This window comes from Microbacterium timonense (assembly GCF_900292075.1).
Taxonomy (GTDB): Bacteria; Actinomycetota; Actinomycetes; order Actinomycetales; family Microbacteriaceae; genus Microbacterium; species Microbacterium timonense.
Map to the genome: position 1 here is coordinate 1,035,799 of NZ_OLMV01000001.1, position 57,671 is coordinate 1,093,469.

Annotated in this window: 47 protein-coding genes and 1 tRNA gene (2 of these 48 only partly in view); 21 read left to right on the forward strand and 27 right to left on the reverse strand. The window is 71.1% G+C overall.

From position 1 onward, the window contains the following. Together C9992_RS04985 and C9992_RS04990 are read left to right on the forward strand one after the other, a co-directional pair. Window positions 1-567, forward strand: partial view of a response regulator transcription factor gene (locus C9992_RS04985; protein ID WP_106814404.1) — the 3' portion only. The gene continues 162 nt to the left of window position 1, outside the view; the window shows 567 of its 729 coding nt (coding positions 163-729); its start codon lies off the left edge, out of view; it ends in the stop codon at window positions 565-567. Then, window positions 564-2,135 (forward strand): sensor histidine kinase, encoded by a 1,572-nt coding sequence (locus C9992_RS04990; RefSeq protein WP_106814405.1) that lies wholly within the window; start codon window positions 564-566, stop codon window positions 2,133-2,135. The genes C9992_RS04985 and C9992_RS04990 overlap by 4 nt, the downstream gene beginning before the upstream one ends. Here the strand turns inward: C9992_RS04990 and C9992_RS04995 are convergent. The 8 genes from C9992_RS04995 to C9992_RS05030 all read right to left on the reverse strand — a co-directional run bounded on the left by C9992_RS04995 (window position 2,129) and on the right by C9992_RS05030 (window position 11,136). Next, a complete protein-coding gene (locus tag C9992_RS04995; RefSeq protein WP_106814661.1) occupies window positions 2,129-3,715 on the reverse strand; it encodes an FAD-dependent oxidoreductase in 1,587 nt (528 codons plus the stop codon). The two genes, C9992_RS04990 and C9992_RS04995, sit on opposite strands and share 7 nt — an antisense overlap. 4 nt (window positions 3,716-3,719) lie before the next feature. Continuing rightward, entirely contained in the window at window positions 3,720-4,274 is a 555-nt protein-coding gene (locus C9992_RS05000; RefSeq protein WP_106814406.1) for an MOSC domain-containing protein, read from the reverse strand. A 9-nt stretch (window positions 4,275-4,283) separates the two neighbouring features. Further along, window positions 4,284-5,204, reverse strand: coding sequence for an FAD:protein FMN transferase (locus tag C9992_RS05005; protein WP_106814407.1), 921 nt, complete (start codon window positions 5,202-5,204; stop codon window positions 4,284-4,286). 2 nt (window positions 5,205-5,206) lie between these two features. Further along, window positions 5,207-5,674 carry an FMN-binding protein gene (locus C9992_RS05010; protein ID WP_106814408.1) on the reverse strand — a complete coding sequence of 156 codons (468 nt, stop codon included), beginning with the start codon at window positions 5,672-5,674 and terminating at the stop codon, window positions 5,207-5,209. Window positions 5,675-5,749: 75 nt separating this feature from the next. Continuing rightward, a complete protein-coding gene (locus C9992_RS05015) occupies window positions 5,750-8,527 on the reverse strand; it encodes a cation-translocating P-type ATPase (RefSeq protein WP_106814409.1) in 2,778 nt (925 codons plus the stop codon). Window positions 8,528-8,581: 54 nt separating this feature from the next. After that, window positions 8,582-9,616, reverse strand: coding sequence for a ribose-phosphate diphosphokinase (locus C9992_RS05020; RefSeq protein WP_106814410.1), 1,035 nt, complete (start codon window positions 9,614-9,616; stop codon window positions 8,582-8,584). Further along, on the reverse strand, window positions 9,591-11,063 hold the full coding sequence (gene glmU, locus C9992_RS05025) for a bifunctional UDP-N-acetylglucosamine diphosphorylase/glucosamine-1-phosphate N-acetyltransferase GlmU (RefSeq protein WP_106814411.1): 1,473 nt from the start codon (window positions 11,061-11,063) through the stop codon (window positions 9,591-9,593). Before glmU ends, C9992_RS05020 begins: the two co-directional genes overlap by 26 nt. A 1-nt stretch (window position 11,064) precedes the next feature. Next, window positions 11,065-11,136: transfer RNA gene (locus C9992_RS05030), tRNA-Gln, on the reverse strand. Between the two features lie 79 nt (window positions 11,137-11,215). On the opposite strand from C9992_RS05030, the gene C9992_RS05035 reads away from it, so the two are divergent. Beyond that, on the forward strand, window positions 11,216-11,719 hold the full coding sequence (locus C9992_RS05035) for a MarR family winged helix-turn-helix transcriptional regulator (protein ID WP_106814412.1): 504 nt from the start codon (window positions 11,216-11,218) through the stop codon (window positions 11,717-11,719). A gap of 13 nt (window positions 11,720-11,732) precedes the next feature. Here the strand turns inward: C9992_RS05035 and C9992_RS05040 are convergent, their stop codons facing one another. The 5 genes from C9992_RS05040 to C9992_RS05060 form a co-directional block, all read right to left on the reverse strand. Continuing rightward, complete coding sequence (locus C9992_RS05040) at window positions 11,733-13,571, reverse strand: ABC-F family ATP-binding cassette domain-containing protein (RefSeq protein ID WP_106814413.1); 1,839 nt, start codon at window positions 13,569-13,571, stop codon at window positions 11,733-11,735. A 60-nt stretch (window positions 13,572-13,631) separates the two neighbouring features. Continuing rightward, window positions 13,632-13,934 carry a DUF427 domain-containing protein gene (locus C9992_RS05045; RefSeq protein WP_106814414.1) on the reverse strand — a complete coding sequence of 101 codons (303 nt, stop codon included), beginning with the start codon at window positions 13,932-13,934 and terminating at the stop codon, window positions 13,632-13,634. A gap of 63 nt (window positions 13,935-13,997) precedes the next feature. After that, window positions 13,998-15,350 carry a GNAT family N-acetyltransferase gene (locus tag C9992_RS05050; protein WP_106814415.1) on the reverse strand — a complete coding sequence of 451 codons (1,353 nt, stop codon included), beginning with the start codon at window positions 15,348-15,350 and terminating at the stop codon, window positions 13,998-14,000. A 75-nt stretch (window positions 15,351-15,425) separates the two neighbouring features. Continuing rightward, a complete protein-coding gene (locus C9992_RS05055) occupies window positions 15,426-16,352 on the reverse strand; it encodes a 4-(cytidine 5'-diphospho)-2-C-methyl-D-erythritol kinase (protein ID WP_106814416.1) in 927 nt (308 codons plus the stop codon). After that, window positions 16,349-17,416 carry an aldo/keto reductase gene (locus C9992_RS05060; RefSeq protein WP_106814417.1) on the reverse strand — a complete coding sequence of 356 codons (1,068 nt, stop codon included), beginning with the start codon at window positions 17,414-17,416 and terminating at the stop codon, window positions 16,349-16,351. Before C9992_RS05060 ends, C9992_RS05055 begins: the two co-directional genes overlap by 4 nt. A 236-nt stretch (window positions 17,417-17,652) precedes the next feature. On the opposite strand from C9992_RS05060, the gene C9992_RS05065 reads away from it, so the two are divergent. Then, window positions 17,653-19,239: a stealth conserved region 3 domain-containing protein gene (locus C9992_RS05065; RefSeq protein ID WP_106814418.1), complete on the forward strand. Its 1,587-nt coding sequence runs from the start codon at window positions 17,653-17,655 to the stop codon at window positions 19,237-19,239. Here the strand turns inward: C9992_RS05065 and C9992_RS05070 are convergent. Together C9992_RS05070 and rsmA are read right to left on the reverse strand one after the other, a co-directional pair. Further along, on the reverse strand, window positions 19,187-20,146 hold the full coding sequence (locus tag C9992_RS05070; protein WP_106814419.1) for a phosphodiesterase: 960 nt from the start codon (window positions 20,144-20,146) through the stop codon (window positions 19,187-19,189). The genes C9992_RS05065 and C9992_RS05070 overlap by 53 nt on opposite strands. Before the next feature lie 125 nt (window positions 20,147-20,271). Continuing rightward, entirely contained in the window at window positions 20,272-21,135 is an 864-nt protein-coding gene (gene rsmA, locus C9992_RS05075; protein WP_106814420.1) for a 16S rRNA (adenine(1518)-N(6)/adenine(1519)-N(6))-dimethyltransferase RsmA, read from the reverse strand. A 140-nt stretch (window positions 21,136-21,275) separates the two neighbouring features. Between rsmA and C9992_RS05080 the strand changes: the two genes are divergently transcribed. After that, a complete protein-coding gene (locus C9992_RS05080; protein ID WP_106814421.1) occupies window positions 21,276-22,736 on the forward strand; it encodes a sugar porter family MFS transporter in 1,461 nt (486 codons plus the stop codon). A 31-nt stretch (window positions 22,737-22,767) separates the two neighbouring features. Further along, a complete protein-coding gene (locus C9992_RS05085; protein ID WP_106814422.1) occupies window positions 22,768-24,072 on the forward strand; it encodes an MFS transporter in 1,305 nt (434 codons plus the stop codon). Window positions 24,073-24,074: 2 nt separating this feature from the next. On the opposite strand, the gene C9992_RS05090 is transcribed toward C9992_RS05085, so the two are convergent. The 3 genes from C9992_RS05090 to rsmI form a co-directional block, all read right to left on the reverse strand. Continuing rightward, window positions 24,075-24,989, reverse strand: a complete 915-nt coding sequence (locus C9992_RS05090; protein WP_106814423.1) for a TatD family hydrolase — start codon at window positions 24,987-24,989, stop codon at window positions 24,075-24,077. A gap of 131 nt (window positions 24,990-25,120) precedes the next feature. Continuing rightward, entirely contained in the window at window positions 25,121-26,695 is a 1,575-nt protein-coding gene (gene metG / locus C9992_RS05095; RefSeq protein WP_106814424.1) for a methionine--tRNA ligase, read from the reverse strand. Between the two features lie 89 nt (window positions 26,696-26,784). Beyond that, window positions 26,785-27,603 carry a 16S rRNA (cytidine(1402)-2'-O)-methyltransferase gene (gene rsmI, locus C9992_RS05100; RefSeq protein ID WP_106814425.1) on the reverse strand — a complete coding sequence of 273 codons (819 nt, stop codon included), beginning with the start codon at window positions 27,601-27,603 and terminating at the stop codon, window positions 26,785-26,787. A 41-nt stretch (window positions 27,604-27,644) separates the two neighbouring features. On the opposite strand from rsmI, the gene C9992_RS05105 reads away from it, so the two are divergent. Continuing rightward, window positions 27,645-29,228, forward strand: a complete 1,584-nt coding sequence (locus tag C9992_RS05105) for a dolichyl-phosphate-mannose--protein mannosyltransferase (RefSeq protein ID WP_106814426.1) — start codon at window positions 27,645-27,647, stop codon at window positions 29,226-29,228. A 9-nt stretch (window positions 29,229-29,237) separates the two neighbouring features. On the opposite strand, the gene C9992_RS05110 is transcribed toward C9992_RS05105, so the two are convergent. Both C9992_RS05110 and C9992_RS05115 read right to left on the reverse strand, forming a co-directional pair. Then, window positions 29,238-31,103 carry a thioredoxin domain-containing protein gene (locus tag C9992_RS05110; protein WP_106814427.1) on the reverse strand — a complete coding sequence of 622 codons (1,866 nt, stop codon included), beginning with the start codon at window positions 31,101-31,103 and terminating at the stop codon, window positions 29,238-29,240. A gap of 28 nt (window positions 31,104-31,131) precedes the next feature. After that, window positions 31,132-31,968, reverse strand: coding sequence for an aldo/keto reductase (locus C9992_RS05115; protein ID WP_106814428.1), 837 nt, complete (start codon window positions 31,966-31,968; stop codon window positions 31,132-31,134). Window positions 31,969-32,067: 99 nt separating this feature from the next. Here C9992_RS05115 and hrpA point away from each other — a divergent pair, with 99 nt between their 5' ends. The 12 genes from hrpA to C9992_RS05175 all read left to right on the forward strand — a co-directional run bounded on the left by hrpA (window position 32,068) and on the right by C9992_RS05175 (window position 48,630). Then, window positions 32,068-36,081: an ATP-dependent RNA helicase HrpA gene (hrpA, locus tag C9992_RS05120; protein WP_106814429.1), complete on the forward strand. Its 4,014-nt coding sequence runs from the start codon at window positions 32,068-32,070 to the stop codon at window positions 36,079-36,081. Between the two features lie 49 nt (window positions 36,082-36,130). Further along, window positions 36,131-37,072 (forward strand): quinone oxidoreductase family protein, encoded by a 942-nt coding sequence (locus C9992_RS05125; RefSeq protein WP_106814430.1) that lies wholly within the window; start codon window positions 36,131-36,133, stop codon window positions 37,070-37,072. A gap of 112 nt (window positions 37,073-37,184) precedes the next feature. After that, a complete protein-coding gene (locus C9992_RS05130; protein WP_235007992.1) occupies window positions 37,185-38,567 on the forward strand; it encodes an O-acetylhomoserine aminocarboxypropyltransferase/cysteine synthase family protein in 1,383 nt (460 codons plus the stop codon). A gap of 37 nt (window positions 38,568-38,604) precedes the next feature. Further along, on the forward strand, window positions 38,605-39,615 hold the full coding sequence (locus C9992_RS05135) for a Gfo/Idh/MocA family protein (protein WP_106814432.1): 1,011 nt from the start codon (window positions 38,605-38,607) through the stop codon (window positions 39,613-39,615). A gap of 1 nt (window position 39,616) precedes the next feature. Next, complete coding sequence (locus C9992_RS05140) at window positions 39,617-40,480, forward strand: NYN domain-containing protein (protein ID WP_106814433.1); 864 nt, start codon at window positions 39,617-39,619, stop codon at window positions 40,478-40,480. A 65-nt stretch (window positions 40,481-40,545) separates the two neighbouring features. Then, window positions 40,546-41,748: an ROK family transcriptional regulator gene (locus C9992_RS05145; RefSeq protein WP_200826217.1), complete on the forward strand. Its 1,203-nt coding sequence runs from the start codon at window positions 40,546-40,548 to the stop codon at window positions 41,746-41,748. 9 nt (window positions 41,749-41,757) lie between these two features. Next, window positions 41,758-42,858: a sugar ABC transporter substrate-binding protein gene (locus C9992_RS05150; RefSeq protein WP_106814434.1), complete on the forward strand. Its 1,101-nt coding sequence runs from the start codon at window positions 41,758-41,760 to the stop codon at window positions 42,856-42,858. A 10-nt stretch (window positions 42,859-42,868) separates the two neighbouring features. Continuing rightward, on the forward strand, window positions 42,869-43,801 hold the full coding sequence (locus C9992_RS05155) for an ATP-binding cassette domain-containing protein (RefSeq protein ID WP_106814663.1): 933 nt from the start codon (window positions 42,869-42,871) through the stop codon (window positions 43,799-43,801). Beyond that, window positions 43,798-45,048, forward strand: coding sequence for a sugar ABC transporter permease (locus C9992_RS05160; RefSeq protein ID WP_106814435.1), 1,251 nt, complete (start codon window positions 43,798-43,800; stop codon window positions 45,046-45,048). The genes C9992_RS05155 and C9992_RS05160 overlap by 4 nt, the downstream gene beginning before the upstream one ends. A 289-nt stretch (window positions 45,049-45,337) precedes the next feature. Further along, entirely contained in the window at window positions 45,338-46,423 is a 1,086-nt protein-coding gene (locus tag C9992_RS05165; RefSeq protein WP_106814436.1) for a sugar ABC transporter substrate-binding protein, read from the forward strand. A gap of 108 nt (window positions 46,424-46,531) precedes the next feature. Further along, entirely contained in the window at window positions 46,532-47,359 is an 828-nt protein-coding gene (locus C9992_RS05170) for an ATP-binding cassette domain-containing protein (RefSeq protein WP_106814437.1), read from the forward strand. After that, window positions 47,356-48,630, forward strand: a complete 1,275-nt coding sequence (locus C9992_RS05175) for a sugar ABC transporter permease (RefSeq protein ID WP_106814438.1) — start codon at window positions 47,356-47,358, stop codon at window positions 48,628-48,630. Before C9992_RS05170 ends, C9992_RS05175 begins: the two co-directional genes overlap by 4 nt. 67 nt (window positions 48,631-48,697) lie before the next feature. Here the strand turns inward: C9992_RS05175 and C9992_RS05180 are convergent, their stop codons facing one another. Genes C9992_RS05180 through C9992_RS05200 form a run of 5 tightly spaced genes read right to left on the reverse strand, consistent with a single transcriptional unit; the run spans window position 48,698 to window position 53,248 of the window. Then, the gene (locus C9992_RS05180; RefSeq protein ID WP_106814439.1) at window positions 48,698-49,396 is read right to left on the reverse strand and encodes an NAD-dependent deacylase; all 699 of its coding nucleotides are present in this window, start codon (window positions 49,394-49,396) and stop codon (window positions 48,698-48,700) included. Beyond that, window positions 49,393-50,013: an alpha/beta fold hydrolase gene (locus C9992_RS05185; protein ID WP_106814440.1), complete on the reverse strand. Its 621-nt coding sequence runs from the start codon at window positions 50,011-50,013 to the stop codon at window positions 49,393-49,395. The genes C9992_RS05180 and C9992_RS05185 overlap by 4 nt, the downstream gene beginning before the upstream one ends. A 37-nt stretch (window positions 50,014-50,050) precedes the next feature. After that, window positions 50,051-51,577 carry an ATP-dependent DNA ligase gene (locus C9992_RS05190; RefSeq protein ID WP_106814441.1) on the reverse strand — a complete coding sequence of 509 codons (1,527 nt, stop codon included), beginning with the start codon at window positions 51,575-51,577 and terminating at the stop codon, window positions 50,051-50,053. A gap of 40 nt (window positions 51,578-51,617) precedes the next feature. Continuing rightward, window positions 51,618-52,376, reverse strand: a complete 759-nt coding sequence (locus tag C9992_RS05195) for an LLM class flavin-dependent oxidoreductase (protein WP_106814442.1) — start codon at window positions 52,374-52,376, stop codon at window positions 51,618-51,620. Next, window positions 52,373-53,248, reverse strand: a complete 876-nt coding sequence (locus C9992_RS05200) for an LLM class flavin-dependent oxidoreductase (protein WP_106814443.1) — start codon at window positions 53,246-53,248, stop codon at window positions 52,373-52,375. The genes C9992_RS05195 and C9992_RS05200 overlap by 4 nt, the downstream gene beginning before the upstream one ends. A gap of 112 nt (window positions 53,249-53,360) precedes the next feature. Here C9992_RS05200 and C9992_RS05205 point away from each other — a divergent pair, with 112 nt between their 5' ends. Continuing rightward, window positions 53,361-54,080 carry a DUF72 domain-containing protein gene (locus C9992_RS05205; RefSeq protein WP_106814444.1) on the forward strand — a complete coding sequence of 240 codons (720 nt, stop codon included), beginning with the start codon at window positions 53,361-53,363 and terminating at the stop codon, window positions 54,078-54,080. A gap of 50 nt (window positions 54,081-54,130) precedes the next feature. On the opposite strand, the gene C9992_RS05210 is transcribed toward C9992_RS05205, so the two are convergent. Beyond that, window positions 54,131-56,680 carry an ATP-dependent Clp protease ATP-binding subunit gene (locus C9992_RS05210; RefSeq protein ID WP_106814445.1) on the reverse strand — a complete coding sequence of 850 codons (2,550 nt, stop codon included), beginning with the start codon at window positions 56,678-56,680 and terminating at the stop codon, window positions 54,131-54,133. Window positions 56,681-56,857: 177 nt separating this feature from the next. On the opposite strand from C9992_RS05210, the gene C9992_RS05215 reads away from it, so the two are divergent. Further along, on the forward strand, window positions 56,858-57,238 hold the full coding sequence (locus C9992_RS05215) for a GNAT family N-acetyltransferase (RefSeq protein WP_106814446.1): 381 nt from the start codon (window positions 56,858-56,860) through the stop codon (window positions 57,236-57,238). A gap of 9 nt (window positions 57,239-57,247) precedes the next feature. Here C9992_RS05215 and C9992_RS05220 read toward each other — a convergent pair whose 3' ends face one another. Further along, on the reverse strand, window positions 57,248-57,671 hold the 3' portion of the coding sequence (locus C9992_RS05220; RefSeq protein WP_106814447.1) for a DUF3817 domain-containing protein. It continues 41 nt past the right edge of the window; only the last 424 of its 465 coding nucleotides appear in the window; its start codon lies beyond the right edge, outside the window; it ends in the stop codon at window positions 57,248-57,250.

Here is a 57,671-nt window from a genome sequence, read left to right on the forward strand (position 1 = left end):
GCGCGCGAGTTCGAGCCCGACGCCATGGTGCTGGACATCATGATGCCCGACCTCGACGGCATGGCCGTGCTGCAGCGACTGCGCCAGGCGGGCGATGACGTGCCGGTGCTCTTCCTCACGGCGAAGGATGCCGTGACCGACCGGGTCGCCGGCCTCACGGCGGGCGGCGACGACTACGTCACGAAGCCGTTCAGCCTCGAAGAGGTGGTGGCGCGACTGCGGGGCCTCATGCGCCGTGCGGGCACCGCCCATGCTGCGGGCGCCGAACCGATCCTGCGAGTCGGGGATCTCACACTCAACGAGGACAGTCACGAGGTGGTCCGGGCGGGAGAGGAGATCGACCTCACCGCCACCGAGTTCGAGCTGCTGCGCTACCTCATGCGCAACCAGCGCCGGGTCGTCTCGAAGGCGCAGATCCTCGACCGCGTGTGGAACTACGACTTCGGCGGACGCTCGAGTGTCGTGGAGCTGTACATCTCGTATCTCCGCAAGAAGATCGACGCCGGGCGGGAGCCGCTCATCCACACCGTGCGCGGCGTCGGCTACATGATCAAGGCGCCGCAGTGACCCCAGCCACGGCGGCCGGGTCGGCAGCCCCACCCGATCGCGGCGCGCGCCTCCCGCACCGGGCGCCGTGGACCCTGCAGCGCAAGCTCATCGTCACCGTCGTGGGGATCACGTCGTTCATCATCGTCCTGGTCGCTGTCGCCACCAGCGCCATCCTCGGCACGGTCCTCGAAGACGGGCTCGCGCGCGACTTGAGGTCCCAGGCCACGCGCACCGCGAACTCGGTGCAGGGGTACGTGATCGCCGGCCTCAGCGCCGACCAGATCCTCACGGAGCAGCCGCTGCCTCCGGGGTCGCTCCTGGTCATCGAGACTGCGCCGGCCAACCCGACCGCGGCGTACGTCGATGACGAGGGATCCGTCGTCGCCCTTACCGAGGATCAGATCGACCAACTGATCGACAGCGTTCCGACCGACGGCCCGCTCGTCGTCAGCGTCGACGGAGTGGGCACGTTCCGTGTCGAAGGCCAGCGGATCAACCCGTCCTCGATCGTGGTCGTCGGGCTCTCACGCGACGACGTCGCAGCGACGATCACCCACATGCTCACCACCATCGGACTGCTCACGGCCGGCGGCCTGATCCTGCTGTCTCTCGCGACCGCGTGGACCATCCGCAGAGGCCTGGCACCCCTGCGCGCCGTGGCCGACACCGCGGGCCGGGTGTCGGCCCAGCGCCTGGACCAGGGCGAAGTGTCGATCGCCGAACGCGTGCCCGCCCGCGAAGCCGACCCGCGGACCGAGGTGGGCCGGGTCGGCGAGGCGCTCAACACCCTCCTGGACCACGTCGACGAGTCGCTCGCTGCCCGGCAGCGCAACGAGGAGCGGATGCGGGCGTTCGTCGCCGACGCGAGCCACGAGCTGCGAACGCCGCTGGCCTCCATCCGCGGTTACTCCGAGCTCTCGCTGAGGGCGCTGAGCCGCTCCCCTCGACAGGAGCGCGGACCGGAGGATGCGACGATCCAGACCACGGAGGCGTCATTGGAGCGCATCCAGGCACAGTCCCTGCGGATGACCTCTCTCGTGGAGGATCTGCTGCTGCTGGCCCGCCTGGACGAGGGCCAGGAGCTCGTCTACGGCACCGTCGACCTCACGCGCCTCGCGATCGACGCCGTCGGCGACGCCCGGCCGACCAGCACCGATCACGAGTGGGTGCTCGAGGTGGGCGACGAGCCCGTGCTCATCGCGGGCGACGCCGGCCGCCTGCACCAGGTCGCCGCCAATCTGCTCGCCAACGCCCGCACGCACACGCCCGCCGGCACCACGGTGACCGTCCGTGTGGCCCGCGATGGATCTGACGCGGTCCTGACCGTGCACGACGACGGACCCGGCGTCGACCCCTCCATCAAGGACGAGCTCTTCGAGCGCTTCTCGCGCGCCGACCGCTCGCGCGCACGCCAGACCGGGGGCACCGGCCTGGGCCTGTCGATCGCCCGGGCCATCGTCGACGCGCACGGCGGCAGCATCCAGGTGCGCAGCACGCCAGGCGATACGACCTTCGAGGTCCGCCTTCCCGCACGGCCTCTCGACCCGGCTCCCACCGGGGCGGATGCCGCGGTGGAGGCTCAGTAGCCGCTGAAGGCGTCGGTCGTGATAGAGCGGGCCCGCTCCAGGGCCGGCGCGAGGTCGGCGATGAGCGCCGCGGGGCCCGAGATGTACGCGTGCCGGGCGCCGATGTCGGGCACCACCCGCAGCAGGCCGTCGGCGTCCAGACGCACGCCGCGTGCCCACTGCCAGTGCGCGGGAAGATCGGCGGGACGGTCGCGGGTGAAGACCACGACGTCCGCGCCGGATGCCTCGATCTCATCGCGATATGCCAGCTCCGAGGAGTCCGACGCCACGTAGACGAGCACGATGTCACGGTCCAGCCCGGCCGCCCGCACGTGACGCAGCTGCGAGACGAAGGGCGTCACGCCGATGCCGGCGGCCACCATCAGAATGGGAGCGGCATCGCGTTTGGGCAGCAGGAAGTCACCCCAGACGCCGGTGATCCCGAGCGCATCGCCGGGCTGCACCTGCGCGAGCGCCTTCTTGAACGAGCTGAGTGGCTTCGCACTGTCGCTCTCCTTGAACGCCACCTTCAGCAGGGGCAGGTCCTCGGGCGCCGAGGCGATGCTGAACTCCCGCCGCGTGCCGCGGGCGTCGGGGTGACGGTGCGGCACCTCCAGTTCGAGGTACTGCCCCGGCAGGAACGCCAGCCGGTCGTGCACGCGGAAGGTGAGCTCCTGCACGGTGGGCGTCGGCTGGGTGCGCGAGACGAGCGTGAGCCGTACCGCGGTGCGGACGGCGAACGCGAACGCGATGAGGTTGCCGATGAGCAGGGCACGCTCCTGCCCCAGCGTGATGTCTCCCACCGGGATGGGCCACCCCGCGAGCACGCCGACGACGGCGGCGACCGAGAGCTGCTGCCAGCGACGGGGCGGCAGGGTCAGCGGCTCGGACAGCATGAACGCCCCCAGGAAGAGGTACGGCGACGACCACAGCAGAGGCCACAGCACGTCCTGCATGTCCATGTCGATCCCGAGCGCCTGATACTGCGCGGCCGTGCGGAAGACACCGATCGCGACGGCGAACACGAGGAACACGGCGACCACGCGCAGTTTCTCGGTGCGCACCAGGACCACGAGTCCCAGCAGGATGACGGGGGCGGCCAGGGCCGGAGTGCCGACCCACCACGACGACCAGCCGAGGTCCGGCCACAGCAGGCTCAGCAGCGTCAGCACGGTGGCGCCGACCGCGGCCGGGTTGAAGATGTGGCGGCCGCGCCAGGCCAGTACGTACTTCGAGAGGGAGGCGACCGCCGCCGCGATGGCGATTCCGAGGATGCCCGCCGGTTCCACCGTCGGGCGCAGCACGAACAACAGGATGTGGGCGGTGATGAGTGAGGACTCCAGACGCCACGGCAGGCCGAGCACCCGCTGAGCCGCAGCATCCACCCCCACGCAGACCGCGGACAGCACGGCGAGCGTGATGATGAGCTGCAGCGGGTCGGGCCCGACCAGCTGCTGATCGACCGGCAGCGCCAGGTCGATGAGCGACAGCAGGAAGGCGATGACGGCCAGCGCCGCGAGTGCGAGGTACACGAGGCGGTACATCGAGACGCGGCCGAGCACCGCGAAGACGCGGTTCCAGGCGGCGGTGAGCGATCCCATCACGTCACACCGGCTGCAGCGGCTCGTGCGGACCGGCGGCCGGGATGACGCGGATGTCGTCTCCCGGGCGGACGGTGCCGCCCTCGAGCACGACCGACATGACGCCGGCCAGACGCACCGTCCGGCCCGCGTCGTCGAGGTGGACGAGCTCCTTCATGAGCCCCTCCGAGAGGCCGTTGATCTGCGTACAGGGGTTGCGCAGGCCGGTGATCTCGACCACGGCGTCGCTGCCGAGGGCGAGCCGCGTGCCGCGCGACAGGCCGAGCAGATCGATGCCGGCGGTCGTGATGTTCTCGCCGAGCCCTCCCGGCCGCACGTCATGACCGCGGCGGGACATCTCGTCGAACAGCTCGGCATGGATCAGATGCACCTGGCGGAGGTTCGGCGTGGTGGGGTCGCGGCGGACGCGGGAGCGATGCTGAACGGTGGTGCCGGCGTGGGCGTCGCCTTCCACGCCGATCCCCGCGATCAGGGTGATGCTCTCGCGCGTCGGCTTGCTGAAGCGATGCGCGTCGTCGCGGGCGACTGCGACGACGTGTCCGGGGAGGGGTTCGGTCACCGTTCCAGGCTATTCGGTCGGGAACGCGCCGCGGCCCGGGGCGCGGTGATCGGCCGGCACGAACAGCTCGGCACGGCATCCCGGAGACCATTCCACGCGACCGTCCGTGGCCATGCGTACCCACTCCACACCCCACTCGTGGGCGAGGCGGGCGCCGCCGTCGAAGAACAGCGCGGTCGCGACGGCGTCGGCCGTCATGACGTCGGGCGCGACAGCCCAGGTGGCGGCGATGACCTGAACAGGCTGTCCGGTCCGCGCGTCGAGCACGTGATGCAGCGGGGAGCCGGTCGCCGACAGCCAGACGCGTCGGTTGACGGCCGACGCGCACAGCGCGGCATCCTCGATCTCCCACACGCCGATGGCGCGACGGGGATCGAACGGATGCTCCAGCCCGATGCGCTGCGGCCTCCCCCGGACCGCCAGGTCGCCGCCGGCGTCGACGACCGTGTCGCCGGAGGTGGCGGCGACGACGAGCGCGAGCACGATGTCGACCAGTCGGCCCTTGCCGAGAGCCCCGACGTCGATCGTCCACGACCGCTCGGAGGCGAGCACGCCGTCCCACGTCAGGAGGCGCCGCCAGTCCGCCGGCGCCGGGCGGGCCCCGCGATCGCGCAGCGAGTAGTCGTGATCGTAGCCGCGGGCCTCGAGGGATGCCCCCACCAGCGGGTTCACCGCTCCCCCGGTCGCCTCCGACAGCGCGGCGAACGCGTCCAGCATGTCGACGGCATCCGGCGGCAACGGCACTGCGCCGCCGTCAAGGGCGAGGGCGGTCACCGTCGAGTCGCTGCGGAAGCGCGACCACGTGCGGTCGAAGACGTCGATACGCGACATGACCTGTGCCCGCACGGGCGCCGGAAGAGGAGCAGCCGTGACGATCTCCCACGTCGTGCCGATGGCGTCGAAGCGCCACGACGCCGGCGCCTCGCCCACGACTACTGAGCCGCTTCGGCTCTGATGGTCTGGATGGCCTCGTTGAATCCGGCGCTGGTCAGTGACGAGCCGGCGACGCGGCTGACCTGCAGATCGTCGAGGTCCTTGCCGACGACGACGTCCGCGATGCCACCGATGAACTGGCCCTGGTACTGCTGCGACTCCCGGCGCTGCGGATCGCCGCTCACCTCGACCGCGGTGACCACGTCATCGGCCAGCGTGACGGTCACGCTGATGGTCTCGACCGACTCGGGAGTGCTGTACGAGCCCTCAGCGGTGTACGTGCCGTCTGCGTACGAGCCGCCGCCCGCGCCGGAGTCTCCACCGCCGGCACCCGACGACCCCGAGCCGGCGGGCTTCTCCGCCTCGGAGGTGGCGGGCGCACACCCGGCCAGCAGTGCGATGCCGGCGGCGGCTGTCAACGCGGCGCCCGTGCGCACGGTTCGGGAGGTGAGAGCGGTGCGGATCATGACGGTCCTCCTGGCTCGGTGGAGTCTCACGGGCGGCGACGCGAACCGCGCCCACCGGCATCCTCCCAGCCGCTCCTATGAACCCCCTTTGAGGACCTCCGGCGCGTTCCGCGGCCGTCGCAGAGCCTTCAGCACCTCGACGGCCAGGAAGATCGCGATCGACGCCGCCACGGGGACGATCCAGGATGCCGCGGCCAGCGGCCGCGACTCGAACAGCACGTTCATGAACGGGACGTACGTGAAGATCAGCTGCAGCACCACCAGCGCCAGCGCCGACCACCACACCACGCGGTTGCCGCGGAGCACGTCCAGCGTGAGGCTCGAGCGGCCGAGGAACCGGCAGTTGAAGAGGTAGGCGAGCTGCCCGAACGCCAGCATGAGCACCGCCTCGGTGCGAGCGACCTCGAGATCGGCTCCGGCCGCCCTGACGCCGTAGAACACCGCCATCGCCGCGCCGCCGATGAGCAGTGAGACCACGATGATGAAACCGAGCTCGCCGCGGTCGATGATGGGGCCGCCGCTGGGACGCGGGGCGCGTCGCATGATCCCGCGCTCTGCCGGCTCGTACGCGAGCGCGAGCGACAGCGTCACCGCGGTCACCATGTTGACCCACAGCACCTGCACGCTCGTCAGGGGAAGCGCCAGGCCGAAGACCACGGCCACCAGGATCACGAGCGACTGGGCGCCGTTGGTCGGCAGCAGGAACACGATCGACTTGCGGAGGTTGTCGTAGATGCGGCGTCCCTCCGCGATGGCGCTGCGGATCGTCGCGAAGTTGTCGTCGGCGAGCACGAACTCGGCGGCCTCTTTGGTCGCTTCGGTGCCCTTGATGCCCATCGCGATCCCGACGTCGGCGCGGGTGAGCGCGGGCGCGTCGTTCACGCCGTCACCGGTCATCGCGACGACCTCGCCGTGGGACTGCAGCGCCCGGACGATGCGGATCTTGTGCTCCGGGCTGGTGCGCGCGTAGACATCGACGTCCCGGACGACCTCACGCAGCTGCTCCTGGCTGAGCGCTTCGAGTTCCGCGCCGGTGAGCACGTCGGCGTCGGGCCCGGCCAGTCCCATCTCACCGGCGATCGCCAGAGCCGTCCCCGCGTGATCGCCGGTGATCATCTTCACCCGGATGCCGGCGGCGTGGCAGTCGGCGATCGCCTCGATCGCCTCCGGGCGCGGGGGGTCGACGATGCCCCACAGGCCGATGAACTCCAGGTCGACCAGATCCTCCAGCGTGAGCTCGTCCACGGTGGGACGCACGGGCTTGCGCGCCGCGGCGAGCACCCGCAGACCCTGTGCGCTCAGTCGGGCCACCGCCGCCTCCCAGCGCGCCACATCGAGCGGCTCGGCGCCGTCCGCACCGCGCTGCGTGAGCGAGCGCTCCAGCAGCCGGTCGGGGGCGCCCTTCACGAGGATCGCGCGCGACACCTCGCCGGGCTCACCGCCCGAGCGCGGGGCCTCGTTGAGGGTCGCCATGAGCTTGTTCGCCGAGTCGAACGGGAGGACTGCCACGCGGCGCCCCGCGGCGTCGGCGGCTGCGCCCTTCATGGCGGCGACCTTCAGAGCACCCTCCGTCGGCTCTCCGACGAGGTTCCACGCGCCGTCGTCGGTCCGGACGATGTGCGCGTCGTTGCACAAGGTCGCGATGGCGAGGATCGCCGCGAGATCAGACGGCGGCGCGGTCTCGCCGGTGCCGGCCGCGACGCCGGCGCCACGCTCCGCGCCCGCCCCGACCGGGACGATCCGGCCCTCGGGGACGTACCCGAGCCCGGTGACGTCGTAGTCCGCGAGAGGGGTCACGATATGGCGCACCGTCATCTCGTTCTTGGTGAGGGTTCCCGTCTTGTCCGAGCACACCGTCGTCACCGACCCGAGCGCCTCGACCGCGGGCAGCTTTCGCGTGATCGCGTTGTGCCCGGCCATCTGCTGCACGCCGATCGCCAGCGTGATCGTCACGAGCGCCGGCAGTCCCTCGGGAATGGCGGCGACGGCGAACCCGATGGCCGCCGAGATCAGCTCGGAGAACGGCATCCCGTGCAGGAAGCGGCCGATCAGCATCATGATCGCCGCCATCGCGAGGATCACGACGGTCAGGACGCGCCCGAAGCTGTCGAGCTGTCGCGTGAGCGGGGTCGCGAGCCCGCCCGCCTCGTCGGCGAGGCTCTGGATCCGCCCGATCTCTGTCGTCGCACCGGTGGCCGTGACGACACCGCGTCCCTGCCCGGCGCTGACGATGGTGCCCGAGAAGGCCATCGACCCGCGGTCGCCGACCCCGGACTCTTCGGCGACGGGCTCCACCCGCTTCGACGACGGCACCGACTCCCCCGTGAGGGCGGCTTCGTCGATGCGCAGCTGGAACGCCTGCAGCAGCCGGAGGTCGGCGGGCACCTTGTCACCGGGCATGAGGCGTACGACGTCTCCGGGCACCAGGTCCGCGGCCGGCACCGTGACCCAGCCGCCGTCGCGGCGAGCGCTGGCGTCGGCCGACAGCATCCCGCGGATGCCCGCGAGCGCCTTCTCGGCGCGTCCTTCCTGGATGTAGCCGATGACCGCGTTGATGACGGCGACCACCATGATGACCCAGAAGTCCAGCCAGTCGCCCATCAGCGCCTTGATCACGGCAGCGCCCAGGAGGATGTAGATGAGGGTGTCGTTGAAATGCGCGAGGAAGCGCAGGAGCGCTGGTCTGCGCGCCGGCTCCGGCAGACGGTTGGGCCCGGCGATCTCGCGCCGGGCCGCCGCGTCGTCGGCGCTCAGACCGGCTGCGTCAGCCCCCAGATGGGCGAGCACCTCATCGGCGGGAAGCGCCCACGGGCGCGCGACGGTCAGGCGGGCTTCGGTCAGCGGCTGCCTCATGGATGCTCCGTCCCTCGACGCCCCGCCGGAGCCGGTCCCGCCCCGGTGTCGGCGTCAGGCGGCCCCGTCGAACATGCTGGTGACGGATCCGTCCTCGAACACTTCGTGGATCGCGCGCGCGAGCAGCGGCGCGATAGGAAGAATGGTAAGGGTCGCGAACCGCTTCTCGTCAGGGATCGGCACCGTGTCGGTCACCACGACTTCGTCGATGGCGGGGCTCTGCAGGCGCTGCGCGGCCGGATCGCTGAAGATCGCGTGGGTGGCCGCGACGATCACCTTGACCGCGCCGTTGGCCTTGAGCGCCTCGGCCGCCTTCACGATCGTGCCCCCGGTGTCGATCATGTCGTCCACGAGAAGGCACACCCGCCCGTCGACGGCGCCCACGATCTCGTTCACCGTCACCTGGTTGGCGACGTTCGGGTCGCGACGCTTGTGGATGATCGCCAGCGGCGCGCCCAGACTGTCCGACCATTGGTCGGCGACGCGGACGCGGCCGGTGTCGGGCGAGACGACGGTCAGCCGGGCACGGTCCTCGTCGCTCAGCGTGTTCTCGAAGTACTCCAGGAGCACCGGCTTGGCGAAGAGGTGATCGACCGGCCCGTCGAAGAAGCCCTGGATCTGCGCCGCGTGGAGGTCGACGCTCATCACGCGGTCGGCGCCTGCGGTGCGGAACAGGTCGGCGACCAGCCGCGCGCTGATGGGCTCGCGGCCGCGGCCCTTCTTGTCCTGCCGCGAGTACGGGAAGTACGGCGCGACGACGGTGATGCGCTTGGCCGAGGCGCGCTTGGCCGCGTCGAGCATGATGAGGGTCTCCATCATCCACTCGTTGACCGGAGGGCCGAAGCTCTGGATGAGGAACAAGTCGCAGCCGCGGATCGACACCTCGAACCGGGTGAGGATCTCGCCCGACGCGAAGGTGCGGTACTCGGTCGGGACGAGCTCGGTGCTCAGCTGCTCGGCGACCTGCGCCGCGAGCTCGGGGTGGGAACTGCCGCGTGCCACGACGAGGCGCTTCTTCGTCTTGGCCACCAGGCCCGGGGCGATGTCGTTCGCCCGGTCGAGCTCAACGGTCTTCTTCTTGCGCCCCATCGTCCGCCTTCTGTGCGCTGCGGGCCCGCACGGCGACATCCGCCGCACCCGTTCCCGGCCTGTTCTTCTCGACCCACCCCTCGACGTTGCGCTGAGGGGCGACGCTGAGAGCGAGGGCACCAGGGGGCACATCCTTGCGGATGACCGCCCCGGCCCCGGTCTTCGCGCCGTCTCCGATCCTAACGGGCGCCACGAAGACGTTGTGCGACCCGGTGTGCACCTCGTCGCCGATCTCGGTGCGGTGCTTGGTGAGGTCGTCGTAGTTGGCGGTGATCGCTCCGGCGCCGAGGTTGACACCGGTGCCGATGGTGGTGTCGCCGATGTAGGAGAGGTGCGGGACCTTGCTGCGGGCGCCGATCGTCGAGTTCTTCGTCTCGACGAACGTCCCGATCTTGCCCTTGTCGCCGAGATACGTCCCCGGCCGCAGGTACGCGAACGGGCCGACGGTCGCACCGGCGCCGATCACGGCGAGGGTCGCGTCGGTCCGGGTCACGGTGGCGCCCTCGCCCACCTCGCAGTCCACGAGGCTCGTGTCGGGTCCGATGGTGGCACCCTGCCCGACGGCGGTGGAGCGCAGGATGTGGGTGCCCGGCAGCACCGTGACATCGGGGGCGAGCGTCGCGTCGGCGTCGATCCACGTCGTCGCCGGGTCGAGGATGGTCACGCCCTCCAGCTGCCAGTGGCGGACGATGCGCGCATTCAGCACCCGCGCCGCTTCCGCCAACTGGACGCGGTCGTTCACGCCGAGTGCGGCGGCGGCATCCGGTGCCGCCTGCGCGGCCACGGCCTCACCGGCGCCGCGCAGCAGCGCCACCACGTCGGTCAGGTACTTCTCGCCTTGGGCGTTGGCGGTGCCCACGAGGGCGAGCTGCGCACGCAGCGTCTGCGCCCGGAAGACGTACACCCCGGCGTTGATCTCGGTGACGGATGCCTCAGCCGCGGTGGCGTCCTTCTGCTCGACGATGCGCGCCACCCAGCCGTCGGCGTCGCGGATGACCCGGCCGTAGCCGGTCGCGTCGTCGACTGCGGCGCTGAGGACGGTGGCGGCTACCGCGGCGTCGCGGTGCGTGCGCACCAGCGCGCCCAGCGTGTCGGCATCCAGCAGCGGCACGTCGGCGCTCAGCACCAGCACGTCGCCGTCGAAGTCCGTGAGCGCGTCGAGGGCGACTTCGACGGCGCGGCCCGTGCCGGGCGTCTCGTCCTGGTCGACCACGACGACTTCGGGTGCGGTGTCGAGCACCGTCTCGGCGACGAGGTCGCGCTCATGGCGCACGACCACGACCACGCGCTCCGGTGCGAGCGCGCGCGCCGAATGGAGCACGTGGCCCACCAGGGGGCGACCGCCGATGCGGTGGAGCACCTTGGGCAGTGAGGACTTCATGCGCGTGCCCTGGCCGGCCGCAAGGACGATGACGGCCAGTGCGGGATCGCGGGTGGTGTCGGTCATGCTCCGCCGCCAGGACTCGAACCTGGACCTCACAGCTCCAAAGGCTGTCGTGCTGCCATTACACCACGGCGGACCACGGCGATCCGGGGCCGGATGCCGCCCGTCAAGTCTGCCAGACCGGGCGCTGTCGCCCGCCCCGCGATAATGGGGGCATGACGGCGCAGAGCGACGAGGTGGACCGCATCGTCGAGGCGTGGACGACGCAGCGCCCCGATCTGGACTTCTCCCCCCTCGGCGTGCTGTCGCGTGTCGACCGTCTGTCGCGACATCTCGATCGCGCGCGTCGCGACGCGTTCCGCCGCAGCGAGTTGGAGCCCTGGGAGTGGGACGTGCTGTCGGCGCTCCGCCGCGCGGGTGAGCCGTTTCAGCTCAGCCCCAAGCAGCTGCTGCAGCAGACGCTCGTCTCCAGCGGCACCATGACGAACCGCATAGATCGGCTGGTCGGACGCCGGCTCGTGCGCCGGGAGGCCGACCCCGACGACGGCCGCAGTGTGCTGGTCACCCTGACCGACGAGGGCAGGATCCGGGTGGATGCCGCGATCACGCGTCTCGTCGACGCCGAGGCGCTGCTGCTCGAGACGCTGTCGCGGTCCGATCGCGATCGTCTGGCCGCGCTGCTGCGCAAGCTCAGTCTCGGTTTCGACAGCGCCGGCTGAGCCGCCGGCGGGCTCAGCCGATCTGCTCGGTGAGCTCGAACCAGCGCTCCTCGACGCCGTCGCGCTCCTTCTCGAGCTCCCCGATGCGCGCCATCTCCGCGCCGAGGCCGACATAGTCGGACTGGTCGTGGTCGGCGAGCGCTGCCCGTGCGGCGTCGATCTGCTTCTCGAGCTTCTCCAGCCGCCGTTCGAGCGACGACACCTCCTTCTGGGCGGCCCGCAGCTCCTGTCCCGAGAGCGCGGGAGCCTGGAGGGACGCCGATGCTGCGGCCGAGGCATCCGCCTCTCCGGCTCGTCTCGTCGCGCTCCGCTCGCTCACCGACCGGGCTCGAAGGCGCAGATACTCGTCGACGCCGCCGGGCAGGTGCCGCAGGTGACCGCCGAGGATCGCGTACTGCTGATCGGTGACGCGTTCGATGAAGTACCGGTCGTGCGAGACCACGAGCAGCGTGCCGGGCCACGAGTCCAGCAGGTCCTCGATCGCCGCCAGCATGTCGGTGTCGAGATCGTTCGTCGGCTCGTCGAGGATCAGCACGTTCGGCTGCTCGAGCAGGATCAGCAGCAGCTGCAGCCGCCGCTTCTGGCCGCCGGAGAGGTCTTTGACGGGCGTGGAGAGCTGGGCGCTCTGGAACCCCATGCGCTCGAGCAGCTGGCCCGGCGTCAGCTCCTGGGCCTTCGCGCCCGTGCCGAACGTGTAGGTCGTCCGCAGGCGCGAGATCACCACGCGCACCGGGTCGTCGAGGTGCTCCTCCAGCTCGTCGAGACGCTGCGTGAGAGTGGCGACCTTCACCGTCTTGCCGCGCTTGACGCGGCCCGACGTGGGCTCGACGTCGCCGGAGACGAGCCCGAGCAGGGTCGACTTGCCGGCGCCGTTCACGCCGAGGATGCCGGTGCGCTCACCGGGCGCGATACGCCACTCGACCGGGTGCAGCACCTCGCGCGGCGTGCCCGTCGCGGCGTCGGGGTACGACACGGCGGCATCCAGCAGGTCCACCACGTCTTTCCCCAGCCGCGACACGGCCAGCGAGCGAAGCTCCGTGGCGTTGCGGATCTCGGGGACGTCGGCGATGAGCACGTTCGCCGCGTCGATGCGGAACTTCGGCTTCGACGTGCGCGCCGGCGCGCCGCGGCGCAGCCATGCCAGTTCCTTGCGGGCCAGGTTCTGCCGCCGCTGCTCGATCACCGCGGCCTGACGGTCGCGTTCGACGCGCTGCAGGATGTACGCGGCGTACCCGCCCTCGAACGGCTCGACGATCCGGTCGTGCACCTCCCACGTCGTCGTGCACACCTCGTCGAGGAACCAGCGGTCGTGGGTCACGACGAGCAGACCCCCCTGGTTCGCGGGCCAGCGCCGCTTGACGTGATCGGCCAGCCACGCGATCGCCTCCACGTCGAGGTGGTTGGTCGGCTCGTCCAGGAAGAGGACGTCGTGATCCCCGACCAGGAGGGCCGCCAGCGAGACCCGGCGTCGCTGCCCGCCGGACAGCCCCGCGATCGCCCCGTCCCACGCGAGGTCGCCGAGCAGACCGGCGATGACCTCACGCGTCCGCGCGTCACCCGCCCATTCGTGCTCAGGGCGGTCCCCGACCACCGCCTCGCGGATCGTCAGCGCGTCATCGAGCGTGTCGGCCTGGTCGAGCACTCCGACCCGCACCCCGCCGCGCACCGTGACGCGGCCGCTGTCGGGCTCGAGCCGGCCGGCGAGCATCGCCAGCAGGCTCGACTTGCCGTCGCCGTTGCGGCCGACGACGCCGATGCGGTCCCCCTCGTCGATGCCGAGCGAGACGCGGTCGAAGACGACCTTCGTCGGGAACTCCAGGTGAAGGGCTTCGGCCCCCAGAAGATGTGCCATGTCCCCTCAAGGCTAGGCGAGCGGCGGGAGGTCGCAGGCCCGCCGCGTCCCGGGGATCCGTCAGCGCGTGATCTGCACGCGCCGGTCGAAGGCGATGTAGCCGGAGAAGTCGCGACCCACCCGCTCGATCGCGGTGGCGTGCGGAGTCGGGTACGACCACGCGTGGTCGTGGTGCTCGTCCTCGCCGGCACGGACGCTGAAGTACTGTGCATTGCCCTTCCACGCGCAGGTGTACGGGGTGGGGCTCTCGACGAGTGCGCCGTCCGCGACCGCCACCGGCGGCCAGTACCAGTTGCCTTCGATGCGCACGAGATCCGCCTCGTCGGCCTCCGCGATCACCACGTCGCCCAGCACTGCCTTCATGTCACTCCTGTCGTCGGTCCACCGGGGGCCAACGACAGCGCCGGTGCGGATGTTCCCGAAGCGTCAGTACCAGATGCTCAGCCGCGGGGCGATGTGCCACGACAGCACACGCGTCGCGGCCGCCTCGTCGGTGGCTGTGAGGCGTCCGGCCGCCGCGAGCGTGGCCGGCGACACGCCGCCGAGATACACCGCCGACAGCTCGGCGATCCCGAGCGCGACCTCGGCGTCGGCATCTGCCGACTCTCCGTCGCCGAGCGCGCGGACGCGGCCGGTGCCCGACGCGTCGGCCTCGAGAAGGTAGCGCCCGCCCGCGATGCCGATCGGGTCGGAGACGTCCAGGAGCAGGCGACCCGCGGCGCCGAAGCGACGGGACTCGAGCGCAGCCGGCACGTCGAGCACCCGCACGTACTGGTGGTCGCTCACCGTGACCTTCGCCGCGCGCTGGTCGGCGATCATCCACAGCAGCGGCTCGTCGACCGACAGTTCGCCCGCTCGCACCTCGGCCACCAGGTCCAGCTCGAGGAGGAATCGCCACAGCGCCGCATAGGCGTCGCGGGTCTCGGCCACGAGATAGTGCACGGTCACGGTGCCTTTGGTGAAGTCCTCGTCGTGCTCGCGCACGGCGTACACCGCGGCGCCACGAACCTCGCCGGCCGTATCGGTGTACTGCACCGCGCGCTTCTCGGTCGTCTTCTCCGCCGCGGGGTTGGTGCCGGCGAACCCGTCCCAGTGGCTGCCGGGCACCTGGATCTCGCCGGGCGCGGACCGACGCACCCGCTCGTGAACGGCGGGCATGACCTCACGTACGCGCTCCCGCGGGATGAAGTCGACCCGGCCGTCGGGGCGCGGACCGATCCACGTCGCCCGCTTGGTCTCGATGCGCCAGGACGCCGCGGCGGCGGCCGGGGCGAAGCCATAGCGTCCGTACAGCGGGGATTCGCTGACGGTGAGCATCGCCATCGGCGCACCGGCCGCGTGCGCCGCCCGCAGTTCACCCTCGAGCATGGCGCGCGCGACACCGCGACGGCGGTGCGTCGGGGCGACCGTGACCGCCGAGATCGCGCACGAGGGGACGGTCGCGTCCCCAGGCACGGTGAGCTCGCTCAGCCACGACGCGATGGTCGCGACCGGAGCATCGGCGACCGGCGCCTGCGGGTCGTACACCCCGGTGAGCCGGCGATAGCCGGATCGTTCCCGGGAGGCCGCGATCTGCTCCGCCGAACGCTCGCCGTCCTGGAACCCTCGAGCGACCGACTGCAGCCAACCGGGGTAGTCGTCACCATCGACCGAGACACGGCGGTAGTCCAGACCGTTCGCGGCGAGCCGCGAACGCGATTGCTCGTCGACGGGCCCGGCGCGGAACGCGGCGCGGTCGGCCTCGGCGGCCTCCGTGAGGGTGGCATCGAGCGTGTTCATCGTGTTCCTCTCCGCCGCCGGAACAGGCGGCTCGACTCGTTCCGATCGCGGTGACCTTCGTGCCCGGGCGGCGGTTCAGGGCACCACGCGGGCTCCTGCCACCGGGCCGTGCACGTGCAGGGCCTCGTAACCGGCGGCCGACAGGGTGATCTGCAGCTCCAGCGCCGACTCGGCGTCGACGGTCAGGAAGGCCAGCGTAGGGCCGGACCCCGACACGAGCCCGGTGAGGGCCCCCGACTCCTCGCCCAGCTCCAGGATCTCGCGCAGATCCGGCCGCAGCGACAGCGCCGCGACCTGCAGATCGTTGCGCGTGTGCTCGGCCAGCGCCACCGGATCGCCCGCCCGCAGCGCCTGCAGCACGGTCGGGTCGACCGCCGGAGCACGCCCGGCGGCGTTGATGACGTGACGGGCGCGGAGCTCGTCCAGGTGCCGGTACACCTCGGGGGTGGACAGACCCGTCCCGGACGGCACCACGACCCAGTCGAAGCGGCCCTTCGCCAGGGCGCGGCTGAGCTCATCTCCGCGACCGGTACCGACCGCCGTTCCGCCCATGAGGGCGAACGGGACGTCGGCGCCCAGGCGTGCCGCCAGCTTGTGCAGCTCTGCGGGACCCAGTTCGGCCCCCCACAGCGCGTCACAGGCGACCAGGGCGGCCGCGGCATCCGCGGATCCCCCTCCCATTCCACCGGCGACCGGCACGTGCTTGACGATGTCGAGGTGCACGCCGCCGGTGTGACCGATGCGCTGGGCGACCAGCCGCGCCGCCCGGATGGCGAGATTCCGGTCGTCGGCGGGGACGCCCGACAGATCGACGGTCCCCGAGACGGCGACGGTGAACTCGTCGGACGGTGAGGCCCAGACATCCTCGTAGAGCGAGACGGCCTGGTACGCCGACGCGACGTCGTGATAGCCGTCGTCCTGCACGCCGCCGACCTCGAAGAAGAGGTTCAGCTTTCCCGGCGCCCGCACGCGGACGCCGTCGGCGGCGAGGGCCTGGCTCACCGGTTCGCCGATTCCGCCCAGAGGTCGACGTCGATGCCGTCCGAGAGGGCGTCGATGCGCTCCTGCTCCTCCGTCGTGAACCCCGGTCCGTCCAGCGCCTTGAGGTTCTCGTCGAGCTGCTCGGGCCGCGACGCGCCGATCAGGGCGGAGGCGACGACGGGGTCGCGCAGCACCCACTGGATCGCCATCTGCGCCAGCGTCTGCCCGCGCTCCTTCGCGATGACGTCGAGCCCTCGCAGCGTCGCCAGGCCGTTCTCCGACAGCTGGTCGTTCGGCAGCGATGCCCGCTTCTGCGCACGCTGAGCGGGTCCCCCGCCCAGGTACTTGTCGGTGAGGAGCCCCTGCGCGAGCGGCGTGAACGCGATCGCCCCCATCCCCTCCTGGCGGAGCACCCCGGTCAGACCGTCTTCGATCCAGCGGTTGAGGATCGAGTAGGCGGGCTGGTGGATGACCAGCGGCGTCCCGAGGGAGCGTGCGACGGATGCCGCGACCGCCGTGCGTTCGGCGCTGTACGACGAGATGCCGACGTAGAGCGCCTTGCCCTGGCGCACCAGGGTGTCCAGCGCCCCGACCGTCTCCTCGATCGGGACGTCGGGGTCGACGCGATGCGAGTAGAAGATGTCGACGTACTCGATGTTCATCCGCCGCAGCGACTGCTCCGCGCTGGCGATGAGGTACTTGCGCGACCCCCCGTTGCCGTAGGGGCCGTGCCACATGTCGTATCCGGCCTTGGACGAGATGATGAGCTCGTCCCGGTACGGGGCGAAGTCCTCGCGCATCATGCGGCCGAAGTTCGTCTCGGCGCTGCCGTAGGGCGGGCCGTAGTTGTTCGCGAGATCGAAGTGCGTGATGCCGCGATCGAACGCGTGCCGCAGCAGCGCGCGCTGGTCGTCGAACGGGATGTTGTCGCCGAAGTTCCACCACAGGCCCAGCGAGACCGGCGGCAGCGTCAGCCCCGACCCGCCGACGCGGCGGAAGGCGGCCGCGTCGTAGCGATCCGCGGCCGCGGTGTACGGACGGTGGAGGTCTCCCCCACGGGACAGGTAGCGCGCGTCTTCGGTCACCGGTCCAGGCTAGCGACGTCGCGCCACGGATGCAGGATGTGCGTCATGGGCCGCGCGGATGCATCATGAAAGTGCCGGAATGCGACGTCGCGGCTCCGCCCGCCACGTACTCGCGCCCCGGCATACGGCCGGACCCCGTGTCAAGGGTCTTCGCCGAAATCTCGTCGTCATAGACGCTCGTTATCGTGTCGAAACCGCACGGCCCCCCCGCGCGCGGTCGATCAGAAGGAGACCATATGACCCAACTGTCTGCGCTGCCACGGGCCGCCGACCCGTGGACCGTGCTCCTCGGTCGCAGCGATGTCGTCGTGGACCGCGGCGTCCTCCATCTCGTCCACGACGATGTCGCCCCGCACGCCGCCCGGGAGGCGGATCTGCTGCTGGTTGCCACGGCGCTGGAAGATGCCGGCGTCGACACGGTCCTGATCCGCCACGACCGGACCCTCCCCGCGCTCGTCGTGGACCTGCGAGCTCGGGATGCGGCCCTCGAAGCGCTCGCCGCGGTCTGCACCCGTGAGCCGCTGTACCTGAAGGCCAAGGGACGCACTCCGGTACTCGCGTGCGACGCCGCCATCGCCTTCGACTCGCCGACCGTGCTGCGGCTGTACCGGCCGCGGGTCACCGCGTCGGGTTCGCTTCGCTACGGCCCCTCGCTCGGCGTGCACCTGGAGTTCTGGCGATTCGGAGACGACGAGGTCGTCGCGCCTCGCGACAACGCGCTGATCCGCCGCCGCACGCCGACCGCGGACCTCGACTACGCGACGGTCGAGCGCTACGGCCGCACGTGGCGCACGATCGCCGGCATGTTCGACCCGCAGCCGCTCGAGTTCACCGAGGACGTCGACATCGTCTTCTCGTGGGTGGATGGGACATCCAGCGACTTCCAGCGGCAACGCGCGGCGCAGCTCGCGGAGTACGTGGTCGGCGAGGGCGACGACGGGCCGGCCCGATACCGTCACGTCGACGAGTTGCGCTACGCGCTGCGCAGCGTTCACATGTACGCCCCGTGGGTGCGCCGCATCTTCATCGCGACGGATTCACCCGCACCCGCGTGGCTGCTGGACCATCCGAAGGTGCGGATCGTGCGCAGCGAGGAGTTCTTCGCCGATCCGTCCGTCCTTCCCACGCACAACTCGCACGCCGTCGAGGCCCAGCTCCACCGCATCCCCGGTCTCGCGGAGCACTTCCTGTACTCCAACGACGACATGTTCTTCGGGCGACCGGTCGAGCCGGAGATGTTCTTCACGCCCGGGGGCGTCACCAAGTTCGTCGAGAGCGAGGTGCGCATCGGGCCGGGCGAGCCGAAGCGGCATCGCAGCGGACACGACAACGGGCTGCGGGTCAACCGCGCCCTGCTGCGCGAGCGGTTCGGCATCACGATCGTCCGCGACCTCGAACACTGTGCCGCGCCCCTGCGCCGCAGCGTCATGGCCGAGCTGGAGCAGGCGTTCCCCGACGACTTCGCCCGCACCGCGGCATCCCGGTTCCGCTCCGCGACCGACATCTCGGTCACCAACAGCCTGTACCACTACTACGCCGTCATGACCGGCCGGGCCGTCGCGACCCGGGCTCCGCGGGTGCGCTACGCCCAGACGACCGTGCCCTCGGGTCTGCGCCGCATGGAGCGGCTGGCCGAGCGCTGCGACGTCGACATGTTCTGCCTCAACGACGGCGGTGAGACCGACATCCCCGAGGAGATCCGCGTGCGCGCCATCCGCGACGCCCTGGAGCGGATGTTCCCGGTGCGCGCGCCCTGGGAGCGCGACGAGGTCAGCGCAGAACGGGAATCGGCTCGGTCGGCGCATCCCTCCGCGCGGAGGTGAGCGGTGCGACGCCGGCCGAGAGGAGCCGGCGTCGCGCCTCCTCCGCGTCGATGTGCTCCAGGGCGCGCGGCGCGTCCACCGGCACGACGGAGTGGACGACCGCGTCGTCGTAGACGTGCACCAGGTTGAACGCCTGCGCGCCGTCCTGCGGCCTGCTCCCGCCGACCGGCACCGTGAGATCCTGCGCGTAGCAGGTCGACGAGGCGACCGACACGGGGATGCCGGCGAACGTCGAGAAGGTCGAGTAGTGCAGGTGGCCCGCGATGATCGCGCGGACGTCGGAGCCGCGCAGCACCCGGGCGAGCCGCCGCTGGTCGCGCAGCTCGACGCTCGCCGCCAGCGGCAGCACGCTCGGCACCGGCGGGTGGTGCATCGCCAGGATCGTGCCCAGCGGCGCCGGCACGGCGAGCACGTCCGCGAGCCACGCCAGCTGGTCGTCGGTCACCTCGCCGTGGTGGTGGCCGGGGACCGTCGTGTCGAGCGTCACGACGCGCAGCCCGTCGAGCTCGTCGACCCGGTCGACGGGACGCAGATCGGATGGGCTGGATGCGCCTCGTCCGTCGGCGTTCGATCCGGCGGCCTCGTCCAGCAGGGTCTGCCGGAAGGCGCCGCGTTCGTCGTGATTGCCCATCACCCACAGGAGCCGCGCCTCCAAGCGCTGGGCGAGGGGCTCGAGCAGCGAGCGAAGGTCGACGTACGCGGCCGCTTCGCCGAGATCGGCGAGGTCACCGGTGACGACGATCGCGTCGGGTCGGATGCCGCTGGCCTCGATCACCCGGACCGTCTCCGCCAGGCGCGCGGCGCCGTCGACGGCGTCGAAGAGCCACGGCGTCGTCGCCGCGCGGAGGTGGGTGTCGCTCAGGTGCAGCAGGATGCGTTCGGGGGCCGGATATTCGGCGGTGCGCATGTCGGGTAACTCCGATCCGCCGCGAGGCGAGGTGCCTGACATCCGGACGGCGGACGCTGGGAATGCTACCCGCTGCTCTTGGGATCAGGCCGACGACGCGGTGTATATCCCCTGAATGATCTCGGTCAGACGGGGGATGTCGATGCTGCGGCGGCTCGTGCGATACGGACGTAGTCCTCGATCCCGAGGTCCTCGCCGCGGGCGGTCGGTGCGACGCCCGCCTCCTCCAGAACGGCGGATGCCGCGGCTGACGTGCCGCCGAGCACGCCCGCGAGCGCCTGCCGCAGCATTTTGCGCCGCTGCTGGAACGCGGCATCCACGATGGAGAAGGTCAGCCGGCGCAGGGCCTCGTCGCCACGAGGCTCGGCGTCGCGGTGGAACGCGACGAGCACGCTGTCGACATTCGGGACCGGCCAGAACACCTGACGCGATACGGTGCCCGCCAGCCGCCAGGGACCATACCAGGCGGCCTTGACGCTCGGCGCGCCGTAGACCTTCGATCCGGGCGGGGCGGCGAGGCGCTCCCCCACCTCGGCCTGCACCATGACGACACCGCGCTGAAGGCCCGGGAAGGTCTCGAGGAAGTGCAGCAGCACCGGCACGCTCACGTTGTACGGCAGGTTGGCGACCAGCACGGTCGGCTCGCCCGGCAGCGCGCTCACTCGCAGCGCGTCGGCGTCGACGACCGTGAGCGCACCGTCGGGCACGCCGTGGGCGGTCGCCGTGGCCGGAAGGCGCTCCGCGAGGCGATGATCGATCTCGACGGCGGTGACCGATGCCCCGGCCTCGAGGATCGCCAGTGTGAGGGATCCGAGACCGGGTCCGACCTCGACCACGCGGTCGCCGGAGCGCACCTCTGCGACGGCGACGATCTTGCGCACGGTGTTCGCGTCCACCACGAAGTTCTGGCCCAGCTTCTTGGTGGGTGTGACGTCCAGTTCGGCGGCGAGCGCGCGGATCTCGGCCGCACCGAGCAGTGTCACGGGCATGCGTTCACCCTACCGACGGACGGCACCGGTCCACGGCATCCGCTCTCCTGCCGCGCTCGCGAGGGCGGGCACGACACGGTCTTGCGGACTCGCTCGCGAGTGCCTCGCCCTCGACCCCGACTGCCACTAGCGTGACGAGCATGAACACGACCGGCTCGATCCCCGCCGACGCCTTCTCCCTCCGCAGTCCCTACGGGCGTCGCGCGATCGGGCTGTCGGTGGCCGCTGCCGTCGGCGGCTTCCTCTTCGGTTTCGACTCGTCGGTGATCAACGGCGCCGTCGACTCCATCTCCAGCGACTTCGCGCTCAACGATGTCATCACCGGCTTCGTCGTCGCCATCGCGCTGCTCGGCTGCGCGGTCGGCGCGATCATCGCCGGCAACCTCTCGGACCGCTGGGGACGCCTGCGGGTGATGTTCATCGGCGCGATCATGTTCTTCGTCAGCTCCGTCGGCGCCGGTCTCGCCTTCTCGGCCTGGGACCTCGCACTGTGGCGGGTCATCGGCGGACTCGGCATCGGCATCGCCTCGGTCGTCGCGCCGGCGTACATCGCCGAGATCGCGCCGCGCCAGATCCGCGGTGGCCTGGCGTCGCTGCAGCAGCTCGCCATCACGATCGGTATCTTCGCCGCGCTCCTCTCCGACGCCCTCCTCGCGGGCGCGGCGGGCAGCGCCGACAACGTGCTGTGGCTGGGCCTGGAGGCCTGGCGGTGGATGTTCCTCGTGGGAGTGATCCCCTCGGCGGTCTACGGCATCCTCTCGTTCACGGTGCCGGAGTCGCCTCGCTACCTCATCGCGAAGGGCCGGATCGACGAGGCGCGCGAGATCTTCTCGCGCCTGATGCCGCCGGCCGATCTGGATCAGTCGATCCGGGAGCTGCAGAACGCCATCGAGACCGACCGCAAGAACGCGGGCGTCTCGCTGCGTGGCCCGGTTCTGGGCCTGCAGCGGATCGTCTGGGTCGGCATCATCCTGTCGGTGTTCCAGCAGTTCGTCGGCATCAACGTGATCTTCTACTACTCGACGAGCCTCTGGCAGTCGGTCGGCTTCGACGAGAGCAATTCGTTCGCGATCAGTGTGTTCACGTCGGTCACCAACGTGCTCGTCACGCTCGTCGCGATCTTCTTGGTGGACCGCGTGGGCCGCAAGCCCATCCTCCTCACGGGCTCCGTGCTCATGACGCTCTCTCTCGGGCTCATGGCGGTGTCGTTCATGTTCTCGACGACGGATGCCGAGGGCGCGGTCTCGCTGCCCGCGCCGTGGGGTCCGATCGCGCTCGTGGCCGCCAACGTGTTCGTCATCGGCTTCGGCGCCTCGTGGGGCCCACTGGTGTGGGTGCTCCTCGGCGAGATCTTCCCGAGCCGCATCCGCGGCAAGGCACTGGGGGTCGCGGCGGGCGCGCAGTGGCTGGCGAACTTCCTCATCACGATCTCGTTCCCGGCGATGTCGTCGTGGTCGCTGCCGCTCACCTACGGAATGTACGCGCTGTTCGCGGCGCTGTCGTTCGTGTACGTCGCCTGGCGCGTACCCGAGACCAAGGGCATGGACATCGAGCAGACCGAGACCCTGTTCCTGCGCAAGGGTGCCGCGGCCACGCGCTGACTCCGTCCCTGACCCGCCCTAGGATGGCGGGATGCCTTCGCTCGGCGAACTGATCGCACCCCGCCGACTGGGAGCCGACTTCCGATGGCTGCTGGCGTCCTCGTGGACGAGCAACCTGGGAGACGGGATCGCGCTTGCGGCGTCGCCGCTGCTGATCGCCTCGCTCACCTCGTCACCGGTGCTGGTCGCCGCCGGCGCCATGATGCAGTTCCTCCCCTGGCTGCTGTTCGGCCTGCTGGCGGGTGCCGTCGCCGACCACCACGACCGACGGCGGCTGGTGATGCTCGCCAACGGCCTGCGCGCGGTGATCGTGCTGATCCTCGTCGGGTTCCTGATCACGGGGCAGGCGACCGTGTGGATGGTGCTGGCCACCGCCTTCCTCTATGGGACGGCGGAGGTCTTCGCCGATTCGGCGGGCAGCACGCTGCTGCCGATGCTCGTCCGCCCGGCCGATCTGGGGATCGGCAACGCGCGCATGCAGGCCGGGTACCTCGTCGCGAACCAGCTCGCCGGACCTCCGCTGGGCGCGTTCCTGTTCGCCGTGGGCTCCTTCTGGCCGTTCCTGCTGCAGGTGCTGTGCGTGGCTCTGGCGGTGCTGCTCGTATCGCGGATCGCGCGCACGCCGGTGCCGCAGCAGGAGGGCCAGGCGCGCAGCACGAAGGTGCACGCGATCCGGGAGGGTCTGAGCTGGCTGCGCCACAACGCCCCGGTCCGCACCCTCGTCATCATCATCCTGGTGTTCAACGTGACGTGGGCGGCGCCCTGGGGCGTGCTGGTGCTGTACGCCACCGAGCACTTGGGAATGGGACCTGTCGGCTACGGCGCCCTCACCACGGCGTCGGCGATCGGCGGGATCATCGCCGTCTTCAGCTTCGGCTGGCTGGAGCGGCACGTTTCGTTCTCGACGCTGATGCGGGTGTGCCTCTCTCTCGAGGTGCTCATGCACCTCTCGTTCGCGCTCACCACGTCGCCGGTGGTGGCCTTCGTCATCATGTTCGGCTTCGGGCTGTACGCGTTCGTCTGGGGCACCATCTCGACGACCGTCCGCCAGCGCCTCGTGCCCATGCAGCTGCAGGGCCGCATCGCATCGGTGAACATGGTCGGCGTGTTCGGCGGCCTGGTGATCGGGCAGTTCATCGGCGGACTGCTCGCCCAGCTCTTCGGACTGACCGCGCCGTGGTGGTTCGCGTTCGCCGGTTCCGCGGTCACCCTGCTGTTGGTGTGGCGGTCGATCTCGCACATCGCCGCGGCCAAGCCGGTGCTGGACGACGCGCAGGCCGACGAGGTCGCCTCGGACGACGAGCCCGGCGCCGGCGGCCGTCCCCTCATCGACTGACGTCAGCCCTCGAAGGGGCCGTAGACCTCGAGCGTGTTGGCGGCCAGCTGGGCGCACAGCTCGTCGAGGTCGACGCCGAGCTTGGCGGCCATGAACCGGACGGTGACCGGAATCAGGTACGGCGCATTGGGGCGGCCGCGGTGGGGCGTCGGCGTCAGGAACGGGGCATCCGTCTCGACCAGGATGCGCTCGCGCGGTGTGACCTCGAGCGCGTCGCGCAGGTTCTGGGCGTTCTTGAACGTGACGTTGCCGGCAAAGCTCAGGTAGTAGCCGCGCTCGCGTGCGACCTCGGCCATCTCGGCGTCGCCTGAGAAGCAGTGGAACACCGTGCGCTCGGGGGCGCCGACGCGCTCGAGCGTCTCGAGCACGGCGTCGTGGGCATCACGGTCGTGGATCTGCATCGCGATGCCGTGCTTCTTCGCGAGGGCGATGTGCGCCTCGAAGCTCGCGAACTGGGCGGGGCGGCCGTCTTCGTCGGTGCGGAAGAAGTCCAGTCCGGTCTCACCGATGGCCCGCACCCGCGGCTGGGACGCGAGCTCGTCGATGACCGCGATCGCCTCATCGAGACGCCCGGCCGCGGCGTACGCGGGGGCCTCGTTCGGGTGGATCGCAACGGCCGCCAGCACGCGAGGGTGGGATGCCGCCGCCCACGCCGACCAGCGGCTCGACTCGATGTCACCACCGGCCTGCACGACGCCGATCACGCCGACGTCGCCTGCTCGGCTCAGCTGCTCGTCGAGCGACAGACCGACCTCGCCGTCCTCGATCTCGAGGTGCGCGTGGTTGTCGTACACCGGCACCGCGAGCGGCTCGGGAGCATCGGGGTAGGTGACGTCGCGCGACCCCTTCTCGCGGGCGCGGACGTACTGCGACGGATCGGAGCTTCCCGCCGGGTAGGGGACGGCAGTCTCAGTCACTTCGATGTCCCACTTTCGTTCACAAGATCATCGCCATGCGGCGGAAAGTGGGACACGACCGGCGAAAACTGGGACATGAGGGCGGGAAAGTGGGACATGGAACGACCGGGAGACGGGATGCCGGGGCTCGGTCACACGGTCTGCTCGACGCGCGGGAACAGTGGCGCCAGGCCGTTCACCGACGTGCCGGGCCGGAGGATGCCCCAGGTTCCGGCCTCGCGGATCCGCTGGTCCTGCAGCGGCCCGAGCGACTCGGCAGCGCCGAGCGCGACCCAGAGCTTCTCGGTCGAGACGGGCATCACCGGCGACAGCAGCACCGCGAGCGCGCGCAGCCCCTCTGCCGCGGTGTACAGCACGGTGCCCAGGCGCTCGCGCTGTGCGTCATCCTTGGCGAGCACCCACGGTGCGTTCTCGGTGATGTACAGGTTCAGCGCATCCACGATGGTCCAGATGGACGAGATCGCCTCGTCGATGCGGAACCGGTCGATGGCGGCGTCCGCGGCGGCGGCGGCATCCGCCACCGTCTTCTGGATGTGGAGGTCCGCATCGGTGTCCTCACCCGGCGGCGGGACGACCCCCTCGAAGTAGCGCTCGATCATCGCGGTGGTGCGCGAGGCGAGGTTGCCGAAGCCGTTGGCCAGCTCCGCCTGGTACCGCGCGGACAGGTCCTCCCACGAGAAGGAGCCGTCCTGCCCGAAGGCGATCGCCGAGAGGAAGTAGAACCGGTACGCGTCCGACCCGAAGACGTCGGTGATCTCGGTCGGGGCGATGCCGGTCAGCTTGGACTTCGACATCTTCTCGCCGCCGACCAGCAGCCAGCCGTGCGCGAAGACGCCGCGCGGCACCTCGACACCCGCGGCCATCAGCATGGCCGGCCAGATCACGGCGTGGAAGCGCAGGATGTCCTTGCCGACGACGTGGTAGGCCGGCCACCGACGCGCGAACTGCTCGGGGTCCGAGCCGTACCCGACGGCCGTGGCGTAGTTGAGGAGCGCATCGATCCACACGTAGATGACGTGGCTCTCGTCCCACGGCACCTTGATGCCCCAGTCGAAGGTCGACCGCGACACCGACAGGTCCTTCAGCCCCTGCTTCACGAACGAGACGACCTCGTTGCGGGCGGTCTCGGGCTGGATGAAGTCGGTCTTGTAGAGCTCGAGCAGGCGGTCCTGGAACTCGCTGAGCTTGAAGAAGTAGTTCTTCTCCTGCAGCAGCTCCAGGGGCTTGGAGTGGATGGCGCAGACCTTGAGTCCCTCGAACGGCCCCGTGCCGTCGACGATCTCCGCCTCGGGCTTGAACTCCTCGCAGCCCACGCAGTACAGCGCCTCGTACTCGCCGGCGTAGATGTAGCCGCGGTCGTACAGGGCCTGGAAGAACGTCTGCACGTTGCGCTCATGCCGCTCCTGCGTGGTGCGGATGAAGTCGTCGTTGGCGACGTCCAGCGTCTTCAGCAGGGGGAACCACGACTCACCGACGAGCTTGTCGACCCACTGTTGCGGCGTCACGCCGTTGGCGCTGGCGGCCCGCAGCATCTTCTGACCGTGTTCGTCGGTGCCCGTGAGCATCCAGGTGTCGTCGCCGGCCTGACGGTGCCAGCGCGCGAGGGTGTCCACGGCCACGGTGGTGTAGCCGTGTCCGATGTGGGGCACGTCGCTCGGGTAGTAGATCGGCGTCGTGATGTAGAAGGACGAGGGGCCGGTGCTCACCCGACGAGTCTAGTTCGACGGGATGCCGGCGCCGCCGCTGTGACGGGACACCCGGTGCACCCCGCATCCCGAGGCGGGTTTCGTAACACTCAGGCCCGTGCTGCCAGCGCCGCCTGGTAGAGCTCACGGCGGGAATGGCCGGTGACGCCTGACACTTCGGCGGCGGCATCCTTCAACCGGATGCCGTCAGCCACGAGCGCGAGCACCTGGCGTACGGCGTCGTCGAACGGGATGTCGCGCTCCGGCGACCCCGCGACCACGATCACCAGTTCGCCGCGCACGCCCTGCTCCGCCCATGCCGCGAGTTCGCCGAGCGCACCGCGCGCGACCTCCTCGTGCAGCTTGGTCAACTCACGGCACACGGCGGCGCGACGGTCGGCGCCGAACACCGCGGCCATGTCGAGCAGCGTCGCCGCCACGCGCGACGGAGCCTCGAAGAAGACCATGGTGCGCGGCTCCGCGGCGAGCGCGCGCAGGGCGGCGGTGCGCTCCCCCGGCTTGCGCGGCACGAAGCCCTCGAACGTGAAGCGGTCGGTCGGGAGGCCCGATACGGCCAGCGCCGTCACCACCGCGCTCGGTCCCGGGATCGCGGTCACCGTCACGCCCGCCGCTGCGGCGGTGGCGACCAGGCCGTAGCCGGGGTCGCTCACGGTCGGCATCCCGGCATCGCTCAGCACGAGCACGTCCTGGTCGCGCGCCAGCTCGACGATCTCGGGCGCCCGTTCCTTCTCGTTGTGGTCGTGCAGGGCGATCAGGCGGGGACGATTGTCGATGCCCAGCGCCGAGAGCAGCCGCTGCGTGGTGCGGGTGTCTTCCGCCGCGACCACGGTGGCCTCTTCGAGGGCCTCCACGAGTCGCCGCGAGGCGTCCCCGAGGTTGCCGATCGGGGTCGCCGCGAGGATGATCACGCCCTCAGCCTAGACTCGGCCCTCGCGCCTACACTGGCAGCGTGACGGATGCCCCGCGGCTCGAGGCCGACCCGCCCGCCGCCCCGCTCCTGACCCCCGCGCGTCCGAGCCTGTACGACCGCTTCGCGCGCCGGCTCAGTGAGGACGCGCGTGCCAGACGCCTCTACCGGTGGCTGGGACCCGCCATCGTGCTCGTCATCGCGGCGGTGCTGCGACTGTGGAATCTCGCGGCCGCGCACGACCTGATGAACCAGTTCGACGAGACGTACTACGTCAAGGACGCCTGGACGCTGCTGCACCTCGGATACGAGGCATCCTGGCCCGCCGACGCCAACGCCCGGTTCCTGTCGGGCGACGTCGATGTCTTCACGACGGACCCCGCGTTCGTGGTGCACCCGCCGCTGGGCAAGTGGATCATCGCGCTGGGCATGGTCGTGCTCGGTCCCGAGTCCGGGTGGGGCTGGCGCATCACCACCGCGCTGCTGGGCGTGGCCTCGGTGCTCGTCCTCATGCTGATCGCGAAGCGCCTCACGCGCTCGACCACCTTCGCAGTGGTGGCGGGACTCCTCATGGCGATCGACGGCCTCGCCATCTCGATGAGCCGGATCGCCCTCCTGGACACCTCGCTGCTGTTCTTCGTGCTGCTCGCCTTCCTGTTCGTGGTGCGGGACCGGGAACGCACGATGGCGCGGATCGCCGAGACCGTCGCCGCGCGCCACGACGGCGACGAGCCCCCGTCGTGGGGGCCGGTGCTGTGGAACAGGCCGTGGATCGTGGCGGCGGGCGCGGCGCTGGGTGCCGCCACCGCGGTGAAGTGGTCGGGTGCGTGGGTGCTGGCGGGGCTCGGCGTCTACCTGGTCGTGAGCGACGCGCTGGCCCGCAGGCGCGCGGGGGTGCTCTTCTGGCCGATGGATGCCGTGCGCCAGGGTGTGATCACGTTCCTCCTGTTCGTCCCTGCCGCCTTCGTCGTCTATCTGGCATCGTGGACCGGCTGGCTCGTGACGGACGGCGGATACGACCGGCACGCGGGGAGCAACGCGCTGCAGAGTCTGTGGCTCTACCACATGGCGATGTACGCCTCGACGGCCGGCATCACGTCTGCGCACGCGTATGCGAGTCCCGCGTGGCAATGGCCGCTGCTGCTGCGCCCGACCGGCGTGTACTACCACCAGGACGCGTTCGGCGTGAACGGGTGCGGGGCGGCGAACGGCTGCTCGGAGGTCATCTCCACGATGCCCAACCCGCTCATCTGGTACGCCGGCGTGGCCGCTGTGCTGTATCTCGCGTACCGCTTCGTCGTCGCGCGGGACTGGCGGTATGCGCTGGTGCTGACGGGTGTCGCTGTCTCGTACGTGCCGTGGCTGTTCCTGCCGCAGCGCACGATCTTCCAGTTCTACACGGTGCTGATCCTGCCGTTCATGCTGCTGGCGCTGACCTTCGCCCTGCAAGACATCGCCGGCCGGCCGTCGGCGACCGCCTACCGCCGGCACACGGGGCAGCGGCTCGTGCTGGTGTTCCTCGGCGTCGCGATCGCACTGTCGGCGTTCTGGTACCCCATCATCTCGGCGATGACTGTGCCCTACGACTTCTGGCACATGCACATGTGGCTGAGCAGCTGGGTCTGAACCGCAAGGTCAGCCGGCGAGGTCGGCCGGGTCGGTGACCGGCAGGCGACAGGCGAAGTCGCGGCAGTCGTACGCCGCGGGCGCACCCGCGCGGGGGCGCTTGTCGGCGAACAGCTCGAAGCCGGCCGCCTCCCAGCGGCGCGCCTGGTCCTCCGAGACGATCGTCACGACATCGGCACGGATGCCGCGTGCTGCGACCTCCAACGGACCACCGCCCGGGGCGTGGTCTTGATCCGGCACCACGACGACCACCTGCCGCGGCGCCGCGGCGAGGGCCGCCGCCGCACGCAGCATCGCGCCGAAGGCCAGCGGCTGCGCGAGCGCCGCCGGGGCGTAGGCAGCAACGATGCGCTCGGCCGACTCGCGATAGCGGTCGCCGGCGCCGAGCATCCAGAGGCGGACTGCCGCCTCGGCCAGCGATGCCGGCCCCGAGGGCTCGTCGCCGTCCGAGGCGGCATCGGGCGCCCCGATCCCCTGTTGCGTGAGCACAGGGTCCCCGCCGCCCGGGACGACGATCTCGCCCTCCGCACCGAGACACGAGTCCACCAGCTGCCTGGCCCGGACCGCGTACGCCACCTCTCCGGTCGCCGTCGCGAGGGCGGCGAGGCCGGCCGCCAGCTGCCCGTGGTCGGCGAGCGTCGCACGGGCGCGAGACGGGATCTCGTCGAGTGATGCGCGCGAGAGCCGGCCGTCGGTGCCGACGTTGACCTCGAGCACCGCGTCGGCGGCCCAGCGGGCGGCCTCGAGCCACGACGTCTCGCCCAGGCGGAGGGCCGCGCGGGCGAGAGCGCCGATCGCGAGGCCGTTCCACCCGCTGACGACCTTGCCGTCGACCGCCGGTGGCTGCAGTCCGGCCCGCGCCTCGGCATCCCGCGCGTAGTATCCGCCCTCGCTGCGGACGCCGTCGATCCAGGATTCCGAGTCCTGAGCGGCACCGAACCCGCCGCCCGGCTGCTGCAGCACATCGATGAGGAAGCGGGCGATGCCGCGCGCGACATCGTGCCGCGGCGGCGCTGCGTCCATCGCGACGTCGAGCAGCTGGGCGTTGTCGGTCAGCATGCGTTCGTAGTGCGGCACCGTCCAATCCGGGCGGGTCGCGTACCGGAAGAAGCCGCCCTCCACCGGGTCGATGAGCTCCGATGCGGCCATCGCGGCGAGGGCGCGGTCGGCGACCGCCACCGCGTCGGCGGCGCGCTCGCGCACGACGGCGGTCTGCAGGAATCGCAGCGCCGTCGCGACCGGGAACTTCGGTGCGTTCGACGCGGGGTCGCCGAATCCTCCGTGGCGCGGATCCTCACGGGCTGCGAGCGACGTCGCGGCGACCGCGAGCTCATCGGCGGTGGGGACAGCGGCCTGCGTCGACCGGTCGCCCGCACGGGCCTGCGCGAGCGCGTCGGCGATGGCATCGGCCGTGGCATCGATCTCGTCACGGCGTTCGGTCCATGCCTCGCGCACGGCCGCGAGCACCTGACGGAACGCCGGCATGCCGGCGCGGGGTTGCGGAGGAAAGTACGTGCCCGCGTAGAATGGGCGCCCCTCGGGGGTGGTGAACACCGTCAGCGGCCACCCGAGGTTGCGGGTGAACGCGGCTGCGGCGGCCATGTAGGCGGCGTCGACCTCGGGGTGCTCCTCGCGATCGACTTTGATGGAGACGAACCCGGCGTCCAGCTCGGCCGCTGTCACGGGATCGTCGAACGACTCCCGCGCCATCACGTGGCACCAGTGACACGTGGAGTATCCGATCGACACCACGACCGGCACGTCGCGCCGCCGAGCCTCGGCGAACGCCTCCTCACCCCACGGGTACCACGCGACCGGATTGCCGGCGTGGGCTCTCAGGTACGGGCTCGTGGCGTGCTCGAGGCGTGGGTTCACGGCATTCGCTCCTCCCGCTCGCGAGAGGTCAGTTCACCTCGTCGGGGTGCGCGCTCACACGGCCCGAGCCGTCACCCGGGTCCATCGCGTCGATGGCGGCGACCTCTTCGGGCGTGAGCTCGAAGTCGAAGACGTCGAGGTTCTCCTGGAGGCGCTCACGCCGCACCGACTTCGGGAAGACGATGAAGCCCTTCTGCAGGTGCCAGCGCAGCACGGCCTGGGCGGGAGTCTTGCCGTGCGCCGCGGCCGCTGCCGCGACCGGCTCCGCGCCGAACAGGTCGTACTTGCCCTGGCCCAGAGGGCCCCACGACTCGATGTGCATGCCGCGGGATGCCGCCCAGTCGGTGATGTCGCGCTGCTGGTACGCCGGGTGCAGCTCGATCTGGTCGACGGCCGGCACGACACCGGTGGCGGCGACGATCTTCTCCAGGTGCTCGACCAGGTGATTGGACACGCCGATGCTGCGGGTCAGGCCGGCCTCGCGGAGGGCGATGAGCTTCTCCCAGGCGTGCAGGTAGTTGTCGCGCGCAGGCGTGGGCCAGTGCACGAGGTACAGGTCGACGTGCTCCAGTCCGAGTCTTGCGAGGCTCTCCGCGATCGCGGCGTCGGGCTCGTCGCCGTCGTGGCGGTCGTTCCACAGCTTCGTCGTGATGAACAGCTCGTCGCGCGGGATGCCGCTCGCGGCGATCGCCGCGCCCACACCCTCTTCGTTGCCGTAGATGGCGGCCGTGTCGATGTGACGGTAGCCGACCTCGAGGGCTTCGGTGACGGCGCGCTCGGTGTCTGCCGGCGGAACCCGGAAGACGCCGTAGCCGAGCTGGGGGATCGTGTTGCCGTCGTTGAGGGTCACGCTGGGGACTGTCATGCATCAAGCGTAGGACTGATCGGCGTCGCCCGTCGGGCGCGCCCGTCGGGCGCGCCCGACACGGCGAACCGACCCGGAGTCGGGATACGATCGAAGGCTATGTCCGCGCCCGAACCCGTCATCTCGTATCCGCCGGAGCTCCCCGTCAGCGCCGCGCGGGACGAGATCGCGCGCGCCATCCGCGACAACCAGGTCGTCATCGTCGCGGGCGCGACGGGGTCGGGCAAGACGACCCAGCTGCCCAAGATCGCCCTGGAGCTCGGGCGCACCCGGATCGCGCACACCCAGCCTCGCCGCATCGCGGCACGGACGATCGCCGAACGCGTCGCCGAAGAGCTGCAGGTGCCGCTCGGCTCGACCGTCGGCTACAAGGTGCGCTTCACCGACAAGGTCTCGGACCAGACGCGCATCGCGCTCATGACCGACGGCATCCTCCTCAACGAGATCCACCGGGACCGCCTGCTTCGCCGCTACGACACGATCATCGTCGACGAGGCGCACGAGCGGTCCCTCAATGTGGACTTCCTCCTGGGCTACCTCCACCGGATCCTGCCGAGGCGCCCCGACCTCAAGGTCATCATCACGAGCGCCACGATCGATCCGGAGAGCTTCGCCAAGCACTTCGCCACCCGGCCGGCCGGTTCCGGGAGCGAGCCTCAGCCTGCTCCGATCATCGAGGTCTCGGGGCGCACGTACCCCGTCGAAATCCGGTATCGGCCTCGCGCCCGCGCCGACCGGGAGGCCGACGGGTCCGACGACGTCGACGGCATCACCGCGGCGCTGCGCGAACTGGATCGAGAGGCGTCGGGCGACGTGCTGGTGTTCCTCCCGGGCGAGGCCGAGATCCGCGACGCGGCCGATGCGGTCCGCGGCATGTACGCGAAGGATGCCGCGCCCACCGAGGTGCTGCCCCTGTACGGCCGGCTCTCCGCCGCCGAGCAGCACCGCGTGTTCGAGCCGTCCGGCGTGGCGGGCGGGCGGCGCCGCGTCATCCTGGCGACCAACGTCGCCGAGACCAGCCTCACCGTTCCCGGCATCCGCTACGTCATCGACACCGGCACGGCGCGCATCTCGCGCTACAGCAACCGCAGCAAGGTGCAGCGGCTGCCCATCGAGCCGGTGTCGCAGGCGTCGGCGCAGCAGCGATCCGGACGCGCCGGCCGCACCAGCCCCGGCATCGCGATCCGCCTCTACGCCGAGGACGACTTCACCGCACGCCCGGAGTTCACCGAGCCGGAGATCCTGCGCACGAGCCTCGCCTCGGTCATCCTGCAGATGCTCTCGCTCGGCTTCGGCGACATCTCGTCGTTCCCCTTCCTCACACCTCCCGACTCGCGAGGCGTCAAGGCCGCGTTCGATCTGCTCGTCGAACTGGGGGCCGTCCGCCCGGCGAGCCGCGCGCGGTCCGCGCATGCGGAGTCAGGCCGCGGCGGCCGCGCACCGGACCGGCCGAGCCTGACCGAGCTGGGCCGCGAGATCGCGCGATTGCCCATCGACCCCCGGTTCGCGCGCATGCTCATCGAGGCGCGGCGCACCGGCGTGCTGCGAGACGTGCTCGCGATCGTCGCGGGGCTGTCGATCCAAGACGTCCGCGAGCGGCCCGAGGACCGCCGCGAGGAGGCGGACCGCCTGCACGCGCGGTTCACCGATCCCACCAGCGACTTCCTGAGCCTGCTGAACCTGTGGAACCACCTGCAGCAGAAGCAGGTCGAGCTCGGTTCGAGCGCCTTCCGCCGCCTGTGCCGCGCCGAGCACCTCAACTACGTGCGGGTGCGGGAATGGGCCGACGTGCACCGTCAGCTCAGCGCCCTGGTGGGTGCGCCGCGACCTTCGACGCGACCACGGGGCGATGGCGGGGATGCCGCGAACCCCGACGACATCCACAAGGCGATCCTCTCGGGCCTGCTGTCGCACCTGGGGCTCCTGGACGAACGCACCGCGGCCCCGGCGGCGCGCGGCCGAGGCGGCACGCCGGACCGCGCCGAGCAGCGCCGCAACGCAGAGTATCTCGGCTCTCGTGGCACCCGGTTCGCCATCTTCCCCGGCTCCGGCCTGCGCAAGAAGCGACCGACTGCCGTGATGGCGGCGGAGCTCGTCGAGACCAGCCGGCTGTTCGCCCGCACCGTCGCCGCCGTCGACCCCGCGTGGGCTGAGCCCCTGGCCGGCGACCTGGCGAAGCGTTCGCTGAGCGAGCCGCACTGGTCCAAGAGCGCGGGCGCGGCATCCGCCTACGAGAAGGTGACGCTGTTCGGTCTGGAGATCGTGCCCAAGCGCCGGGTGCAGCTGGCCCGCTTCGACCGGCCGCTCGCGCGCGAGTTGTTCGTGCGCCACGCGCTCGTGGAGGGCGACTGGGATCCGCCCGGTTCGCTGAGCACCACCCAGGGCGACAAGCGCCTGATGGCGTTCGAGCGCCGCAACCGGGAGCTGCGCCGCCGGCTCGAGAAGATCGAGGAGCGCGAGCGCCGTCGCGACATCCTCGTCGGCGATGAGGCCGTCTTCCGCTTCTACGACGCCCGCATCCCGCGGGACGTGTTCGACGCCCGGTCCTTCGAAGCGTGGTGGAAGGATGCCTCGACCCGCACGCCGCGGCTGCTCGACATGAGCGAGGCCGACCTCGTCGACGAGGCCTCGCGCGGGGACGAACGGGACTTCCCGGCACGCTGGCAGCAGGGTGATCAGGTGCTGTCCCTCGCGTACCGCTTCGAACCCGGCGCCCCCGACGACGGCGTGACGGTCGTGGTGCCGCTGGCTCTGCTCGCCCAGCTGCGCCCCGACGGCTTCGACTGGCAGGTGCCCGGCATGCGGGACGAGCTCATCACGGCGCTGCTGCGCGCCCTGCCCAAGGCGATCCGCCGCCACGTCGTGCCCGCAGCGGACTGGGCGGCGACCTTCTCGGCAGAGCTGGCCGGCGACGGGCCCGAATCGCATGAGGGCCTGCCGCCCGCGGGGCTGCGTCAGGCGCTCGCGGCGCGGATCCAGCGCGTCGCGAACCAGCCGGTGAGCGCCGCCGACTTCGACCTGGAGCGGGTTCCCGCCCACCTTCTGGTGTCATTCCGGGCGGTGGACGAACGCGGCCGCGCCGTCGGCTCGGATCGCGACCTCGGCGCCTTGCAGGCGCGGCTGGCCGATCGAGCCCGCGCGTCGGTCTCACGCTCGCTGAGCCGGCAACGGCCCGCAGCCGCTCCGGCCGCCGCGTCCGGCCCGCGGCCGGCCCCCGACGCCCCCACGACGGCGGGCGCGGCGTTCGCCGAGCGCAACGGCCTCACCGACTGGACGTTCGGCGACCTCCCCGAGGTGGTGGACACCAAGGTGGCAGGCGGGGTGGTCCGCGGCTATCCCGCGATCGTGGACGAGGGCAGCGCGGTCGCCCTCCGGATCGAGGCCACCCCCGAAGCCGCCGCACGCGCCACGCACGCCGGAATGCGCCGGCTGGCGCTGCTCGCGGTCGCCTCCCCCACCGCCTATGTGCTCGAGCACCTCACCTCGGCCGAGAAGCTCGCGCTCGCGGCATCCCCCTACCCCTCCGCGAAGGCCCTGGTGGAGGACTGCCGGGTGGCCGTGGCCGATGCCGTCATCGCGCGCACCGCGACCGACGGCGTCGTGCGCACACGCGCCGCCTTCGAGACCGTCCGCGACGCCCTGTCGGCAGTCGTCGTCGACGAGCTGTTCCGGACGGTGTCGCTCGTCGCCCGTATCCTCACCGCGACCCGCGACGTGGAGCGCGCCATGCGCGACGCGAACTCGCTCACGCTGCTCGGAGCACTGGGTGACATCAAGGGCCAGCTGGCGGGCCTGGTCTTCCCGGCCTTCGCGTCGCGCACCGGCCTGGACCGGCTTGCGCAGCTGCCGCGCTACCTGCGGGCGGCACTGGAGCGCGTGCGCACCCTGTCGGACAATCCCGGCCGTGACCGGCAGCGCATGACCGAGTTCGAGCGGGCCGCGGCCGTCTTCGCAGACGCGGGCGGCGTCATCCCCCTCGAGGAGGACGCCCCCGCCTCGCTGGTCCACGCCCGGTGGCTCCTCGAGGAGTACCGTGTGAGCCTGTTCGCACAGTCTCTCGGCACCGCCGAGCCGGTCTCGCTGCAGCGGATCCAGCGCGCGCTGCGGGAGTGAGCGGCCGGCGCCAGGAATGCCGGATCCCCCACGAGGAGTTGCCCCCACCATGACCACCGCCATCGCGTACACGCAGCTCGGAGGCCCCGAGGTCCTGCAGCAGATCACGATCGCCGATCCGGTCCCCGGTCCGGGCGAGGTGGCCGTCCACGTCGCCGCCGTCGGGGTGAACCCCATCGAGGCCAAGCTCCGCAGCGGGGCACGGCCCTCGGCGCCGATCACCGAGCCGCGTCGGCTGGGGGCTGACGGTGCCGGCGTCGTGACGGCGGTCGGCGAGGGCGTGGACGGCTTCCGGCCGGGCGATCCTGTCGTCTTCGCCGGGGCGTCGGGCGCCTACGCGAGCGACCTCGTCGTCGCCGCCTCGCGCGTGTTCGCCCGCCCAGCGCAGGTCAGCGCCGCACAGGGTGCAGCGCTGGGCATCCCGGTCGGCACGGCCTACCAGACTCTCCGGTCGCTCGGCGTGGGCGCGGGCGACACGCTCCTGGTCCACGGCGGCTCCGGCGCCGTCGGAGCGGCGCTCATCCAGTTCGCGGTGCTGTGGGGCGCGGCGGTCGTCGCCACGTCGTCCGAGCGCCGATCCGAGCGGGTGCGCGCCCTCGGCGCCACCCCTGTCCGCTACGGTGACGGCCTGGCCGACCGCGTCCGCGCCGCGGCCCCGCGCGGCATCACCGTCGCCATCGACGCCGCGGGCACCGACGAGGCGCTGCAGACCTCGCTCGAACTCGTGGCGGACCACGAGCGCATCGCCACGCTGGTGCGGGGGCGGGATGCCGCAGGCCTCGGCATCCGCGCCTTCTCGGGCGGCTCGCCCGAGCCGCTGACCGCGCAGCAGCAGGCCTGGCGTACCGAGGCGGTGCCGGTGGCCCTCGCGCTCATGGCGGCGGATCGCTTCACGGTCGAACTCGGACCGTCGTTCGCACTCGCCGACGCCGCCGACGCGCACCGAGCGGTCGAAGAAGGCGTCGACGGCAAGATCACACTGGTGCCGTGACCGGCGGGGCGTCCCCTTCCGGCGACGCCCGACCGCGACCGGTGGATGCCCGAGCGCAACAGTTCGACACACGAGCAGCATCGTGAGGCGGCGCGGCTCGACAATGGTCCGTATGCCGGAATCCGTCAGCGCTTCCGCGGCGCCGCCATCCGCCGCCGCTCGCTCCTTCGCGACCGCGCAGGTGCAGGCCGGATTCGACTCCCGCGTCGCCGAGAACACCGCGGTGCCCTCGATCCATCAGTCCAACGGGTTCGAGTTCCGCTCGCTCGCCGAGGCGCGCGAGCTGTTCGCCCTCCGTAAGGACGGCAACATCTACAGTCGCGCCGCCAACCCCACGGTGCTCGTCTTCGAGCGCCGCGTCGCGGAACTGGAGGGCGGCATCGGGGCGGCCGGCGTCGCCTCCGGTCAGGCCGCCGTGGCAGTGGCGCTGCTGGCACTGGCCAAGCAGGGCGAGCACATCGTGGCGGCACGGCAGCTCTACGGCGGGACGATCGACCTGCTGCAGGACACGTTCGCCGACTGGGGCATCGAGGTCACCTTCGTCGACCAAGACGACCTCGCGGAATGGCAGGCGGCTGTCCGCCCGACCACGCGGGCACTGTTCGCGGAGTCCATCTCCAACCCGATCGCGCAGGTGCTCGACCTCGGCGCGGTCGCCGCGATCGCCCGGCGCGCGGGGGTGCCGCTGGTGATCGACAACACGGTCGCAACGCCCTATCTGCAGCGGGCCAAGGACTTCGGCGCCGACATCGTGGTCCACTCGGCGACGAAGTTCCTGGGCGGGCACGGCACCTCGCTCGGCGGGGTCGTGGTCGACCTCGGCACGTTCGACTTCACGGCCGAGCCGCACCGGTGGCCGCAGCTCACCCAGACCTACCCGCGCGTCCCGCAGGGCAGCCTCGTCGAGCGGTTCGGCGCCGGCGGATCGCCCTACATCGCGCTGGTGAAGACGAAGTACGTGCACGACCTGGGGCCTTCCCTGTCGGCGTTCAATGCGTTCCAGCTGCTTCAGGGCCTGGAGACCCTTGACCTGCGGATGCAGCGCCATACCGCGAGCGCGCTGACCGTCGCGCGCTTCCTCGAGACGCATCCCGCCGTCGCGCGGGTTCATCACCCGGGCCTGGAATCGAGCCCGTGGCGCGAATCCGCCTCGCGCTACCTGCCCCGCGGCGCGAGCTCGGTCTTCGCGTTCGACGTGCACGCCACCGGCGACCCCGAGGCCGACTTCCGGCGCGTGGAGGAGCTCATCGCTCGCCTCCGCGTCATCCGGCTCGTCGCGAACATCGGCGATGCGCGCAGCCTCGTCGCCCACCCGGCCTCCATGACGCACAGCCACATGTCGCCTCAGCAGCTGGCCGAGGCGCACATCGGCGCCACGACCGTGCGGCTGTCGATCGGCCTGGAGGATCCGCAAGACCTCGTCGCGGATCTCGCCGGCGCCCTCGACCCCATCGCCGAGGCCGAACGACGGCCGGTGGCCGCCGCCGCCCGCTGAGCGTCGCGGAGTCCGCCGCTCCCGCTAGCCTCGTGCTATGACCTCACCGTCCGACTCGCCAGGCGGCACTGCGCTGCGCTGGGGCATCCTCGGTCCCGGCGGCATCGCGCGGGCCTTCACCAGCGACCTGCGAACGGCCGGCCTCGACGTGGCCGCCGTCGGTTCCCGCCGGCAAGAGAACGCCGACGCGTTCGCGGCTGACTTCGAAATCCCGCACGCACACGGGTCGTACGAGGACCTCGTCGCCGACCCCACCGTCGACATCGTCTACATCGCCACCCCCCACCCGCTGCACGCCGCCAACGCGCTGCTCGCGCTGGACGCCGGCAAGCACGTCCTCGTCGAGAAGCCCTTCACCATCAACGCCGTGGAGGCGGCGGCCGTGCGCGATGCGGCGGCAGAACGCGGTCTGCTCGCGATGGAGGCGATGTGGACGCGGTACCTGCCGCACATGGTCCGCGTCCGTGAGCTCGTGCGGTCGGGGGCGCTCGGCGAGGTCCGGGCCGTCACCGCCGACCACACCCAGCTGCTGCCGAGCGATCCCGCCCACCGGCTCAACGCGCTGGAGCTGGGCGGAGGGGCACTGCTCGACCTCGGCATCTACCCGATCTCGTTCGCGTGGGACATCCTCGGCGAGCCGCTGTCGATCGCCGCGTCCGCGCGGCTGGGCGAGACCGGCGCCGACACCGAGGTCGCCACCGTCATGGCCCACGCCTCCGGTGCCCTGTCGACCTCGCTGTCGGCGTCCCGCGCCGCGGGACCGAACACCGCCTCGATCATCGGCACGCAGGCGCGCATCGACATCGACCCGGTCTGGTATTCCGCCACGTCCTTCCGCCTGGTCGCCCCCGACGGCACCGTCCGCGAAGAGTTCCGCTCCCACGGCGCCGGCCGCGGGATGCAGTATCAGGCACTGGCCGCCGCGCGGTACCTCGCGGAGGGCCGCACCGACTCCGACGTGCTGCCCGTCGACGAGAGCGTCGCGATCATGGCGACGCTCGACGAGATCCGTGCGCTCGTGGGCGTGCGCTACCCCGGGGAGGAGTGACATGCCCGACCTGCAGAACGCGCGCGTGGCGGTGTACCTCGACTTCGACAACATCGTCATGTCGTGGTACGACCGCGTGCACGGCAAGAACTCCTACTCGCGAGATCGCCAGCGCATCGCGACGGATGCCTCCGACCCCGAGATCGCCGAACGGCTGGCGGCCGCGACGATCGACGTCGGGGCGATCATCGACTACGCCACCTCCTTCGGCACGCTCGTGCTCACGCGCGCCTACGCCGACTGGTCGGCGCCGGTCAACGCCGAGTACCGCTCGCAGCTCGTGGCGCGCGCGGTCGATCTGGTGCAACTGTTCCCGGCGGCCGCGTACGCCAAGAACGGCGCCGACATCCGCCTGGCGGTCGATGCGGTGGAAGACATGTTCCGCCTGCCCGACCTCACGCACGTCGTCATCGTCGCGGGCGACTCCGACTACGTCCCGCTGGCGCAGCGCTGCCGCCGGCTCGGGCGGTTCGTCGTGGGGGTGGGGGTGGCCGGCTCCACCGCGAAGTCGTTGGCGGCCGCGTGCGACCAGTTCGACTCGTACGACGCTCTGCCCGGCGTCGCCGCTCCGCCGGCGGGACGGAAGGATGCCGCGCCGCAGCGGCGACGCACGCGCAAGGCCGCCGCGGATCCCGCGGGGTCGCTCCTGGACCGCGCGCTGCGCCTGGAGAGCGACAAGGAGGGCGTGGAGTGGCAGCACGCCTCGGCGGTCAAGAGCCTCATCAAGCGTCTGGACCCGTCGTTCAGCGAGAAGGCGCTGGGGCACAAGAGCTTCTCCGAGTTCGTCAAGGCGCACCCCGATGTCGCGGAGGTCGACGAGTCGGGCAACATCGTGCTCGTCCGCCTCGCCGCCGACCGGCGCTGACCTCGGACGTCACGACTCGATTCCAGCCCGATCTGGGAATTCGGCGGTCCGGTACAGTGTGACCTGTGGCACGCCGTAACGCCCCGCCGGGCTCGCAGACCTCGCTGCGCGAGGCCAATCGCGCGCGCGTCGTCGAGTCCCTCAAGCGCCACGGCCGGCTGACGCAGATCGAGCTCGCCGGCAGCACGGGGCTCTCCCCCGCCACCGTCTCCAACATCGTCAAGGAGCTGACCGCGTCGGGCCTGCTGCACACGTCGTTCACGACGAGCAGCGGCCGCCGGGCGACGCTCGTGTCGCTGGCCCGGCGGCTGGGCCTGGTCGCCGGCGTCCACTACAGCTCGCGTCACCTGCACATCGCGATCGCCGACACCGCTCGCACGATCGTCACCCAGACCTCGCTCCCGCTCCCCCTCGACCACCGTCACGATGCCGAGCTGGACCGCCTCGCCCTCCTCCTCGGCGACATGATGGACTCGCTCGGCGGATCGCCGTCAGACCTGCTGGGGGTGGGACTGGCGCTGCCGGCACCCATCGACCCGCGCACCGGTATGGTATCCACTCCCGGACTGCTGCGGGGATGGGCGGGCGTCGACGTCGCCGAGAGCCTCTCCGCGCGCATCGGTCGTCCCGTGCACGTGGACAGCGAGGCGAACCTCGGCGGCCTCGCCGAGGCGCGCGAGGGCAACGGCCGGGCCGCGGCATCCTCCGTCTTCATCCGCGTCGGGCACACCATCAGCGCCGGCCTGGTCGTCGGCGGCGACCTCTTCCGCGGCGTCAACGGCAAGGCGGGCCAGATCGGGCACGTGACCCTCGACGAGAACGGCCCGATCTGCCGGTGCAGCAACCGCGGATGCCTGGAGACCTACGCCGGCGGGCCGGCACTGCTGTCGCTGTTCCCGCCCAGCGAGGGGATGCACCGCCTGGGCGACCTGCTGCACGCGGCCGAGGCGGGAGACGGTGCGGCGCGCCGCGTGATCGCCGATGCCGGCCGCCACATCGGTATCGCCGCGGCGAGCCTGTGCAACCTGTTCGACCCGGAGATCATCGTCGTCGGCGGCGAGCTGGGGCAGGCAGGTGAGATCCTCATGGCTCCGATGCGGCATTCGCTCGAGCGCACCGCCCTGGCCTCCGCGCAGGGTCTTCCCGAGATCGTGGGTGCCTCGTTCGGCGAGTGGTCCGAGACACGCGGGGCGATCGCCATCGCGCTGGACCAGGTCAGCGTCGACGCCCAGCTGCCCACGGCGCCTTCCCTGCCGATCACCGCATAGGCTCGTGCGATGTCCCGTTCGCGACTGACACGGCCGCGGCGGCTCCCGAGCGGGCGCCGCGCGATGGCCACCGTCGCGACCGCAGTCGCGACGGCGGTCGTCCTCGCGGCCTGCACGGGCGCACCGTCGCACGGAGAGGGGACCCCCGCCGACGACACCATCGCGCTGCTGCTGCCCGATGCCAAGACCGCGCGGTACGAGACCTTCGACCGGCCGTTGTTCGAGGCGCGTGTGGCGGAGCTGGGCGACTACGACGTGCTCTACGCCAACGCCGACCAGGATGCCGCCAAGCAGCAGCAGCAGGCCGAGTCCGCGCTCACCGCCGGCGCCGGAGTGCTGGTGCTGGACCCGGTCGACGCGAACGCCGCGGTGAGCATCGTGACGTCGGCCAACGCGAGGGGCGTGCCGGTCATCTCCTACGACCGGCTCGTCGCGGGCGGCGATCTGGCGTACTACATCTCCTTCGACAACGAGAAGGTCGGGGTGCTGCAGGCGACCGCCTTCGTCGAGGGCGTCCGCGAGAGCGACGACGGCGGCGGCATCCTCATGGTCAACGGCTCCCCCACCGACAGCAACGCGGCCCTCTTCAAAGAGGGCGCGCACAGCGTCATCGACGACAGCGGCCTGCGTGTGCTGGCGGAGTACGACACGCCCGGCTGGAATCCCGAGAAGGCGCAGGAGTGGGTGGCCGGCCAGATCGCCCAGCACGGCGACGCGATCGCCGGCGTCTACGCGGCCAACGACGCCACCGCCGGCGGCGCGATCGCGGCCCTGCGGGTCGCCAACGTCGAGCCGCTGCCGATCGTCACCGGTCAGGATGCCGAGCTCTCGGCGATCCAGCGCATCCTCACCGGCGACCAGTACATGACCGTGTACAAGGCCATCAAACCGCAGGCCGAGCTGGCCGCAGAGGTCGCCGTCAAGCTGCTGCACGGCGAGGAGGTGACCGCGCCGCTGGAGATCGAAGGCACACCGGCGACCCTTCTCGACCCGGTCGCGGTGACCGTCGACGACATCATGGACACCGTGGTGGCCGACGGCTTCTGGAGCGTCTCGGAGATCTGCACGCCCGCCTACGCGGATGCATGCGCGGCGGCGGGCATCGGGTAGGGTCCGGATGATGTCGATGAGCCAGCCGCGGACCGGACGCCCGCGCGAACGCGTGCTGACGATGCGCGGCATCGGCAAGCGCTTCGGCGCGGTGCGGGCTCTCACCGACGTCGACTTCTGGGTCAACGAGGGCGAGGTGGTGGCCCTGGTCGGCGACAACGGCGCGGGCAAATCGACGCTCGTGAAGGTGCTGGCGGGCGTGCACCCGCCCGACGCCGGCACGATCGAGTTCGACGGCGAGCCCGTGGTCATCGACTCCCCCGCCGACGCGCAGCGGCTCGGGATCGAGACGATCTTCCAGGACCTCGCGCTGTGCGACAACCTCGACGTCGTGGCGAACCTGTGGCTCGGACGGGAGCTGCGCGACGGTGCGACCCTCGATGAGGTCGGCATGGAGCAGCGCACCTGGACGCTGCTGCGGGAGCTGTCGGCCAAGATCCCGTCCGTCCGGATCCCCGTCGCCTCGCTCTCGGGCGGACAGCGTCAGACCGTCGCGATCGCCCGGTCGCTCATCGGAGAGCCCCGGATCGTGATCCTCGACGAGCCGACCGCCGCGCTGGGCGTGGCGCAGACGGCCGAGGTGCTCAACCTCATCGAGCGGCTGCGCGAGCGCGGCCACGGAGTGATCCTCATCAGCCACAACATGGCGGACGTCCTGGCGGTGGCCGATCGCGTCGTGGTGCTGAGACTGGGACGCAACAACGGCGTCTACAACGTGCCCGACGTGACCAGCGAGACGCTCATCGCCGCCATCACCGGCGCCGTGGACCACTCCCCCGCCCGGCGGTCCGATCGGGCCGGAGCCGACACCCCGCCCGGCACCGGGGAGCCCGCCGCGCCTCCCGCCGACGCCGCCGGCGAGCCCGGCGGAGGCACGGTGATCCGGATGCCGCCGGGCGGCGCCCGTCGGTCGACGCGACCCCGTGGGAACGGGCGGCGATGACCGGCACCCGCGATGGTCGCCCGGGCGAGGGCGTGCACGTGGACGAGCCCCTCCTCAGCGGAAGCGGCATCCGTCACGCCACGGAGGCGTTCCTCTCGCGCATCCGCGGCGGCGACCTCGGCGCGCTGCCCGTCGTACTCGGCATCATCGTCATCTGGACGGCGTTCCAGGCACTCAACCCCGCGTTCCTCTCCAGCGAGAACCTCGTCAACCTGACGATGCAGTGCGCCGCCATCGGCACGATCGCCCTCGGCGTGGTCGTCGTGCTGCTGGTCGGCGAGATCGACCTCTCGGTCGGCTCGGTATCGGGCCTGGCCGCCGCCGTGCTCGCCGTCGCGTTCGTGCAGCTGCAGTGGAACCTCGTGTTCGCCGTGCTCGCGGCGATGGCGATCGGATGCGTCGTCGGCCTGCTCTACGGCTATCTGTACACGCGGTTCGGGCTCCCCAGCTTCGTCATCACCCTGGCCGGGCTGCTCGGCTTCCTCGGCCTGCAGCTGTGGGTCCTGGGCCGGACCGGTTCGATCGCCATCCCGTTCGACACGTGGATCGTCCAGTTCGCCCAGCAGCTGTTCCTCCCGCCGTGGGCCGCGTACGTGCTCGCCGTGGTCTCGGTGGGCGTGTACGCGTGGTCGCGGGTGCGCACCGCGCAGCGGCGCGCCGCGGCCAACCTCGTGAGCCAGAGCTACACGTCCATCGCGGTGCGCAGCACCGTGCTGCTCGTGTTCCTGGCGGCCGCGACCTGGTACCTGAGCCTCGACCGCGGCGTGGGTGTGATGTTCCTCTTCTTCCTCGCGCTCGTCGTCGTGATGGACTTCCTGCTCACCCGCACACGATGGGGACGGGCCGTGTACGCCGTCGGCGGCTCGGTCGAGGCGGCACGGCGTGCCGGCATCCGTGTGAACCGCATCTATCTGTCGGTCTTCGCGATGTGCTCCACGCTCGCCGCGGTCGGGGGCATCCTCGCGGCGGCGCGTCTGGCCTCCGCCAACCAGAGTTCCGGCACCGGCGACGTGAACCTCAACGCCATCGCGGCGGCGGTCATCGGCGGCACCAGCCTGTTCGGGGGTCGCGGTTCCGCCTATGCCGCTCTGATCGGCATCGTCGTCATCCAGTCGATCTCGTCCGGCCTGACCCTGCTGAACCTCGACTCCTCGGTCCAGTTCATGGTGACCGGCGTCGTGCTCGTTCTCGCGGTCATCGTGGATTCGATCTCCCGCCGCACGCGTGCGGCCACCGGTCGCGCCTGACATCCGCCGTGCCTTCACTTGACGAACGCTCCGCGCGGCGCGCCCGCGCATGTTCGGGATGACGGATGGCATTCTGCACGGTGACGCCCAGAGATCCTCACCAATCTGACGGGTAAGCGCTGTCTGCGAGCGCGCGAGTTCGCCGTGGTCGCGCGCATCGGCGGGGCGTTGCCAAAGCGTTACGTTCAAGACTTGACGATAAGAATCGATGTCGTCATGATCGCTTTCAGCGCGATCAACCCGAGGGCGACCCTGGGGCCTCGCTCGCTTCAACGACGAAAGGCGAAAGATGAAGAAGTCTTCACTCCTCGCGGTGGCAGCCCTGGCGGGTGCCGCTGCGATGGTGCTGGCCGGCTGTTCCAGCAACAGCGGCGGAAATGGCGGCGCGACCGACGGCGGAGGCGGCGGCGACGCGGCCGGACGCGCGTGCGTCATCCTCCCCGACGCGGCCTCCTCGCCGCGCTGGGAGAACTTCGACCGCAAGTACCTGCAGGAAGGTCTCGAGGCGGCGGGGTTCGAAGCCGACATCCAGAACGCCCAGGGCGACACCAACAAGTACGCCACCATCGCCGACCAGCAGCTCACCAAGGGCTGCGGCGTGATGCTCCTCGTCGACTACCAGGGCGCGGCCGAGGCCGTGGCCGAGAAGGCCAAGGGCGAAGGCATCCCGGTGATCGCGTACGACCGTCCCTTCGACGGCGCCGACTACTACGTGTCGTTCGACAACGTCGAGGTCGGACGCCTCGAGGGCCAGACGGTGCTGGACGGCCTCGCCACCGCCGGCAAGGACCCGGCGACCGCGGTCGTCGTGTACATGGGCGGCGACCCGACCGACGGCAACGCCGCGATGTTCCACGACGGGGCCGTCGAGGTGATGGAGGCCGCCGGCATCAAGGCGGCCGCCGAGCCCCCCGGGGTCTGGGACCAGGCCAAGTCGCAGACCAACTTCGAGCAGGCGCTGACCTCGCTCGGCGGCAAGGTCGACGGCGTGTGGGTCGCCAACGACACCAACGCCGCGGGCGTCATCAAGGTCCTGCAGGACAACAACCTGACCGGCGTCGCCGTGTCGGGTCAGGACGCGAACGTCGCCGGCCTGCAGAACATCCTCCTCGGCTGGCAGACCGCCACGGTCTACAAGCCGGTGAAGGACGAGGCCACCGCCGCCGTCGAGACGGCGATCTCGCTCCTGAACGGTGAGGACGTCAAGACCGACGCCGAGCTCGACGACGGCACGCCGTACATCCAGGTCACGCCGATCCTGGTCGGACCCGACAAGGTCAAGGACGTCATCGCCGCCGGTGACGCCGACTACGACGACGTCTGCACGCCCGACGTGATGGCTGCGTGCGAGCAGTACGGAGTCACCGCCCAGTAAGGCCCGTCTCGGCTGCGGGGGCGTCGCGTCGATCAGGCGCGGCGCCCCTCGCAGCGCACCGGGTCCGAACCGGGCCCGCCCGTACGGCGCACACGCAAGGAAGCGAGCATGTCAGACACCATCACCCCTCCCGCCGTCGCAGTCGGCACCGACCCGATCATCAAACTGGTCGGCGTCAAGAAGTCCTTCGGCCCGGTCAGCGTCCTCAAGGGCGTCGACCTCTCCGTCCACCCCGGCCGGGTCACCGCCCTCGTCGGCGACAACGGCGCCGGAAAGTCCACGCTCATCAAGGGGCTTGCTGGCGTGCAGCCCTACGACGAGGGCGAGGTGCTGATCGACGGAGTCCACCGGGACCTCCACGCACCCCGCGACGCATCGAACCTGGGCATCGAGGTCGTCTACCAGGACCTCGCCCTGTGCGACAACCTCGACATCGTCCAGAACATGTTCCTCGGCCGTGAGGAGCTCTCCGCCGGAACCTTCGACGAGGGCCGCATGGAGAAGGAGGCATCCGACACCCTGCGCTCCCTCTCGGTGCGGACGGTGAAGTCGGTGCGGCAGAAGGTCTCGAGCCTGTCCGGTGGCCAGCGCCAGACCGTCGCGATCGCCCGCGCGGTGCTGAAGAAGGCTCGCGTGGTCATCCTCGATGAGCCCACCGCCGCCCTGGGCGTCGCCCAGACCGAGCAGGTGCTGAACCTCGTCAAGCGCCTGAGCGAGCAGGGCGTTGCGGTGATCCTCATCAGCCACAACCTCGCCGACGTGTTCGAGGTCGCCGACGACATCGCCGTGCTGTACCTCGGGCAGATGGTCGCGCAGATCCCGACCAACGAGACCACCCGTGACGACGTGGTCGGCTACATCACCGGCACGAAGGCGCCGCAAGGCGTGACCATCCTCGACACCTCGACCGTTCGCACCGAAGGAGGCGCGGAATGAGCAGCAACGCCACGACCCGGACCGAGGCCGCGCCCGATCCGCTGGCCAGCGACCTGATCGGCAGCGGCGTCGAGGGCGGGATCGGAGACCAGGTCGCGGCCTGGTGGCAGCGCGTGCGTGGCGGCGACATGGGGGCCCTTCCGGCCATCGGCGGCCTCGTCGTGCTGTTCGTCCTGTTCTCCGCGCTCAGCCCGTTCTTCCTCACGGAGCGCAACTTCGCCAACCTCCTGAATCAGGCGGCGACCCTCGTCGTTCTCGGCATGGCACTGGTGTTCGTGCTCCTCCTCGGCGAGATCGACCTCTCCGCGGGCGTGACCGGCGGCGTGGGCATGGCCCTGTTCGTGGTCCTCAACGCCCAGTTCGGCATCCCCTGGCCGCTCGCGCTGCTGATCGGCTTCGGATTCGGCTTCCTCACCGGCGCCTTCATCGGGTTCTTCGTGGCGAGGGTGGGAATCCCGTCGTTCGTGGTGACGCTGGGCCTGTTCCTGGGCTTCCAGGGACTGGCGCTGGTCGTCATCGGCCCGGGCGGCCTGTTCCGGCTCGAGGTTCCCGAGCTCATCGCCCTGCAGAACGGCAACCTGCCGGTCTGGGGCGGCTGGGTCATGCTCGCGATCATGCTCGCGATCTCGGCGGGCACCTCGTTCTGGGATCGCGCGCGTCGCACGCGCGCCGGCGTCCCCAATCGGGCGCTGTCGCTCGTATGGATCAAGCTCGCCGTCATCGCGGTGATCGGCGGCGTGGTCGTGTACGTGCTCAACCAGAACCGAGGGCAGTCCGTCGTCGAGGTCGCCGGCGTCCCGATCGTAGTGCCGGTGGTGCTGGCGATCCTGTGGATCGGCACGTTCGTGCTGGACCGCACGAAGTTCGGCCGCTACGTCTACGCCATCGGCGGCAACGCGGAGGCCGCGCGCCGCTCGGGCGTCAAGGTGCGGTGGATCAAGTGGTGGGCGTTCGTCATCTGCTCGAGCCTCGCGGTCTTCTCCGCGCTGCTGAGTGTGGCACGCGTGGGGTCCGTCGACGCGACCGTCGGCCGCGACATCGTGCTGTCGGGTGTCGCCGCCGCCGTGGTGGGTGGCGTGAGCCTGTTCGGTGGAAAGGGCCGGCTGATGCACGCCGCCATCGGCGCCCTCGTGATCGCGACCATCACCAACGGCCTGGGGCTGCTGAACCTGCCCGCGGGCATCAACCTGCTCGTCACCGGCGGCGTGCTGATCCTCGCCGCCACCGTCGACGCCCTCTCGCGGGTACGGGCCGGCGGGGCGCGCACGTAAGCCTCGCAGGTCAGTGCGAGAGCGCCGGGTGGATGCCCCACCCGGCGCTCTCGCCCGTTCAGGCCGGTCAGGCGCCCGCCCGCATCACTTCATCGACCCACGCCGGGACGAGCGTGCTTGCCGGACCGGTGCGCGCGTCATCGAACGGGATGAGCGCGTCGCTGGATTCCAGGTTCAGTTCCACGGTGCGCGCGCCGAAGGCCGCCGCGAGTGCCACGTAGCCGGCAGCTGGGTACACGGCCCCCGAAGTGCCGATGGACACGAAGACATCTGCCGCGACGACTGCCTGCTCGATGCGATCGAGCTCGTAGGGCATCTCGCCGAACCAGACCACGTCGGGGCGCAGCATCCGTTCGCCGCACACCGGGCAGGCCGGTCGTGGCGCGAGGTCGGCGTCCCACGCGGGCCGCGCGCCGCATGACAGGCACTGGGCGCGGCGGAGCTCCCCGTGCATGTGCACGAGGTTGCGCGTGCCGGCGCGCTCGTGGAGGTCGTCCACGTTCTGCGTGACGATCAGCAGATCCGCACCGATCGCTCGCTCCAGCCGCGCCAGCGCCGTATGGGCGGGGTTCGGTTCGACGCCGTGGAGCGCCCGGCGTCGTTCGTCATAGAACCGCAGGACGGTGTGCGGGTCTCGTTCGAACGCCTCCGGTGTCGCGACGTCTTCGATGCGGTGCCCTTCCCACAGCCCGTCGGGCCCGCGGAAGGTGGGCACGCCGCTCTCCGCCGAGATGCCCGCGCCGGTGAGGACGACGAGGCGGGTCATCGCACCGTGCCGGGCGCGACGTGCGCCAGCACGCGCTCCCAGACGTCGGCGAGGATGAGCCGCGCCTCGAGGCCGTCCGCCCTGGGCACCATCTCGACCCGGGTGGATGCCAGGTGATTCTTGAACCAGCGCGCCGCATCGGATGCGGCCGTTGGGTCGGCCTGGCCGTTCATCAGGAGCGTCTTCGCCGGGATGCGGTCGAGGAGCCCGGCGACCTCGCTTGCGCCGAGCTCTGACTCCGGTCGCGGCACGGCGACGAGTGCGAGCCGATCGACGCCGCTGCCCAGGTCAGCGGCGAGCATGATGGCCAGCTCCCCCGCCTCGCCGACACCCACCATGCCGAGCGGCCGGTCGTGCTGCTCCTCGGCGAGAAATCGTGCGAGCGCGGCTGCCGTGGTCTCGGCCGGCGTGGCGCCGCGGTAGGCTGCCGGGTCGTCGACGTCATCCGTCGTGACCGCCACGGCGAGGATGCGCACGTCACGACGCGCGGTGACGTCGGGGTACGGGTCGGTCAGGTTCGAGACTCCCGCGCGCAACAGCACCACCGTGCGCTCTGCTCCGGGGGCGCCGAAGCTGCGGTGCTCGTAGGCGGCGCCGGGCGCCGGTGCCTTCGTCATGCGCTCATCATAGGTTTGGCATGCCCACGGCGGTCCGTCACCCGCGCAGCAGACCGCGCAGCGTCTGGATCGTGTCGGCTTCGTCGGGGCGCTTGTCCGGCCGATAGCCCTTCACTCGCGCGAAGCGCAGTGCCACCCCGCCGGGATACCGGGACGAGCGCTGCACGCCGTCGATCGCGATCTCGACGACGGTCTCGGGGCGCACGTGCACGGCATACGACGTGCGGTGCGTCTGGATCGTCGGGAAGTGATCCGTCTGCCACCGCAGCGTGGCGTCGGTGAGGCCCTTGAAGGTCTTCCCCACCATCACGAACCCGCCGGGTTCGCCGAACTCGCCGTCGGGGTCGAGGGCACCCAGATGCAGGTTCGAGAGCAGACCGGTGCGGCGCCCGGAGCCCCATTCCACCGCGAGCACGACGAGGTCGTACGTCAGCACGGGCTTGACCTTGAGCCAGCTCTTGCCGCGGCGGCCGGCCGCATACGGAGCATCGAGCGCCTTGACCATCACGCCTTCATGGCCGGCCGTCAGCGCTTCCCGGGAGAACTCCTCGGCGCGCACGGGGTCGTCGGTGACGATCCCCGGCATGCGGGCGGATCCCGCGACCTCGTCCAGCACCTCCAGCCGGGTCGACAGCGGCTCGTCGATCAGGTCCCGGCCGTCCAGATGGAGGATGTCGAAGAACCAGGGCCGCAGCGCGACGGCCGCGGCGGTCTCGGACCCGAAACGCGCCATCGTGTCCTGGAAGGGCCGGGGCGCGCCGTCTTCGTCGAGCGAGAGCGTCTCGCCGTCGAGGATCACACGGTGCGCTGGAAGGGCGCGCACCGTCTGGACGATCTCGGGCACGCGATGCGTGACGTCGGCGAGGCTCCGGGTGAACACGCGGACGTCGTCACCATCGCGATGGACCTGGATGCGCGCGCCGTCCAGCTTGTACTCCACGGATGCCGCGGTCCCGAGCGTCTGGAGGGCCGCGGTGGCCGAGCCCGCCGTCGAGGCGAGCATGGGAAGTACCCCGCGGCCCACCTGCAGGCCCACTTCGGCGAGGTCCTCGGGGCTGGCGAAGAGCGCGATTCGTGCCGTCTCACCCAGATCGCCTGAGAGCATCGCCGCGCGGCGGACGACGGCGGTCTCCCGCCCGGCGGCCTTCGCGATGGCATCCAGCAGCACACCCTCCAGGGCGCCGGTGCGCAGCTCGCCCAGCATGACCCGTGCCAGGAAGTCCCACTCCGCGGCGGTCGCCGCCGACGCGAGGGCATCGAGCTCGGTTCGCCGAGCCTCCACCGAGCCGGCGCCGTCCGCCGCGGCCAGCCTGCTGAGGGCCGCATCGACCTCGAGGATGGTCAGCGCGGGCTCATCGGCGTGCTGCACCGACAGGCCCGCCAGGCTGCGCCAGCCGACACCGAGGCGCCCCTGGCGGGGATTGGCCGTGAGGAAGCCGATCGCCGTTGCGACCTCGTCTTCGCGAAGCTCACGCAGCGCCGTGGCGAGTGCCGAGACCTTCGCCAGGCGCGAGCTGGTGGCGGCGACGGCGTCGGTCGCGACGACCAGATCGTTCAGCAGCACCCCCGCATTCTCGCACCCGCCCCCGACATGCGGGGAGCCGTCAGCGCGCGTCGACCGCGTCGATGAAGCGCAGGTGCTCGTCGGCGCTCCCCGACGCGGTGATGACACGCAGCACCACCTCGTCGGTGGCGCGACGGTATGCCGCGACGCGATCGCGCAGGGCGGCCGGGGAGATCACGGTGTCGGCGGCATCCATTCCCAGCCGGGCGAAGTTCGCCGCATACGCCGGGTAGCCCGCGTAGCGGGCGGTCTCCTCCTCGAGCGCGGGAACCGCGGCGGCCTCGGCGGCGCTGCGCACATACAGCGCGACGTGGGCGCGGGGGTTCACCGCATGGGCTTCCGCCGCCTGCGCGGCGGCGACCTCGGGCGTCAGCCAGCTGAGGAGCACACCATCGGATGCCGCCGCGGCGGTCCGTCGCATCTTCGGGCCCAGCGCCCCGACCACGACGCGAGCGCCCACGCGCTCGCGCAACCGGGCGGCGGCATCCGCCACACGCTCGACGGCGCCGCGGCGGAGCTGCCCGGACCCGATGCCGAGCACCAGTCGGTCGGCCGGGAGGCGCGAGGCTGCGCGCACGATCTCATCGATCGAGCGCCGGTCGACCGGCAGGACTCCGGTGGCGAGCACCAGCCGATCGGTGGCGGCGGCCGCCGCCTCCAGCACCTCGAGCGCGTCGTGACCGGGGGTGTCGTTGACCCACAGCGCCGTGAAGCCGGCCGCCTCGGCCGCCGGGCCGATCCGGGCGGCGAGGCCGGGGCCGCCGGCCGCCGCGATGCCCAGCGAGAGTGCCGCCGTCATGAGGCATCCTTCGACACGAGTCGCGACACCTCGCCGGCGCCGCGGTAGAAGTCCGCGATGTCGCCGCGCGAGGCGGGAAGCAGCACGACGTCGTCCACGCCCGCGTCGAAGAACCGCTGCGCACCGGCCGCCACTTCTGCGGGCTCCCCCCACAGCGCCCGCTCGGCCGGGTCGGGCTTGTCGCCGACATCGGCGACGGCGCGAGCCTCGGCATCGGGGCCGAACGCCGTGACGACATACGCCACGACATCGTGCCGCCCACCGCGGCCCGCCTCTGCACGTGCGTCGCGAATGGCAGAGACCGCGGCGGCATCCTCCTCAGGCGTGTGGCCGCTGTCGAGCACCGTGCCGTCGGCCACTTCTCCGCTCAGACGCAGCGTCTTGGGGCCTTCGGCGGCGGCGTAGACGAGCGGCGGTGTGCGGGGGGCATAGTCCAGGCGCACCCCCTGGAGACAGACGTAGCGTCCGTCGGCCGTCACCTCGTCGCCGGCCAGGAGCGAGCGCAGCGCCGGCACGTACTCCCGCATCAGCGTGAGCGGTGAGGCGACCCGCGCGCCGACCTGGCCCATCCACGCCAGCACCCCGTGACCGACGCCCGGCAGCAGGCGACCGGGGAAGAGCCGCTCCACTGTGGCGATCTCCATCGCCGTCGCGGCGACGTTGCGCAGCGGCATGGGAGCGATCCCGATGCCGACCCGCAGCGCCTCGGTCCAGGCCAGCGCCGCGCCGACGCTCGCGAAGGCGGACTGGCGGAAGCAGTCCTCCCAGATCCACAGTTCGGGCAGCCCCGCCGCTTCGGCCGCCAGCACGGCGTCGCGGAACTCGTCGGGCGTGTGCGTGTAGGGGTTGAAGATCGCTCCGATGCGCGTCATGGTCCCACTCTGGCAGCGGTCGCCGACCCTCGCATCCCGACGCGGGCTATCGCGGACGGCGGTCCGGTGCAACCCCGTGCCGGCGTCGGCGGCGATCGGCGACGCTGGGAGCATGGCACGCATCGGCACCTCCGGATGGGTCTATCCGCATTGGAGGGGCGTGCTGTACCGCGGCGACCAGCGGACGTGGCTGGAGCAGTATCTGACGGAGTTCGACACCGTGGAGCTCAACGGCAGCTTCTACCGCTGGCCGCCCGACGTGCGCTACGCGACGTGGCGCGATCGCCTACCCGCAGGCTTCGAGATGGCGGTGAAGGCACCGCGCGGGCTGACCCACGCCCGCCGGCTGCGTGAGCCCAAGGTATGGATCGAGCGCATCACGCGCGGCCTGCACGCGCTGGACGGGCGACGCGGACCGCTGATCGTGCAGCTGCACCCCGGGCTCGAGCGCGACGACGAGCTGCTCGACCGGTTCCTCACCGCTCTGCCGGCATGGACGCGACCGGCGATCGAGTTCCGCCATCCCTCATGGAACGAGGAGGAGGTCTTCGCTTTGCTGGAGCGGCACGGCGCGGCCTACTGCGTCATGAGCGGGGCGCGCCTCCCCTGCATCCTGCGCGCGACGGCGCCCCTGGTGTACGTGCGCCTCCACGGACCGGACCCCGAGCACCTCTACGGCGGCTCGTACTCCGACGCCGACCTCGGATGGTGGGCCGACCGGATTCGGGAGTGGGAGGGTTCCGGTCACAGCGTCTTCGCCTACTTCAACAACGACGGCGAGGGCAACGCCGTCCGCAACGCCCGCACCCTGAAGCGGATGCTGGGGTCCTGACACGACGAAGGGCGCCGCGCCCGCAGGCACGGCGCCCTTCGTGACAGTGATCAGGCGGCGGCCGCGAAGGCAACCCCTGCGCGCACCGACAGGCCTTCGTCCCCGGCATCCACCGTCACCGCTCCGCCGTCGGCGAGCGCGCCCGTGACGAACAGCTCCGCGATGCGGTCATCCACCTCGCGCTGGATCAGCCGGCGCAACGGGCGAGCACCGTACTCGGGCTCGTAGCCGTTCTCGGCGAGCCATTCGACCGCGCCGTCGGTCACCACGAGGTCCACCTCGCGCTTGGCCAGTCGAGCGTCGGAGTCTGCCAGCAGCAGGCGCACGATGCTCTGCAGCTGCGGCTTCTCGAGCTTGCGGAACAGCACGATCTCGTCGATGCGGTTGAGGAACTCCGGACGCATCGCCTCGCGCAGCTTCGCGAACACGCGGTCCCGGAGGTCCTTCTCCGACCCGAACCCGGTGGCACCGCCGCCGTCGGCGATGAAGCCGATCGCACCGGACCGCGACGCGAGGAACTCCGACCCGAGGTTCGAGGTCATCACGACGACGGTGTTGCGGAAGTCCACCGTACGACCCTGGCCGTCGGTCAGGCGCCCGTCATCCAGGACCTGCAGCAGCAGGTTGAAGACGTCAGGATGCGCCTTCTCGATCTCGTCGAAGAGCACGATCGAGTACGGGTTGCGCCGCACGCGCTCGGTGAGCTGCCCGGCCTCGTCGTAGCCGACGTATCCGGGAGGGGCACCCACCAGTCGCGAGACGGTGTGCCGCTCGCCGAACTCGCTCATGTCGAAGCGGATCACGGCTCCCTCGTCGTCGAACAGGCTGGTCGCGAGCGCCTTCGCCAGTTCGGTCTTGCCGACGCCGGTCGGTCCGAGGAAGAGGAACGAGCCCACCGGGCGACGGGCGTCGCCCATGCCGGTGCGGCTGCGGCGCACGGCCTTGGCGACCGCGGTCACCGCGTCCTCCTGCCCGATCACGCGACCGTGCAGTTCGTCCTCCAGCGCGGCCAGCCGCTCGCGCTCGGTCTCGGTGAGGCGGTTGACCGGGATGCCGGTGGCGCGGCTGATGACGGCGGCGATCTCCGGCTCGTCGACGATCGCGTCGATCCCCGAGCCCGCCTTCGTCGCACGCTCCAGGCGTTCCTGGACCTCCGCGATCTGGTCACGGATCCGCGAGGCTTCCTCGTAGTGCTCAGCCGACACGGCGGCGTTCTTGTCCGCCTCCAGCGTCGCCAGACGCTCGAGCAGAGCGCTCACGTCGGGCTTGGCACCCAGGCGCAGTCGCAGCCGCGCACCGGCCTGGTCGATGAGGTCGATCGCCTTGTCGGGCAGCACACGCTCGGTGAGGTAGCGGTCGCTGAGCTCGACGGCCGCGCGCAGCGCCTCGTCGGTGTACACGATCCCGTGGTGCTCTTCGTAGGCGGGCTTGAGGCCGTGCAGGATGAGCACGGCGTCCTCGATGGAGGGCTCTCCCACCTTGACCGGCTGGAACCGGCGCTCCAGCGCGGGGTCCTTCTCGATGACGCGGTACTCCTTGAGCGTCGTGGCGCCCACGAGGTGCAGCTCGCCGCGAGCCAGACGCGGCTTGAGGATGTTGCCGGCGTCCATGCCTCCGTCACCGGCGCCCCCGGCGCCCACAACGGTGTGCACCTCGTCGATGAAGACGATGAGCTCGCCGCGCAGCGTCGAGATCTCGTCCATCGTCTTGGTCAGGCGCTCCTCGAAGTCGCCGCGGTAGCGCGTGCCGGCGAGCATCGCCGGCAGGTCCAGCGCCACGACCCGCTTCCCGAGCAGCTGCTCGGGAACCGCTCCGCCGACGATCGCCTGCGCCAGTCCCTCGACGATGGCCGTCTTGCCGACGCCCGCCTCGCCGACCAGCACCGGGTTGTTCTTGGTGCGGCGGCTGAGGATCTCGATCGTCTGCTCGATCTCGTCCTCGCGGCCGATGACCGGGTCCAGCTCACCGGCCAGCGCGCGAGCGGTGAGGTCGGTGGCGTACGTGTCGAGCATCGGGGTCTCGGATGCCGCGGCATCCGTCCCCTCCTCGGCCGGGGCGCCCGAGGGCGACACGGTCTCCCGGGCACCCTGCGTCAGGGCCTCAGCCGTCACGCCGGCGCGTGCCAGCACCTGGCCGGCGGGCGTGTCCTGGGCGAGGACCAGAGCGAAGAAGAGGTGCTCGGGGTCCACGTACGTCGAGCCCGACGACCGCGCCACCTGGAACGCGTGGAAGAGCGCTCGCTGCACGGATGGCGTCACCACCGCGCCGTCGACGTCCGCGGCGAAGGTCGCGGCGGGAAGCCGCTCCTCGGTCGCGCGGACGATCGCGTCGGCGTCGGCGCCGATGCGGCGCACGGCGTCCCTCGCCGGCGCCTCGGCGACGAGGATCCGCAGCACGTGCAGCGCGTCCAGCTCGCGCTGGCCGCGCTCGAGGGCGTACTTCCCGGCGCGCTGCAGCAGCTCCTGCGTGCGGGCGCCGAGGTAGCGGCTGAGATCGATCGAGCGCTCGGCGCGTGCGCGCTCACCCGCGAGGTAGCGCGCCAGGAACTCGTCGAACGAGCTTCCCTCGTCGCCGGTCTGGGGGGTGAAGTCTTCGGGCATTCCATCTCTCCTGAAACTTGAGTGGATCGGCATCAAGTTTTGAACTTGATACGCGCATTGTCAAGTTCAACCACCGGGCCGCCCAGGTATTCCCGCACTCGGCCGCGGCGTCGTCCTGTCGGACCCCGCGCGTAATCTCGGCCGTGAACGCGGGATCGAAGAACGGAAGGAACAGCCATGGACTGGAAGATCGAGCTCATCTTCGTACCGGTGACGGACGTCGACCGCGCCAAGGAGTTCTATGAGCGCGTCGGCTTCCACGCCGACCACGACCAGACGCCCTTCGACGGCCTGCGCTTCGTGCAGATGACGCCGCCGGGCTCGGCCTGCTCCATCGCCTTCGGCACCGGTCTCGGGATCGACCTCGAGCCCGGGCGCCAGAACACGATCCAGATCGTCGTGCCCGACGCCGACGAGGCGCTGGCGCATCTGCGCGGGGTCGGCGTCGACGCCCGCGGGGTGGACGAGCAGTCGTGGGGCCGGTTCGTCCAGTTCGACGACCCCGATGGCAACACCTGGACGCTGCAGCAGCTGCCGGCCCGCGACTCCGCCGCCTGAGAGCGGGCGTCAGCTCCGCCCGCCGGGCGGGCCGATAAGCAGGAGCGCGACGTACAGCATGATCACCGCGGCAGCGATGATCGCTGCCAGCACCCACGGGTGGCGCAGGAACCAGCGCATCGCGCGGTCGAACCACCGGCCGTCACGCGGATCGTCGGTCGCCTCGAGCCGCCACGCGCCGGCGAGGCGCCGCGTGCGCTGCAGCCACAGTTCCGCCGGGATCGTGGCGTACGGGATCACGGCGCTGGCGAGGGCGACGAGCGTCGTGCCGAGCCGCCAGCGGTTGTTGAGGGCGACCAGGATGACAGTCGCACCGTACGACAGGAAGATGAACCCGTGGATGCCTCCACCTACGGTGACGCCGAGGCTCCAGCCTGTCGCCGCGCGCGCGATGAGGCCCGCGATCAGGAGCGTCCACGAGATGGCCTCGGCG

Bases quoted from the DNA above. Each gene is read 5' to 3' on its own strand.
- C9992_RS04995 (WP_106814661.1), bottom strand. From the start codon at position 3,715: ATGGGATCGCTCACCGCCGCCTGGAACCGCGTCTTCGCGGTGCTCGGC.
- C9992_RS05010 (WP_106814408.1), bottom strand. From the start codon at position 5,674: ATGATCCGCACCGCTCTCACCTCCCGAACCGTGCGCACGGGCGCCGCG.
- C9992_RS05015 (WP_106814409.1), bottom strand. From the start codon at position 8,527: ATGAGGCAGCCGCTGACCGAAGCCCGCCTGACCGTCGCGCGCCCGTGG.
- C9992_RS05020 (WP_106814410.1), bottom strand. From the start codon at position 9,616: ATGGGGCGCAAGAAGAAGACCGTTGAGCTCGACCGGGCGAACGACATC.
- glmU (WP_106814411.1), bottom strand. From the start codon at position 11,063: ATGACCGACACCACCCGCGATCCCGCACTGGCCGTCATCGTCCTTGCG.
- C9992_RS05035 (WP_106814412.1), top strand. From the start codon at position 11,216: ATGACGGCGCAGAGCGACGAGGTGGACCGCATCGTCGAGGCGTGGACG.
- C9992_RS05040 (WP_106814413.1), bottom strand. From the start codon at position 13,571: ATGGCACATCTTCTGGGGGCCGAAGCCCTTCACCTGGAGTTCCCGACG.
- C9992_RS05045 (WP_106814414.1), bottom strand. From the start codon at position 13,934: ATGAAGGCAGTGCTGGGCGACGTGGTGATCGCGGAGGCCGACGAGGCG.
- C9992_RS05050 (WP_106814415.1), bottom strand. From the start codon at position 15,350: ATGAACACGCTCGATGCCACCCTCACGGAGGCCGCCGAGGCCGACCGC.
- C9992_RS05065 (WP_106814418.1), top strand. From the start codon at position 17,653: ATGACCCAACTGTCTGCGCTGCCACGGGCCGCCGACCCGTGGACCGTG.
- C9992_RS05070 (WP_106814419.1), bottom strand. From the start codon at position 20,146: ATGCGCACCGCCGAATATCCGGCCCCCGAACGCATCCTGCTGCACCTG.
- rsmA (WP_106814420.1), bottom strand. From the start codon at position 21,135: ATGCCCGTGACACTGCTCGGTGCGGCCGAGATCCGCGCGCTCGCCGCC.
- C9992_RS05080 (WP_106814421.1), top strand. From the start codon at position 21,276: ATGAACACGACCGGCTCGATCCCCGCCGACGCCTTCTCCCTCCGCAGT.
- C9992_RS05085 (WP_106814422.1), top strand. From the start codon at position 22,768: ATGCCTTCGCTCGGCGAACTGATCGCACCCCGCCGACTGGGAGCCGAC.
- C9992_RS05115 (WP_106814428.1), bottom strand. From the start codon at position 31,968: ATGACAGTCCCCAGCGTGACCCTCAACGACGGCAACACGATCCCCCAG.
- hrpA (WP_106814429.1), top strand. From the start codon at position 32,068: ATGTCCGCGCCCGAACCCGTCATCTCGTATCCGCCGGAGCTCCCCGTC.
- C9992_RS05125 (WP_106814430.1), top strand. From the start codon at position 36,131: ATGACCACCGCCATCGCGTACACGCAGCTCGGAGGCCCCGAGGTCCTG.
- C9992_RS05130 (WP_235007992.1), top strand. From the start codon at position 37,185: ATGCCGGAATCCGTCAGCGCTTCCGCGGCGCCGCCATCCGCCGCCGCT.
- C9992_RS05135 (WP_106814432.1), top strand. From the start codon at position 38,605: ATGACCTCACCGTCCGACTCGCCAGGCGGCACTGCGCTGCGCTGGGGC.
- C9992_RS05140 (WP_106814433.1), top strand. From the start codon at position 39,617: ATGCCCGACCTGCAGAACGCGCGCGTGGCGGTGTACCTCGACTTCGAC.
- C9992_RS05150 (WP_106814434.1), top strand. From the start codon at position 41,758: ATGTCCCGTTCGCGACTGACACGGCCGCGGCGGCTCCCGAGCGGGCGC.
- C9992_RS05155 (WP_106814663.1), top strand. From the start codon at position 42,869: ATGTCGATGAGCCAGCCGCGGACCGGACGCCCGCGCGAACGCGTGCTG.
- C9992_RS05160 (WP_106814435.1), top strand. From the start codon at position 43,798: ATGACCGGCACCCGCGATGGTCGCCCGGGCGAGGGCGTGCACGTGGAC.
- C9992_RS05165 (WP_106814436.1), top strand. From the start codon at position 45,338: ATGAAGAAGTCTTCACTCCTCGCGGTGGCAGCCCTGGCGGGTGCCGCT.
- C9992_RS05170 (WP_106814437.1), top strand. From the start codon at position 46,532: ATGTCAGACACCATCACCCCTCCCGCCGTCGCAGTCGGCACCGACCCG.
- C9992_RS05175 (WP_106814438.1), top strand. From the start codon at position 47,356: ATGAGCAGCAACGCCACGACCCGGACCGAGGCCGCGCCCGATCCGCTG.
- C9992_RS05180 (WP_106814439.1), bottom strand. From the start codon at position 49,396: ATGACCCGCCTCGTCGTCCTCACCGGCGCGGGCATCTCGGCGGAGAGC.
- C9992_RS05185 (WP_106814440.1), bottom strand. From the start codon at position 50,013: ATGACGAAGGCACCGGCGCCCGGCGCCGCCTACGAGCACCGCAGCTTC.
- C9992_RS05195 (WP_106814442.1), bottom strand. From the start codon at position 52,376: ATGACGGCGGCACTCTCGCTGGGCATCGCGGCGGCCGGCGGCCCCGGC.
- C9992_RS05200 (WP_106814443.1), bottom strand. From the start codon at position 53,248: ATGACGCGCATCGGAGCGATCTTCAACCCCTACACGCACACGCCCGAC.
- C9992_RS05205 (WP_106814444.1), top strand. From the start codon at position 53,361: ATGGCACGCATCGGCACCTCCGGATGGGTCTATCCGCATTGGAGGGGC.
- C9992_RS05210 (WP_106814445.1), bottom strand. From the start codon at position 56,680: ATGCCCGAAGACTTCACCCCCCAGACCGGCGACGAGGGAAGCTCGTTC.
- C9992_RS05215 (WP_106814446.1), top strand. From the start codon at position 56,858: ATGGACTGGAAGATCGAGCTCATCTTCGTACCGGTGACGGACGTCGAC.